The organism is Polaromonas sp. YR568 (genome assembly GCF_943369675.1).
Taxonomy (GTDB): Bacteria; Pseudomonadota; Gammaproteobacteria; order Burkholderiales; family Burkholderiaceae_C; genus Polaromonas.
Genome location: NZ_CALROB020000003.1, coordinates 66,845 through 124,515 on the forward strand (window position 1 = coordinate 66,845; position 57,671 = coordinate 124,515).

Genomic DNA, 57,671 nt, shown 5'->3' on the forward strand with positions numbered 1-57,671 from the left:
ACCGCCGGTTTTGCCTGGCTGCTCATAGACGGCGAACATTCGCCCAATGATTTGCAAAGCACGCTGGCCGCGCTGCAGGCCATCGCCCCTTACCCCTCGCATCCCATCGTCCGCGTCGTCGAAGGCAGCGAGCACCTCATCAAGCAGGTGCTCGACATTGGCGCACAAACCATCCTGGTCCCCATGGTCGACACCGCCGCCCAGGCCGCCCACATGGTCGCCGCCACGCGCTACCCGCCCCAGGGCGTGCGCGGCGTCGGCAGCGCCATCGCGAGGGCCTCGCGCTGGAACGCCCGCACCGACTACCTGGCCATGGCCAACGATGAAACCTGCCTGCTGGTCCAGGCCGAAAGCACCACCGCCCTCGCCAACCTCGCCGCCATCTGCGCGGTCGACGGGGTGGACGGCGTCTTCATAGGCCCGGCCGACCTGGCCGCCTCCATGGGCCACCGCGGAAACGCCAGCCACCCCGAGGTCCAGGCCGCCATCGAAGGCGCCATCAAGACCATCACCGCCAGCGGCAAGGCCGCCGGCATCCTGACCGGCGACGCGGCCCAGGGCCGCCACTACCTGGCGCTGGGTTGCACGTTTGTGGCTGTGGGCGTGGATGTGCTGGTGTATGCCAACGCGGCCCGCGCGCTGGCCGAAGACATGTCGCCCCAAGGCTGAAGCGGTTTACCCGGGCCGGGGCTGTCCTGAATGGGGCTGCGGTGCTAAGCTGCCAGCCCGACTTTTAGAAAAAAGAGAGACAAACATGCCTGGATTACTCCCCAACGTCGACCCCGACGGCCTGCTCGAATTCTCCGTCGTCTACACAGACCGCGCCCTCAACCACATGTCGCGCAGCTTCCAGAGCGTGATGAGCGACATCTCCGCCATCCTCAAAGAGGTCTACCACGCGCATTCCGTCGCACTGGTGCCCGGCAGCGGCACCTACGGCATGGAGTCCGTCGCGCGCCAGTTCGCCGCCGGCAAACACGTCATGGTCATCCGCAACGGCTGGTTCAGCTACCGCTGGACGCAGATCTTCGAGATGGGCCACATCCCCGCTTCCCACACCGTGCTCAAGGCCCGCCAGACCGGCCCCGGCGCCCAGGCGCCCTGGGTGCCCGCACCGGCGGCAGACGTCGTCGCCGCCATCGCCAAAGAAAAGCCCGCTTTAGTCTTTGCCCCGCACGTTGAAACCGCCTCCGGCATGATCCTGCCCGACAGCTATCTGCAGTCCGTCGCCGCCGCCGTGCATGCCGTCGGCGGCCTGTTTGTGCTCGACTGCATCGCCTCCGGCGCCATGTGGGTCGACATGAAAGCCACCGGCGTCGACGTGCTGATCTCGGCCCCGCAAAAAGGCTGGAGCAGCTCACCCTGCTGCGCCATGGTCATGCTCAGCGAACGCGCCCGCACCGCCATTGAAACCACCCAGAGCTCCAGCTTCGCCTGCGACTTGAAGAAGTGGCTGCAGATCATGGAAACCTACGAAAACGGCGGCCATGCCTACCACGCAACGCTGCCCACAGACGCCCTCACACGCCTGCGCGCCGCGATGAAGGAAACGCAGGACTACGGCTTCGCCAAAGTGAAGGCCGAACAACAGGACCTGGGCAACAAGGTCCGCGCCCTGTTCGAAAGCCGCGGCCTGCCCAGCGTCGCCGCCGAAGGCTTCAAGGCCCCGGGCGTGGTCGTCAGCTACACCACCGACCCCGACATCCAGTCAGGCAAGAAGTTTTTGAACGAGGGTTTGCAAACCGCCGCCGGCGTGCCGCTGCAATGCGACGAAGGCCCTGACTTCAAGACCTTCCGTGTGGGGCTGTTTGGGCTGGAGAAGTGGCATAACGTGGACCGGACTGTGGCGAGCCTGGCGGGGGCTTTGGAGCGGATTGGGGTGGGGACGAAGATCGCAGAGGCCATTGCTTGAGTCAGAAATCCTGTGATCGCAGGATTTCCCCGGAAAGCCTAGCCCAGCCTTGAATAAATCCTGTGATCGTAGGATTTGACGAGAAATCGTAGACGACCTGTAGTTTGCCGGGTGATGCGGCCTAATAGCCAAAAAACCCTCAAACCAAGCCTTTTTATTCGGAGAAGGTTGAATTGCTCAATTTCTATGCCAAAGCAGGAATAAAAAACGGTTCGCCAAGGCGAATAGGTCGGGTACGATCACTGCATATACACGACATTCGAGACTGATGGCATATGGCACGCGGTGAATTAATGAAAAAACTGCTAGGCAGCTATGGTCGGGATGAAGAGTTCCGGGCAGTGGCTCAGCAAATCATTGATGAAGAAGAGAAGAAGAATAATCGTGTTCTGGCTCGGTCTTTGAGGCAGACATTTGAAGCCGCCCGTAGCCGCCCGGTAGCCGCTAAAGCTCTAGCGCCCCTGATACCTTTTCCCGATGCTGCAGGAGACTTCGTGGAGCGTGTAGAAACGCGGCATACGAAAGACGACATCATTCTGACCGCGACGAACGGGCGGATATTGTTGGGGCTGCAGAAAGAATATCGTCAGTCTGAATTGGTTAAGCGTCACGGCTTACCTGTTCGATCAAAGTTAATGTTTTGTGGCCCTCCTGGTTGCGGAAAGACTCTTTGTGCCGAAGTGTTTGCTGCTGAGCTGGGGTTGCCGTTTTTTGTTGTGAAGCTTGATCGGCTCGTCTCCTCTTATCTTGGTGAAACTGCCACCAATATTCGAAAGATTTTTGAGTTCGCGCGAAAACACCCTTGTGTCCTATTCTTTGATGAATTTGATGCTCTTGCGAGATCTCGTGAAGATGGTGGGGAACACAACGAACTGCGCAGAGTTGTGAACAGCTTGCTTTTATTCATTGATCAAATACAGCCAAAGGGATTCATAGTTGCCGCCACCAATCTGGATCGGTCTCTTGACATGGCGATATGGCGGCGTTTCGATGAAGTGATCTGGTTCGAGAAACCTGATCAGAAAATGATTGAACGATTTTTGCGCTTAAAGTTTAAGAATGTTCAGCTTGCCTTTGACCTTGACGGGCGTGCCGCAAGTCTCGAAGGATATTCTTATGCCGAGATAGGTCGTATATGTACGCAGGCAATTAAGGCGATGGTGATGGAATCGCAAAGTGCAGTGCAAGCGCGTGATTTTGATGTGGCAGTGGAAGACGAGGCCCGCCGTAAAACAGTGAGTGCGCGGCTCAAACCAACGACTTAGCGAGACGAGTTGGCGCAATACGAGCATTTACAGCTAATCAGATTAGCCGAACGCTTTGAGCGCCGTAAACATGGTGGGGCTGGTCCTCCCCCTGTACGTGATAGGGCTGTTCATACCGCGAACCTCAACCAGCAGCTGAACACAGCGATCGCTACGCAACAACAACGGCGAAAGCCCGAGTTTGTAGACCCCTCGTTAATTCTCCGAGTGCAAATGACAGGTGATCTACTTGTGGATGACTGGCAGCGCTTGGGGCTAACGGTGCTCTCTAGCGATGCAGACAGGACACTCGTACTCTTTTCCTCCAATGATGAGCTGCGAAGTTTTCATGACCGCCTAAATCAATATCAAGCAGGGCCGCCACCTGGGCAACTGCACCCTCCTTTTAACGCATTTGTTTCCACTATCGAATCTATTGGTGCAGTAGAACCCCAAGACAGAATCGGTGTGAGGTTTCGCGAAGAAGGACTGGCAGTTCTCGGCGACTTTCAGGCTGCTCAACTCTACTTCGTTGACATAGAGCTATGGGATTTGGGTACTAGAGCGTTGCGAGAGCGGAAGTTGGCGGATATCGTCGCCTATATCGTTGCTCGAGAGGGCTTGGCATTTGAGCAATATGTTGGGCCGAGCATCACAATGCTTCGGGCTCAAGTGTCGGGGGCCCTTCTCTCAACACTTCTGACCGTTGAAGATATTGCCTCTATAGACGCTCCCCCACAGCCGGACTTACAAACTGGCCCCGCGCTAGAGATGACCTTGGAGGTGGCTCCCCCGCTAAATGAAGTCCCGGACGATGCCCCTCTAATAGGGATTATTGATAGCGGGATAAATGCGCATCCCTTTTTAGAGGATGTGCTAATCGGTTCAATAGGTGTACCAGCCAGCTTGGGTATCGTTGATGACTGGGGGCATGGAACCAGAATTGGTGGTGTTGCGGCGTTTGGCGATCTTCGAGCGCAAGTTGCAGCGAACACGCTGAACCGGGGTGCTAGGTTGTGCTCGGCTAAGGTTGTCAACGGCCAAGGCAGATTTGATGATCGTCGTCTTGTCCCTTCTCAAATGCGAGAGGCTATCGGCGCGTTGCATCAACAATTCGGCTGCCGAATCTTCGTGATTGCCTTGGCTGATGTTAAGCGCCCCTACAGCGGTGGAAAAGTCGGCCCGTGGGCGGCGACCCTTGATGAGCTTGCTCGCGAACTTGATGTGGTCATAGTCGTCTCCTCGGGTAACCGAAGCCCTCGTGGCGGAAACAGGATAGAGCAAGCGGTTACCGAATATCCTGAGTATCTGCTCGAAGAGGCAAATAGATTCTTCGAGCCGGCAGGCGCTATGAATGTGTTGACGGTGGGGTCAATCTCCCACGGTGAGGGACTCGACCCAGATGCTGCTGCAGATGTGATGGTGCGGGCCATTACGGGTGCGAATGAACCCTCACCCTTTTCTCGCATAGGGCCTGGTATAGGTGGTGCGACAAAACCGGATTTGGTTGATATTGGCGGAACCTTGGTTTTTGATGGCGTTCTGGCTAGCCTCAGAAATGGAGAGTCTTCGCCAAGTGCAGGGGTGCTGACTACCCATCATTTGTACCTTGATCGATTGTTCACAGCTGGGTCGGGGACGTCGTATGCTGCGCCGCGCGTTGCTTTCAGTGCCGCACAAATACTCTCGTTGCTCCCCAATGCCTCTGCAAATCTCATTAGGGCATTACTAGTTGGCTCCGCAGAAATCCCATCCGAAGCGCGGCATGTGCTGCAGCCTCTAGGTGCGGATGCGGAACGCAAGATTTGCGGGCATGGGCAAATAGACCAACGGAGAGCCGCCTACTCGGACGATGCGCGAGTGGTCCTGTATGCTGAAGATGAACTGGAGCTCGATCATTTTGCTGTTTACCAAATACCAATTCCTGACCTGTTTCAGTCTGAACCTGGGGATCGGAGTATTCGCGTAACTTTGGCTTTCGATCCACCCGTTCGCCATACTCGTGCGGACTATGCAGGGGTCGGAATGAGTTATCGCCTTATTAGAGGTACAGATTCCGCTCATATCTTTGAACATTACCGCAAGCGTACCGTTCAAGAGGGGCCGTTCCCTGAGATGGCTGGGAGGTATTCGTGCGATTTGGTGCCCAGACCCACTCAGCGAGAAAAGGGAACTGTTCAATGTTCTAAGGTGACATTTAAGCGGACGGTTGCAGCATATGGTGATTCTTACTTCCTAGTCGTTCGATGTGAAAGTGGCTGGGCGGATTACGTGCAGCGACAGCGCTTTGCTGTTGTCGTTGAAATTGAGCACGAGGCGGAAATCCAACTTTACGCGCGAGTACAGCAACGCGTCAGAGTTGTGGCCTAGCCGATTAGCTTCTGTGCGCGGATATACGAAGCGTCCCAGGCGACACTTTCGCCCACTCCCGAAACGCCCTCGTAAAACTCTTCTCATTCCGAAACCCCGAAGCCTCTGCCACCTGTTTGATCGGCTTTGAGGTCCTCAGCAACAAGTCCTTGGCCTTCTCAAACCGCACCTCGTCCTTGAGCTTTTGCAGTGAAGCCCCTTCTTCCTGAAGCTGGCGGTGCAGGGAGCGCGGGGACATGTTCAGGGCCGCGGCCAGGGTTTCAGCATTGTGTGAGACGACCGCGGGATTTCCCAGCGCCTGCCGCACCTGCTCCACCAGCAGCCTGTCTCGCCGGTACTGCAGCACTGTCAGGGGCAAGGCCCGCTGCAGCATCTGCTGCAAGGCTTTCTCATCTCGCCGCAAAGGCAAAGCCAGGTAACGCGCATCAAAGCGGATCTCGGCCTGCGCGGCATTGAACTGCAGGCCTGGGCTGGGGAACATCAGTGCATACGCGTCGACGTGGGCCGGCGCTTCGAAGGGGAAGCGCGCGCCCTGCAGGGGGATGCGCGAATCCACATACCAGCAGGCCAGGCCGTGGATATTGCGCAGCACGTGGACCAGGCCGAACTCTTCGACCTGGCCGGGGACTTTCTCTTCGACGGTGATCGCGGCCGTGTCGCCGCTGGTCGCCAGGCGCAAGGTGATGTCGTCGGCGATCAGCGCATGGTGCCGGCACCAGCGTTTGAGCGCCACGCCCAGGTTGGGCGAGCTGATCGATGCGCGGGCCAGCATGCCGTAGCTGCCCCAGGGTAGTTTGCGGCTGAAGGCGCCCAAGCCTTCGTCGTCGAGTTCCTGCATGGCGGCGCCTGAGAGCAGTTCCATCTGGTGGGCGGTGATGTTGGCTGTTGGCTGTTTGAGCTGGGTTGGCGTGATCTGTGCCAGTTTGAGGGCTTGGGCAGGGCTTTCGCCGTAGCGCTGGTAGGCAGCGGTAATGCTTCTGGCAAAGGCCATGGGCGTGGCGGCAATCGGGGGATTTGTGGGGCTGCGGGAGGGCATTAGGTGATTCTCAACTCCGTTGGCAGGATTTGCAACCTTGTTGGCGGCCTGCCGGGCGCGGGTTTTCGCTAAGCTGGGCGTTTGGCGCTAAGGTAGGACCTCTGCGCCCGCCCATGCCTTGTCAGCGCCCCCATCAGGAAAAAATCCATGTCCGCTCTTGAGACCCAGCTCAACGCCCGTTCCGCCGACTTCCAGGCCAATGCCGCCGCCATGCAGGCGGTGGTCGATGACCTTGCCGCCAAGGTGGCCAAGGCTGCCCATGGCGGCGGCGACACCGCGCGTGCGCGGCACACGGCGCGGGGCAAACTGTTGCCGCGCGACCGCGTGCAGATGCTGCTGGACCCGGGCACGCCTTTCCTGGAGCTTGCGCCGCTGGCCGCCCATGCGATGTACCCCGACCGCGACGGGACCGACAGCGCGCCCTGCGCAGGCTTGGTCGCCGGCATAGGCCGCATCAGCGGCGTGGACTGCATGGTGGTGTGCAACGACGCGACGGTGAAGGGCGGCACCTACTACCCGATGACGGTCAAAAAGCATTTGCGCGCGCAGGAGATCGCCCAGCAGAACAACCTGCCTTGCGTCTACCTGGTCGATTCGGGCGGCGCCAATTTGCCCAACCAGGACGAGGTGTTCCCCGATCGCGACCATTTCGGCCGCATCTTTTTTAACCAGGCCAATATGAGCGCCGCAGGCATTGCGCAGATCGCGGTGGTCATGGGCAGCTGCACGGCCGGCGGCGCCTATGTGCCGGCCATGAGCGACGAGACCATCATCGTCAAGAACCAGGGCACCATCTTCCTGGGCGGGCCGCCGCTGGTGAAGGCGGCGATTGGCGAGATCGTGACGGCTGAAGAGCTGGGCGGCGGCGACGTGCACGCGCGGCTTTCGGGCGTGGCCGACCACCTGGCGCAGAACGACCCGCATGCGCTGGCGCTGGCGCGCCGCGCCGTGGCCAACCTGAATCGCCAGAAGCGGCCCGAACAGGTGCTGCGCACGCCCGTGCCGCCGCTGTACCCGGCCGAAGAACTCTATGGCGTGATCCCGACCGACACACGCAAGCCTTACGACGTGCGCGAAATCATTGCGCGCATTGTGGACGGCAGCGAGTTTGCCGAGTTCAAGGCGCGTTACGGCACGACGCTGGTCTGCGGTTTTGCGCACGTCGAGGGCATGCCGGTGGGCATCATCGCCAACAACGGGATTTTGTTCAGCGAGTCGGCACAGAAGGGCGCGCACTTCATCGAGCTGTGCTGCCAGCGCAAGATCCCGTTGGTGTTCCTGCAGAACATCACGGGTTTTATGGTCGGCAAAAAATACGAGGCCGAGGGCATTGCGCGCCACGGCGCCAAGATGGTGATGGCGGTGGCCACAGCCCAGGTGCCCAAGTTCACCATCATCATCGGCGGCAGCTACGGCGCGGGCAATTACGGCATGTGCGGCCGGGCTTATTCACCGCGCTTTTTGTGGATGTGGCCGAATGCGCGCATCTGCGTCATGGGCGGCGAGCAGGCCGCCGGCGTGCTCGCCACGGTGAAGCGCGACGCCATCGAGGCCAAGGGCGGCACTTGGAGCGCTGAAGAGGAAGCCGCCTTCAAGCAGCCGGTGCTGGACCAGTTCGGCCACCAGTCGCACCCCTATTACTCGAGCGCGCGGCTGTGGGACGACGGTGTCATCGACCCGGCGGACACGCGGCGCGTGCTGGCGCTGGGGCTGTCGGCCACGCTGAACCAGCCTATCCCTGAGACGAAGTTCGGCGTATTCCGCATGTAAGTGCGCCGCCCCGCAAAAACATAAAAACGAGACAAACAAGAGACAAACCCGCATGGACAACATCTACGTCACCCCTGAACACGAACTGCTGCGCGAGCAGGTCGCGCGCTTCATCGCGCGCGAGGTCGAACCCTATGCATCTTCCTGGGAAGAAGCGGGCTGCGTGCCGCGCGAGGTGCTGCGCAAGATGGGCGATGCCGGCCTGCTGGGCCTGATGTATGAAGAGCAATACGGCGGCGGCGAGGCCGATGCGCTGACCAACCTGGTGTTTGCCGAGGCGCTGTCGCAGTCGACCTTTGGCGGTTTCATCATCACGGTGCTGGTGCATACCGACATGGCCAGCCCGCATTTGTTCCACGCGGGCAATGCGGCGCAGAAGGCGCGCTATATGCCCGACGTGATTGCGGGCAAGACGATCACCGCGGTCGGCATCACCGAGCCCGGCGCGGGCTCCGACGTGGCCGGCATGCGCATGACGGCCAAGCGGGAGGGCGACGAATGGGTGCTCAACGGCACCAAGATGTTCATCACCAACGGCGTGCACGCCAACCTGTATTTCGTTGCGGCCAAGACCGGCACGGCGCGGCATGACGTGTCCATGTTCATCGTCGAAAAAGGCACGCCGGGTTTCACGGTGGGCCGCGCGCTCAAGAAAACCGGCTGGCTCTCGTCCGACACCGCCGAGCTCGTCTTCGACAACGTGCGCATCCCGGCCGGCAACCTGCTGGGCGAGCAGGGCAAGGGGTTTTATTCGGTCATGAAAAACTTCCAGACCGAACGCATCGCGCTGGCGGCCATGGCGGTCGGCCATTGCACCCAGGCCATCCGCATGACGCTGGACTATGTGCGCCAGCGCCAGGCTTTCGGCGCCACGCTGTGGGACAAACAAACCATTCGCCAGCGCATCGCCATGCTGGACGCCAAGACCCGCGCGGCGCGCCAGTTCATGTACCACTGCGCCTGGGCTGTCACCCAGGGGCGCGACATCGTGCAGGAGGTCTCCATGCTGAAGGCGCTGACGGGCGAGCTGGTCAACGAGGTGCTGCAGACCTGCCAGCAGTTCCACGGCGGCATGGGTTTTATCCGCGAGACAGCGATTGAACGCCTGTGGCGCGACGCGCGCGTGCTGGGCATAGGCGGCGGCGCGACGGAAGTCATGCTCGAAGAAGTGGCCAAACGGTATTAAGGAAGCAGGACATGAACCATTTGCTGATAGACGTCGCCGGCCACATTGCCACCGTGACGCTGAACCGCCCCGAGGTGCGCAACGCCTTCAACGACGAGGTCATCCTCGAAGTGATGCAGGCCTTCACCGAACTGGGCGCGCGCCCCGACGTGCGCTGCATCGTGCTGGCCGCCAACGGCACGGCGTTTTGCGCGGGCGCCGATTTGAACTGGATGCGCAGCATGGCCGACTACACACGCGCGCAAAACCTGGAGGACGCGGGCCGGCTCGCCAGCATGATGCGCGTGGTCTACGAATGTCCCAAGCCCACGATCGCCAAGGTGCAGGGCGACGTCTATGCCGGCGGCACCGGCCTGGTCGCGGCCTGCGACATGGCGGTATCGGTGGACACGGCGGGCTACTGCCTCAGCGAGGTCAAGCTGGGCCTGATCCCGGCGACCATCAGCCCTTACGTCATTCGCGCCATGGGCGCGCGCGCGGCGCACCGCTACTTTTTGACGGCCGACCGCTTTGATGCGGCCGAAGCCCTGCGCATCGGCTTTATCCATGAGGTTGTGAAAGCCGAGGCGCTGGACGCCAGGGTGGCAGAACTCGCGCAGGCCCTGGTCAATGCCGGGCCCGAGGCCGTGCGCCTGTGTAAAAAGCTCGTGCAGGACGTGGCCGGCCAGCCCATCACGCCCGAGCTGGTGAAGATGACGGTGGAAGGGATCGCCGACATCCGCGTGAGCCCTGAAGGCCGTGAGGGCGTGCAATCCTTTTTGCAAAAGCGCAAGCCGAACTGGCTGCCGCAGGCCTGAGTCAGGTATGTGTCTTTCCGCTGTATCGTCAGACCCTCAAGGCCTAGTCCAGGCAAGGAGGATTGCATGACTGCCGCGATGAGCAAGGTTTTTTGTTCCGTCCTGGTGCTGGCCGCAAGTCTGTCCGGGCGCGCGATGGCGCAGGCGCCGCTCGCCGACCGCGCGATCAGCGAGGCGCAAGCCAGGGCTTTGCTGCGCACGTCCGCTTTTCGGGTGGGCCATGCCCTGGCGCCGTTCTGCGCGGCGAAAGCGGTGCCGGACGCCGGCGCCGGTGTCCTCGCCATGCCCAAAGACCCGGCGCGCCGGGTCCAGGCTTTCGCTGTGGTCGAAGGCGGGCCGGCTTACCTTGCCGGTTTGCGTGACCGTGATTCGGTGCTGGCAATCAACAGCCGCGCAACCGGCGACCAGACGCAGCTTGATTTGATGCAGCAGGCCTGGCGGCCCGCCGTCGCTGCGGCGCTGAAGGGGGCGCCCCTGGTGCTGCGCATCCGGACCGAAGGCGCCGACGCGCAGGAGCGCGAGATCAGCATCAAGCCCTTGCCGATCTGCCACGGCGGTGCGGCGCAGCTGAAAGCGGGGGAGCTTGAGGACGAACTCCGGATCGCCGGAACCGCCGGGCTTGATCCCGCCACTTTGATGGTGTTCCTGCAGGCGCGCACCGCGGGCTTCGCTGCACTGGAGGGCAACAGCCAGGGCCATTCCCTGCAGACCTTCGGCCAGGTGTTGAACCTGCTGGCCGCCATCAAGGGCAAGCCGATGTCCGACACGCTGCGCGACACGGCGCCGTATACGCAGGCCGACCATCTGCGCGCGGACTTTGTGGCGATGCTTGCGCTGCAGCGGGCCGGCCAGCCGCTGGACAAGTACCCCGACTATCTGGGCCAGAACCCGGCCGTGCACGGGACCGAAATGGGCTTGAAGCGCCAGAACGTCAGCTACAGCGCCGACCAGCTGAAGCTGCTCAAGGAGATCATGCAACTGGTGGTTGCCCGTGATTTTGGGGCGGCGGCCGAAAAGGTGTCGTTCTCCCTGCCGCCGGGCCTGGCGGCGCCCTCGGCCGCGGTGGCCGGAGCTGCTTCCAGCGTTGCGGCGCCGCCATCGGCCGTGGCGGACCCTGTGCCCGCGCCTGTGACCCCCGCGCCTGTTGTGCGCGCGCCGGTTTTGGTCGCCGCCGTGCCGGCCGTCGAAAAGCGTATGCCGGTTCACGCGCAGCCTGTGCCGCCGGCCTCCGGTTTTGCCCCTGACACCAGCCCTCAATACCTGCCGCGAAAACTCACGGATAAAGGGCTCAGCATCTACGAGCGCTGGCTCACGGCCCCGGCGCCCAAGGCCGTCGCGATTTCGGGGCGCGGCGCGATAGGCACGCGTGTGGGGCCCAACGCCATGCAGGAAGCCCTGGCCGCATGCAACCAGCACGGCACCGAGTGCGCGCTTTATGCGGTGGACGACCACGTGGTCTGGGACCCTGCCAGCGAAGCGGCCTTGGCCGCCGCGGCCTACCGGCGCAAGCTGGAGCTTGCCATGCCGGACGCGACTGGCTATGCCGCGCTGGACGATATCGATGCCGTGCCTCGCCTGGGCGCGAAGGGCCGGGAGCTTTATCGTGAATGGCTGGACAAGCCCTTCCCGCGCGCTGTGGCGATCTCGGAGAAGGGCGCGATCGCGCGCGGATACGGGGACGAGGGACTGGCCACCGCGCTGGAAAATTGTGAACGCTTCAAGTCGCCGTGCCGTCTGTATGCCGTCAATGACAAAGTGGTGTTCGTGCCCTTTGCGCCAAAGTAAGGCCGAGCCAGATCATGACCACCCTGGACACCGCACAACTGATCGCCCTGGCCGGCGCGCTGGGCTGGGCCAGCGGCGTGCGCCTTTACCTGGTGGTGCTGCTCACGGGCCTGGCGGGCTTTATGGGCTGGGTGCCTCTGCCGTCCGGCCTGCAGCTGCTGGCGCATCCGGTGGTGCTGGGGGTCAGCGGCTTTATGGTGTTCATTGAATTTTTTGCCGACAAGATCCCGGGGCTTGATTCGCTGTGGGACGTCGTGCATGGCGTGATCCGCATCCCGGCCGGTGCGGCGCTGGCGGCTGCGGTGTTCGGCGCCGACAACGGCCTGGGCGCGCTGGTCGCGGCCCTGCTGGGCGGCACGCTGGCCGCGACCAGCTTTGCCGCCAAGGCCACCAGCCGCGCGGCCATCAACACCTCGCCCGAGCCCTTCAGCAACATTGGCGCCTCGCTGCTCGAAGACGGCATGGTGCCGCTGGGCCTGTGGCTGGCGGTGGTGCACCCGGTGGTGTTTGTGGTGCTGCTGGCCATCGTGCTGGCGCTCAGCGTCTGGCTGATACGCGTGTGCTGGCGGTTTTTGCGCCAGCTGTTTGTGCGCGTGGCCCGGATTTTCAGCGGCAGGCCGGACCCGGGCACTGCCGCCGCTTTTACCTTGAAGTCTCCCTTTTCCAAACAGAACGACCACCATGTTTAAAAAAATACTGATTGCGAACAGAGGCGAGATCGCCTGCCGCGTAGCCGCTACCGCTCGTCGCATGGCCATCCAGTCCGTCGCGGTGTATTCCGACGCTGATGCGGGCGCCAAGCATGTGGGCTTTTGCGACGAGGCCGTGCACATAGGCGGCAGCGCGCCCAAGGACAGCTATTTGCGCTGGGAACGCATCATCGAAGCCGCGAAAGCCACGGGCGCGGAAGCGATTCACCCGGGCTACGGCTTCCTGAGCGAGAACGAGGAGTTCGCCCAGGCCTGCGCCGCCGCCGGCCTGGTCTTCATCGGCCCGCCGGCCTCCGCCATCAAGGCCATGGGCTTGAAGGCCGAGTCCAAGCAGCTGATGGAAAAAGCCGGCGTGCCGCTGGTGCCCGGCTACCACGGCAGCGACCAGGATCCGGCCCTGCTGCAGCGTGAGGCCGACCGCATCGGCTACCCGGTGCTGATCAAGGCCAGCGCGGGGGGCGGCGGCAAGGGCATGCGCGCGGTCGAGAAAAGCGAAGACTTCGAGGCCGCGCTGGCATCCTGCAAACGCGAGGCCATCAACAGCTTTGGCGACGACGCGGTGCTGGTCGAAAAATACGCGCAGCGCCCGCGCCACATCGAGATCCAGGTCTTCGGCGACACGCACGGCAACTACGTTTACCTGTTCGAGCGCGACTGCTCGGTGCAGCGCCGCCACCAGAAGGTGCTGGAAGAAGCGCCGGCCCCGGGCATGACGGAAGCCATGCGCAAGCAGATGGGCGAGGCGGCCGTGGCGGCCGCGCGCGCCGTGAATTACGTCGGTGCGGGCACGGTGGAGTTCATCGTCGAGCAGCGCGCCGACGGTTCCATGAACTTCTTCTTCATGGAAATGAATACGCGCCTGCAGGTCGAGCACCCGGTGACCGAAGCGATTACCGGCCTGGACCTGGTCGAGTGGCAGTTGCGCGTGGCCTCGGGTGAAAAGCTGCCGCTGGCGCAGGAGCAGCTGCGCATCACCGGCCACGCCATCGAGGCGCGCATCTGCGCCGAGACGCCGGACAACAACTTCCTGCCGGCTACCGGCACGCTGCACGTCTACAAAAAGCCGGCGCACACGGCGTTTGAACGCGGCCAGGTGCGTGTGGACGACGGCGTGCGTGAAGGCGATGCGATCTCGCCGTATTACGACTCCATGGTGGCCAAGCTCATCGTGCACGGCGCCACGCGTGAAGAGGCGCTGGCCCGCCTCGACGATGCGCTGGCGCAAACCCGCATCGTGGGCCTGAGCACCAATGTGCAGTTTTTGCGTTATGTGGTGCGCAGCCCGTCGTTTGCCAAGGCCAACCTGGACACCGCGCTGATCCCGCGCGAAGAAGCCGTGCTCTTCAAGCAGGAGCCCGTGGGCCTGGCCATGGCGGCAGCCGCTGCGGTGGCGAAACAGTTGCTCGATGAGCGGGCCGTGGAGGGCGCGGACCCCTTCAGCCGCCGCGACGGCTGGCGCTCGCATGGCGTGGTGCAGCGGCGTTTTGAATTTGAGTTCCATGGCGAGCCGGCCAAGGCCGCCTTGACCTATGGGCATGACGGTTCGCTGCACCTGGCCCTGGCCGATGTGGCCGGGCCTTTGGTGTTTGCCGAAACCGCGCAAGGCATTGACGTGCAGTTCGCGGGCCAGCGCATGACGGCGGCCGTCTATGCGCAGGGTGAACTCGACCATGTGTTCACCGCCAAAGGCGCGACGCAAATTCTTTCCATCGACCTGCTGGCCCACGCCGGCGAGGCCCAGGCCGAGGGTGGGCGCCTGACCGCGCCCATGCCGGGCAAGGTCGTGTCGTTTGCGGTGAAGGCCGGCGACAAGGTCAGCAAAGGCCAGCCGCTGGCCGTGATGGAGGCCATGAAAATGGAGCACACCATTGCCGCGCCGGCCGATGGCACGGTGCAGGAATTGCTCTATGCGCCGGGCGACCAGGTCAACGAGGGCGCGGAATTGTTGAAAATAGCCGTTTGAACACTCGTACTGCAAGCAGTACCAAACGGGACTTTTCCATGCGCATCAGTTTTTGCTGCTCCGACACCAAACCCCAGCCCTGGGTGGACGGCCTCAAGGCCGCCTTTCCCGATGCCGACGTGACGCTGTGGGCGGCGGGCGCGGCGCCGGCCGACTATGCGGTGGTCTGGGCGCCGCCCCAGCAGTTTTTTGACGAGCAGAAGCAGCTCAAGGGCATCTTCAACATAGGCGCGGGTGTCGATGCGCTCATGAAGCTTCGCCTGCCCGTCGGCGTGCCGGTGGTGCGGCTGGACGATGCCGGCATGTCGGCGCAGATGGCCGAGTATGTGTGCCATGCGGTGATTCGCCACTTCCGCGAGCTGGACGTTTATGAGGCCGATGTGGCCAAGGGGGTCTGGTCCTACCGCAAGCCGCGCCTGCGCAGCGAGTTCCCCATCGGCGTGATGGGCCTGGGCGTGCTCGGCGAACGTGTGAGCCTTGCGCTCGCGCAGTTTGATTTCCCGGTCAATGGCTGGAGCCGTTCGGCCAAGAAGATTGAGGGCGTGCAATGTTATTCAGGCGACGTGGGCAGCGCGGGCTTCCAGGGTTTCCTGGCGGCCAGCCGCATCCTGGTCTGCCTGCTGCCGCTGACGCCCGACACCCTGGGCATCATGAACCGCGACACGCTGTCGCGGCTGCAGCCGGGCGGCTATGTCATCAATGTCGCGCGCGGCGCCCATTTGGTGGACGAAGACCTGATCACGCTGATCGACAACGGCCATCTGGCGGGCGCGACGCTGGATGTCTTCCGCGTCGAGCCCTTGCCGGCGGACCATCCTTTCTGGAAACACCCCAAGGTCACCATCACGCCCCACACCTCGGCGCGCACCTTGCGCGAGGAAAGCATTGCCCAGATCGCCGGGAAAATTCGCAGCCTGGCAGGGGGCGCCTCAATAAGTACCCTCGCCGGTGTGGTTGACCCGAAAAAGGGATACTGACCCTGTGCGTGCGCGCGAGCACGCCATCTCCTGAAAGAGCCCCATGAAACTACCCTCCAGAGTCAAGCTTGTCGACGTAGGCCCGCGCGACGGGCTGCAGAATGAAAAAGCCCAGGTGCCGGCCGCCGTGAAGATAGAACTCGTGCACCGCCTGCAGGACGCGGGCCTGACCGAGATCGAGGTCACCAGCTATGTCTCGCCCAAGTGGGTGCCGCAGATGGCCGACAACGCCGAGGTGATGGCCGGCATCAAGCGCAAGCCCGGCGTGCGTTATTCGGTGCTGACGCCCAACATGAAGGGCTTTGAGGCCGCCATCGCGCCGCCGCGCGAACTGTGGCCCGACGAGATCGTGGTCTTCGGCGCGGCCAGCGAGGCCTTCAGCCAGAAAAACATCAACTGCTCGATTGCCGAAAGCATCGAGCGCTTCCGCCCGGTGGTCGAGGCCGCGCGCGAGAAGGGCATTTATGTGCGTGGCGCCATGTCCTGCACCGTGGGTTGTCCTTACGAGGGCGAGATCGCACCCGAGCGCGTGGACATGCTGGCCGGCCTGATGAAGGGCATAGGCGTGCAGCACGTGGGCGTGGCCGACACGATAGGTGTGGGCACACCGCTCAAGGTGCAGCGCGCGCTGGAGGCCACGCTGAAGCACTTCGACATCAACGACGTCTCGGGCCATTTCCACGACACCTACGGCCAGGCCCTGGGCAACACCCTGGCCTCGCTGCAGATGGGCATCTGGCAGTTCGACACCTCCTGCGCCGGCCTGGGCGGCTGCCCCTTTGCCAAGGGCGCGACCGGCAACGTTGCGACCGAGGACGTGGTCTACCTGCTGCACGGCATGGGCATCAGCACCGGCATAGACCTGGACAAGCTCATCGATGCGGGACAATTCATCAGCGACTTCCTGGGCCGCAAGCCGAATTCCCGCGCGGCCACCGCGCTCCTGAATAAAAGAGTGAACTGAATGTGCAATGACGTACAACCCAGCAGGGGCCGCGGAACCGGCTTTGCCGGGCCGCAGGCGCAGCGCCCCCTCGGGGGGCAGCGCATTACGCGAAGCGAAAAGCGTGGGGGCCGATGATGTGTGGTGCTGAACTGAAAGCTTTGCCTGAAGGTGTGCAACGTGTGGCGGCGGTTTTACAGGAAAGCGGCCACCCGCATATGCCGGTCATGCTCGACGACGCGGCGCGCACGGCGCAGCAGGCGGCCGACGCGCTGGGCGTGCGCCTGGGGCAGATCGCCAAGAGCATCATCTTTCGCCGCAAGTCGGACGATGCCGCCATCCTGGTCGTGACCTCGGGCGACAGGCGTGTCGACGAGCGCAAGGTGGAGGCCTTGGTCTGCCCGGACGGCAAGCGCGTGGGCCGGGCCGATGCCGAGTTCGTGAAGGCCAGGACCGGTTTCTCGATAGGCGGCGTGTCGCCGCTGGCGCATGCGACCGAAGTCGTGGTGCTGATGGACCTGAGCCTGATGCGCTTTGAAGAAGTCTGGGCCGCGGCCGGCCACCCGCATGCGGTGTTCAGGCTGATGCCGCAGGAACTGGAGCTGCTGACCGGCGCGCCCGTGGTCGACGTGGCCGTGGACCTGGACGCGGAACACATCGCGCGCGAGCAGGCGATTGAACAGGTGACGGCGCGCGGCCGCACGGTCGAGGCCGCGGGCGACGTGGTGCCTTCGCCCTGCATCTCGGTGTGCCGCATCAATGCCGAAAGCGGCCTGTGCGAAGGCTGCTTCCGCACGCTGGGTGAGATTTCCGGCTGGGCCCGTTCCGGCCCCGAGGTGCAGCGCGAACTCTGGCGCACCATAGGCCAGCGCATGGCGGCCGTGCGGACTTAAAAAACAAAACAAAAAACGGAACGGGAGAGGGACCATGAAGCACATCACTTTTTACCTCGACTTCATCTCGCCCTACGCCTACCTCGCGTTCGAGCATTTGCCCGAAGCGCTCCAGGGCCTGAGCTACAGCGTGAGCTACCGGCCCGTGCTGTTTGCCGCCATGCTCAAGCACCACGGGCAACTCGGCCCGGCGGAAGTCGCACCCAAGCGCGACTGGACTTACCGGCAGGCGCTGTGGCATGCGCACAGCAAGGGCATCGCCATGCAGATGCCGGCCAGCCACCCCTTCAATCCCTTGCCGCTGTTGCGCCTGGCGGCCGCCTGTGGTTTGCCCACGGACCCGGCAAGCACGAACCGCTATGTGTGCGAAACCCTGTTCCGCCACGTCTGGCAGGGCGGCGCCGAGGCTGGCGATGCACAGCGGCTGGCCGCGCTCGCGGCGCTGCTGGCGCCGCAGCAGCACCTGAACGCCGACGAAGCGAAAGCGCAGCTGAAAAAAAACACCGACGAAGCCATTGCGCTCAACATCTTCGGTGTGCCCGCGATGGAAGTCGACGGCAAAATTTTCTGGGGCTTCGACGCGCTGCCCATGCTGCGCGAATACCTGCTGGGCAACGCCTGGTTTGAGGGCGAAGGCTGGAATGGCGTGAGCCAGGTGGCAGTGGGCATTTCGCGCAAGGCCTGAGCGCGTAAGCGCGCGTATGGCCGCGTAAGCAAATTTTTTCGGTGGCGTAAGAAGGTTCTACGCGTTTTCCCGGAGAGGCTTCGCATGCTGAAAAGTTTCTCAAGGGTTTCCCCTTGAGTTGTCAGCCACGCATAAGTTTCACGCAAGCTCCTGTTATTTTCACGTCAGAGCTAGGTCAGGGACTCCAAAAATAATGGGGGTAGCTTCCATACCGGAAGCCTCACTATTTGGAGACAAAACATCATGTCAACAGCCGTCGACAACAGACCCATGAGCGCTGAGCAGAAGAAGGTGATCTTCGCCTCCTCGCTCGGCACGGTATTCGAGTGGTACGACTTCTACCTCTACGGTTCACTGGCCGCCATCATCGCCAAGCAGTTCTTCAGCGGACTGGACGCCGGCTCGGCCTTCATCTTCGCGCTGCTCGCGTTCGCCGCCGGTTTCATCGTGCGGCCCTTCGGCGCGCTGGTGTTCGGCCGCCTGGGCGACATGATCGGCCGCAAGTACACCTTCCTGGTCACCATCGTGATCATGGGCCTGTCGACCTTCATCGTGGGCCTGCTGCCCAACTACGCATCCATCGGCGTTGCCGCTCCGGTGATCCTGATCGCGCTGCGCATGCTGCAAGGCCTGGCGCTGGGCGGTGAGTACGGCGGCGCTGCCGTCTACGTGGCAGAGCACGCGCCGCATCACAAGCGCGGCGCCTACACCTCCTGGATCCAGACCACGGCCACGCTGGGCCTGTTCCTGAGCCTGCTGGTGATCCTCGGCGTGCGCACCGCCATGGGCGAGGCCGCCTTCGCCGACTGGGGCTGGCGCATTCCGTTCATCGTCTCCATCCTGCTGCTGGCCGTGTCGGTCTACATCCGTCTGTCGATGAATGAATCCCCCGCCTTCCAGAAGATGAAGGCCGAAGGCAAGACCTCCAAGGCGCCGCTGTCCGAGTCCTTCGGCCAGTGGAAGAACCTGAAGATCGTGATCCTGGCGCTCGTCGGCCTGACCGCCGGCCAGGCCGTGGTCTGGTACTCGGGCCAGTTCTACGCGCTGTTCTTCCTGACGCAGGCGCTCAAGGTCGATGGCCCCACGGCCAACATCCTGGTGGCTTACTCGCTGATCCTGGGCACGCCTTTCTTCGTGATCTTCGGCACGCTGTCCGACAAGATCGGCCGCAAGCCCATCATCATGGCAGGCTGCCTGCTGGCCGTGGTCACCTACTTCCCGGTGTTCACCGCACTGACCAAGGCCGCCAACCCCGACCTCGCCGCCGCGCAAGCCAAGAACAAGGTGATCGTGACCGCCGACCCGAACGAATGCTCGTTCCAGTTCAACCCGACCGGCACCTCCAAGTTCACCAGCTCCTGCGACATCGCCAAGCAGGTGCTGGCAGGCGCTTCGGTGAGCTATGACAACGTCGCCGCACCGGCGGGCACCGTCGCCACCATCAAGATCGGTGAGACCGCGATCCCGAGCTACACGGCCAAAGGCCTGAGCGCCGACGACGCCAAGAAGAAGGACGCCGAGTTCAAGAAACTCGTGGCGGACGACCTGAAGACCGCCGGCTACCCGAGCAAGGCCGACCCGGCCAAGATCGACAAGGTCATGGTCACGGCCATCCTGTTCTACCTGGTGCTGCTGGTGACCATGGTCTACGGCCCGATCGCCGCCATGCTGGTGGAACTGTTCCCGACCCGCATCCGCTACACCTCGATGAGCCTGCCGTACCACATCGGCAACGGCTGGTTCGGCGGCCTGCTGCCGACGACGGCCTTCGCCATCGTCGCGCAGACCGGCAATATGTACAACGGCCTCTGGTACCCGATCATCATCGCCGGTGTGACCTTCATCGTCGGCACGCTGTTCATCCGCGAAACCAAGGACGTGGACATCTACGCCAAGGACTGATCGCGCTGATCGCCGGCACGGGCCGCTGCCCGCACCGGCATCACCGGGCCCAAGGGCCTGGTGATAAATTTTTCGATACTTGTGATATTTGCGGGCCCTCGTCATTCATGTGCCGGGGGCTTTTTTTTGGACTTTTTCAGGAGAAAAGAAAGATGTGGAAACTCGTGCTCGGATTTATCGTGATCGCAGGCCTGGCCCTGTACCTGCTGAACAAGGGCGGGGACATCGACATGGGCGGTGAAAAACACGGCGCGCTGCAGGCGCCTCTCACGGCCGCGGCCTTGCCGGCGCCCCGCGGCTGAACCCGGCCTGGCGCCCGTGCCTGGCATTCCAGTTGCAGACGCCGCCTCTGCCTGCCCCGAAACAGGTGCATTGGCGGCGGAAATGGGTTAAATTGAATCGGGGGCAACAAAAAAGTATTAACAAATGTCTCGCGCTAAGCACAGCTGGGGGTTTTACCCGGCGTATTTACTGGAGACCAGCCGATGATTTACACCAAGACGGAATTAGGGCAATCCGCATTTCAGGACCGTTCCATTCCGCTGACGCCGAAGCAACGCTCTGCGTTCATCATGTTTGACGGCAAACGCAGCCTGGAAGAGGTGGTCAAGGCCACCGCTGGCCTGGGCGTCACACCCGAAGATTTCGGCCACCTGATCAGCCTGGGCATGCTGGCGCCGGCCGCGGCGCAAGGGCCTGCACCCGCCGCCTCAGCACCCGTGTCCGCGCAGAATGCCGACGGTTCGCCCACGCTGACCGCGCAGGAACATTATTCAAGGGCCTACCCCATCGCCACCCGGCTCACGGCCGGCCTGGGACTGCGGGGCTTCCGGCTCAACCTCGCGGTGGAAGCCGCCGGCGACATCGACAAGCTCAAGGAACTGGCGCCCAAGATCAAGGAAGCCGTGGGCCCCGAGAAGTTCAGGGAACTCGAAAACGCGCTCTACTTCTGAGCCAACCGCACGGCCCGACGGCCTGACGCCGCGAGGTCTGCGAATCCACAAGCAGGGGCCGCGAACCGGCTCTGCCGGGCGCAAGGCACCTGTCCCCCTGGGGGAGGTGACGCTACACGAAGTGAGCGTCGGCAGGGGGGGGCGAATCCACAAGGCGCCTGTCCCCCCTTGGGGGAGGTGACGCTACACGCAGTGAGCGTCGGCAGGGGGGCTACCTTTTAAACTTACCGTCGGTGCCGATGATGGAAAGGTCGGCGAAGTCCAGGCCGGTGTGGTCTTCGGGGCTGTAGCTGACTTCCAGCCCGCCGATGTCGAGCTTGCGCAGGCCTTCGAGCGCCGCCTGGAGTTTTTCACGCGTGGGCTTGGCGCCGGCGCGGCGCAAGCCCTCCACCAGCACCTTGGCGGCGGCAAAGCCCTCCAGCATGGCCGGGCTGACTTCGTTCAGGCCCTTGGCCTTGGCCAGTTCCTGCGCTTCCTTCACCATCGGGAAAGCGATGGAGCGCTCATAGGGGAAGACCTGGGTCACGATGACGCCGCGCGCGTTCTCGCCCAGGCTTTTCACAAAGCCGCCCGAGGCATTGTTGGACAGCGTGACGATCTGCGCCGTGGAGCCGACCGCGCGGAAGGCCTTGATGGCATCGACCACGGCCTGGCCCGAGGCCACCATGATGAGGGCCTGCGCGTTGGACTGGGCGACCTTGGGGGCGATGGGCCCGAAGTCGGGTTTGGCGCGGTCGAATTTTTCCAGGACGGCGGGTTGCAGCTTGGCCGTGGCCAGGCCTTTTTGCGCGCCCATGACGCCGTCGGCACCGAAGCTGTCGTCGGCATACACGATGCCGATGCGGGTGATGCCCATGGAGTTGAGATGGGTCACCGCTTTTTCGGCTTCACGCTGGTAGGTGGCACGCACGTTGAACACGTACTTCTTGACCGGCTGGTGCAGCACCATGGCGCCGGTGGACGGGCCTATCAGCGGCACGCCGTTTTTGTCGAGTATGGGGATGATGGCCTCGGTGTGCGGCGTGCCGCGGTTGAGGAACAGCGCCAGCACGTTTTGCTCTTCCACCAGCTTGCGGGCGTTTTCCGCCGCGAGCTTGGGGTCGAACTTGTCGTCGAGCGAAATCAGTTCTATCTTCTGGCCGCCCACGCCGCCCTTGGCATTGACGGCGTCGATGTAGAGCTTGGCGCCGTCGGTGGTTTCCTTGACGCCGGCGCCCACGGGGCCGGTGAAGCCCGCGGTCTGCCCGATCAGGATTTGCGCGTGGCTCAGCTGGCTCATGGCCGCGATCGCGATGGCCGCGAACAAGCAGTTCATTTTTCTCATGCACTCTCTCCTTGATGAATCAACCCAGACCTCCCGAGTTAAACATAAACGTGTGAAAACTGCGAGATGGAAAACCAGAATTCGCCCTGATTGGCGCAGCCAAACCCGGTAAAAAGGCCATTAATCCCTACGCCATGCTGTGCCGGGTGCTTTGCCTAGAATGTTTGACCTCTTCAGGAAAGACCGCACTCATGTCCCAGGGAACCATCCGCATCCGCGGCGCGCGCCAGCACAACCTTAAAAACATCGACCTCGACATCCGCACCGGTGAAATGACGGTGGTCACCGGCCCCAGCGGCTCGGGCAAGTCCTCCCTGGTGTTTGACACCCTGTTCGCCGAAGGCCAGCGCCGTTACGTGGAAACCTTCTCGGCCTATGCGCGGCAGTTCCTGGACCGCATGGACAAGCCGGCCGTCGACAAGGTGGAGGGCGTGCCGCCCGCCATCGCCATCGACCAGACCAACCCGGTGCGCAGCTCGCGCTCCACCGTGGGCACCATGACGGAGCTCAACGACCACCTGAAGCTGCTCTACGCCCGCGCGGCGCAGCTGTTCGACAGGCAGACCGCGCAGAACGTGCGCCACGACACGCCCGAATCGATCTACGCTGAGATCATGGCGCGCACCAAAGTGGGTGATCCGCGCGTGGTGCTGACCTTCCCGGTCGAGCTGCCGGGCAACACCAGCGCCGAGCAGGTCGAGCAGTGGCTGTCGGTCAGCGGCTTCACGCGCGTGCATGCCCAGCGCGACGTCGCCACGCCGGCCGGCCCGCACAAGCTGCTGGACGTGGTGGCCGACCGCTTTCGCGCCCACGCGGTGGAAAAATCCCGCGTGATGGATGCGATTGAGACGGCACTCAAGCGCGGCGGACGGCTCAATGTTTATGTGCAGCACGCCGAGGATGGACAACCGGATGTGATGTGGCGCTTCTCGACGGGCCTGCATTGCCCCGACAGCGACCTGCGTTACACCAACCCCACGCCCTCGCTGTTTTCCTTCAACTCGGCCATGGGCGCCTGCGAAACCTGCCGCGGCTTCGGCCGCGTGATCGGCGTCGACTACGGCCTGGTGATCCCCAACGACAAGCTGACTCTGCGCGCCGGCGCCATCAAGACCATACAGACCCCCGCCTGGAAGGAAGCGCAGGACGACTTGATGCGCCACGCCGAGGCCGCGGGCATCCCGCGCGACACGCCCTGGTACAAGCTCACGCCGGCGCAGCAGGGCTGGGTGATCAACGGCATGCCGGGCTACAAGGATGGCAACTGGAACAAGCAGTGGTACGGCATCAAGCGCTTCTTCGAGTACCTCGAAAGCAAGGCCTACAAGATGCACATCCGCGTGCTGCTGTCCAAGTACCGCAGCTACACGCCTTGCGAAACCTGCGGCGGCGCGCGCCTCAAGCTCGAGTCGCTGCTCTGGCGCCTGGGCTCCAAAGAGGCCGCCGATGCGGTGCTGCCGCCAAGCCTGCGCTTCATACCGGTGGGCGTGCAGTGGAGCCGCGAGCAGCTCGAAGCCCTGCCGGGCCTGGCGCTGCACGACCTGATGCGCCTGCCCATAGACCGGCTGCGGCAGTTCTTCAGCGGCCTCTCGCTCGATGTGATGGGCGACGACGCCGAACTGCAGGCGCTCAAGTCGCTGTTCGAGGAAATCCAGACGCGCGTGAAATACCTGTGCGACGTCGGCATCGGCTACCTCACGCTGGACCGGCAAAGCCGCACGCTGTCGGGCGGCGAGGTGCAGCGCATCAACCTCACGACGGCGCTGGGCACCTCGCTGGTCAACACGCTGTTTGTGCTGGACGAGCCTTCCATTGGCCTGCACCCGCGCGACATGAACCGCATCACCCAGGCCATGCACCGCCTGCGCGACGCGGGCAACACGCTGGTGGTGGTTGAGCACGACCCGGCCGTCATGCTGGCGGCCGACCGCCTGATCGACATGGGCCCGGGCCCCGGCGAGAAGGGCGGCCAGATCGTGTTCGACGGCACGCCCGACGACATCAAACATGCCGACACGCTGACCGGCGCCTACCTCGGCTCGCGCAAGCAGGTGGGCATGGGCTTCAAGCGCGCGGTGACCGACAACACGCCGCGCCTCATCCTCGAAGGCGCGCGCGACCACAACCTGAAAAACCTCACGGTGGACTTCCCGCTGCAGCGCCTGGTCTGCGTGACCGGCGTCAGCGGCTCCGGCAAGTCCACGCTGATGCAGGACATCCTGGCACCGGCGCTGCTGCGCCAGTTCGGCAAGGCGACCGAAACGCCGGGCCTGCACGATCGCCTGATGGGCGCCGACCACCTGACCGACGTGGTGTTCGTCGACCAGTCGCCCATCGGCAAGACGGCGCGCTCCAACCCGGCCAGCTACGTGGGCGCCTGGGACGCGGTGCGCGATTTGTTCGCGCTGGCGCCGCTGGCGAAACAGCGCAGCTACACCGCCACCAAGTTCAGCTTCAACAACGGCGACGGGCGCTGCCCGACCTGCGGCGGCTCGGGCTTCGAGCACGTCGAGATGCAGTTCCTGAGCGACGTCTACCTGCGCTGCCCCGACTGCGACGGCAAGCGTTACCGCGCCGAAATCCTGGAAGTGACGATTGAACGCAAGGCGATAGGCGACCTCAAGCCGCGCCTGCTCAATGTGTCCGACGTGCTGAACCTGACGGTCAGCGAGGCGATTGCCCTCTTCGCGCAAGACCGCGAGGTGGTGCGCGCGCTGCAGCCCATCGTCGACGTGGGCCTGGAATACGTGAAGCTGGGCCAGCCCGTGCCGACGCTGTCGGGCGGCGAGGCGCAGCGCCTGAAGCTTGCGGGTTTCCTGGCCAACGCCAGCAAGACCACCAGCGCCAGCAAGCAGGCGCTGGCGCTCAGGCAGCCCGGCCGCGGCACGCTGTTCCTGTTCGACGAGCCGACCACCGGCCTGCACTTCGACGACATCGCCAAGCTGATGCGCGCGTTGCGCAAGCTGCTGGAAGCCGGCCACTCGCTGATCGTGATCGAGCACAACCTCGACGTGATCCGCTCGGCCGACTGGCTGATCGACCTGGGGCCTGAAGGCGGCGAGGCCGGCGGCCTGCTGGTGGCCCAGGGCACGCCCGAAGAGGTGCGCCAGCACCCGACTTCGCACACGGCGCTTGCGCTGCGCGAGTACGAACAGGCCATGGGCAAGGTGCACGGCGTCGAAGAGTCGCGGCCCAAGGTGTGGGCCACGCGCCCGGCCTTCTCCAACCTGATCCAGATCGTCAATGCGAAAGAGAACAACCTCAAGAGTTTGTCGGTCGATATCCCGCGCGGCAAGTTCAATGTGGTGACCGGCGTGTCGGGATCCGGCAAGTCCACGCTGGCCTTCGACATCCTGTTCAACGAAGGGCAGCGCCGGTACCTCGAATCACTGAACGCCTACGCGCGCAGCATCGTGCAGCCGGCGGGCCGGCCCGAGGTCGATGCTGTTTACGGCATCCCGCCCACCGTCGCCATCGAGCAGCGCCTGTCGCGCGGCGGGCGCAAGTCCACCGTGGGCACGACGACCGAGGTCTGGCATTTCCTGCGCCTGCTGTACGTGAAGCTGGGCATACAGCACTGCACCAAGGACGGCGCGGCCGTGATGCCGCAAAGCCCCGAGAGCATCGCCGCGCAGCTGATCAAGACCTACCGCGGCCAGCACATCGGCCTGCTGGCGCCGCTGGTGATCGCGCGCAAGGGTGTCTATACCGAGCTGGCCGACTGGGCGCGCCCGCGCGGCTACACCCACCTGCGCATCGACGGCGAGTTTTTACCGACCACCGGCTTTCCGCGCATTGACCGCTTCAAGGAACACACGGTCGAGCTGCCGATTGCCGACATCCATGTCTCGCCCGACAACGAGGCCGCGCTGCGTTCCGCGCTGGCGACAGCGCTGGAGCATGGCAAGGGCGTGGTCCACGTGCTGGCGCCGCTGGATGGTTTGCGCGGCGCGATGATGGCCGGCGCGAGCGCCAAAAACATCGGCAAGCTGATCGCGTTTTCGACCAAGCGCGCCTGCCCGGTCTGCGCCACCTCGTATGCCGAGCTCGACCCGCGCCTCTTCAGCTACAACAGCAAACACGGCTGGTGCCCCGACTGCGTGGGCACCGGCGTCAAGCTCACCAAGGAACAGCGCAAGGTCTTTGACGACTCGGTCATGGACGACGACAACAAGGGCCGCGAGCAGAGTTTTGCCGAGCCCGAGGTCGAAGACGTGGCCGGCACCGCCTGCCCGACCTGCGAAGGCACACGCCTCAACGCCACGGCCCGCGCGGTGAAGTTTGCCGGCGTCGGCATTGCCGACATCGCGGCGCTGTCGGTGACCGACGTGCGGCGCTGGGTCGAAAAACTCGCGCTGCTGGGCCGCGAGGCCGGCATCGCGCGCGACCTGATCCCCGAAATCAAGAGCCGCCTCGAATTCCTCGAAGACGTGGGCCTGGGCTACCTCACACTGGACCGCGGTGCGCCCACGCTTTCGGGCGGCGAGGCGCAGCGCATCCGGCTGGCGGCGCAGCTGGGCTCCAACCTGCAGGGCGTTTGTTATGTGCTGGACGAGCCGACCATAGGCCTGCACCCGCGCGACAACCAGATTTTGCTGAGCGCGCTGGGCAAGCTCAGCGACCGCGGCAATACGCTGGTGGTGGTCGAGCATGACGAGGACACGATTCGCCGCGCCGACAACATCATCGACATCGGCCCCGGCGCGGGCAAGCGCGGCGGCACGCTGGTGGCGCAGGGCACGGCGGCGCAGCTGTCGGCCGTGCCGGAATCGCTGACGGGCCGCTACCTGGCGAACCCGCTGATCCACCCGCTGCAGCTGCGGCGCGAAACCAGCAAGGGCGCGGCGCCGGCGGCCGTGGTGGCGGAGGCCGTCACCGACGCCGATGCCAAGCCTGTGAGCAAACAGAAGGCGGCCCTGCTCAAGGCCGCGGCGCTGAAAGCCGCCGCGGCCAGCGCCAGCAAGTTGCACAACGCCGCACCCGCGGCCGCCAGCAAATTCACCTCCTGGCTCACGGTGGTCAATGCCGACCTGCACAACCTCAAGGACGTCTCGGTCACCGTGCCGCTGTACCGCCTGGTGGCGGTGACGGGCGTGTCGGGCTCCGGCAAGTCGACGCTGGCGCGCGACGTGCTGCTGACCAATGTGCATGCCGGCGTGATGCAGCGATCCACCAAGGCCGGGCGCGACGCCGACGACAAGGGCAAGACGCCGGATTGGACAGGCTGCGAACGCATCGAAGGCTATGCGGCGGTGGACCGCGTGCTCGAAGTCGACCAGACGCCCATCGGCAAAACGCCGCGCTCCTGCCCGGCCACCTACATCGGCTTCTGGGACACCATACGCAAGCTCTTCGCCGACACGCTGGAAGCACGCGCGCGCGGCTACAGCGCCGGGCGTTTTTCCTTCAATACCGGCGAAGGCCGCTGCCCGACCTGCGAAGGCGCGGGCGTGCGCACCATAGGCATGAGCTTTTTGCCCGACGTGAAGGTGCTCTGCGAAACCTGCCACGGCGCGCGCTTCAACCCCGAAACCCAGGCCGTGACCTGGCGCGGCAAGAACATCGGCGACGTGCTGAAGATGGAAGTGGATGAGGCGGTGGACTTCTTCGCCTCCATGCCCAACATCAGCCACCCGCTGCAGCTGCTCAAAGACGTGGGCCTGGGCTACCTCACGCTGGGCCAGCCCTCACCGACGCTGTCGGGCGGCGAGGCGCAGCGCATCAAGCTGGTGACGGAACTCAGCAAGGTGCGCGACGACATCACACGCCGCGGCCAGAAGGCGCCGCACACGCTGTACGTGCTGGACGAGCCCACGGTGGGCCTGCACATGGCCGACGTCGAAAAGCTGATCCACGTGCTGCACCGCCTGGTCAACGGCGGCCACAGCGTGGTCGTGATCGAACACGACCTGGACGTGATCGCCGAAGCCGACTGGGTGATAGACCTGGGCCCGGACGGCGGCAATGCCGGCGGGCGCGTGGTGGCGTCTGCGCCGCCTGAGGCGGTGGTCAAGCTGGGGACGCACACGGGTAATGCCTTGAGGAGCGTGCTGGCCAGAGTGTGAAGTTGAGCGGGAGTTGTTCCAAATATTCGTCGAATGTGTGCATTCGACGAAGAAATGGAACATACAAACCCTGACACAAACGCGACAGCCCTTCAGGTGTTGCCCTGATGCGGCACCGCCGGGCGGCACGCATGATGTGGGCTGCCGCCCGCCACCTGTTCAGGAGACATGCCATGCAACGCCGCCCCTTTTTGCACACCGCCGCCGCCTTCGCCCTGATCGCCGCCGCGGCCATGCCGGCCCAGGCGCAGACCTTTCCCGTCAAACCCATCAAGCTGGTGATCGCCTTCCCGGCGGGCGGGCCGACCGACATCACCATGCGCTCGCTGGCCGACAACGCATCCAAAATCCTGGGCCAGACCGTGGTGGTGGAGAACAAGCCCGGCGCGGGCGGCACCCTGCCGGCGCAGCAGCTGCAAAGCGCGGCCGCCGACGGCTACACGCTGGCGCAGATTCCGCTGGGCGTGTTTCGCCTGGGCTACACCACCAGGATCAACTGGGACCCGGTCAAGGACATCAGCTATGTGATCAACGTGACGGGCTACGCCTTCGGCATCGTGGTGCCGGCCGACAGCCCGCTCAAGACCTGGGCCGACTTTGTGGCTTATGCCAAGGCGAATCCCGGCAAGCTCACGTACGGCTCCACCGGCACGCTGACCAGCCCGCACCTGACGACCGAACTGATCGCGCAAAAGGCCGGCATCGAGTTGCAGCACGTACCTTACAAGGGCAGCGCGGATTTGATGCTGGCGCTGGTCAGCGGCCAGCTGATGGCGGGCGCCGACAGCACGGGTTTTGCGCCGCAGGTCGAGGCCGGCAAGCTGCGCGTGCTCAACACCTGGGGTGAGAAGCGGCTGGACAAATTCCCGAATGCGCCCACGCTGAAAGAGCTGGGATACGACATGGTGCAGAACTCGCCCTTCGGCATAGGCGCGCCCAAGGGCACACCGCCCGAGGTGGTGAAGCGTTTGCACGATGCCTTCAAGAAGGCGATGGAAGAACCCAGTTATGTGGCCGCCCTGGCCCGCTACGACATGCTGCCCAATTACCTGAGTTCGGCCGACTACACGAAGTTCGCGCAGGACACGGTTGGCCGGGAGAAGGTGCTCATCGACAAGCTCGGGTTGAATAAATAAGCACACCCCTATCGGGGCTCACTGCGTGTAGCCCCTTTTCCCCTTGCAGGGGACGGCGCTAGCGGCCCGGCGAAGCCGGTTCCGCGGCCCCTGCTGGATTAGACCGGACCGGCCAACATGAACAGTTCGTCGGCGAGTTGCTCCGCCATGGCCGGCTCCACGCCGGCGCCAAAAATCAGCCGGTAAATGATGGGCGCCATCATGTGGTCCAGCACCTGCTGCACGCTGGGGCTGGCGTCACCCCGCGCTTTAGCGCGGTTCACCAGCACGGTCGCTTCGTTGCGGCGGTTTTTCAGGCAGTTGGTTTCTTCCGAGCCGGCCAGCGCAGCCGCCGCCTTCAGCAGCGAGGCGTTGCCGGGCTTGTTGAGGTGGGTGATCAGCTCTTGCGCCCAGGCCGTGAGTTCGGCTTTCAAATCGCCGGTTTCGGGCAGGGGCCGGTCCGGGTCCAGGCGCCGGGTCGCGGTTTCGTCGAGCAGGCCGTTCACGTCGCCCCAGCGCCGGTAAATGCTGGAGGCGCTGACGCCGGCGCGCTCGGCCACGGCCGGCACGGTGACTTTGTCACGGCCCTCCTGGGCAATCAGTTCTTCCAGCGCCTTGCGGACCACGGCCTGGACCTGGGCGCTGCGGCCGCCGGGACGTTTGGCTTGGGGTGTCACAGAAGTGTTCATGGGCCGATCTTAGCTTAAAGCAACGATGTTTGCGTTAATTAAAAAACCGGCGTAGAATTCACAAACGCAAATAAATTCGCTTTAAGAAAGTCGAGCGTTTCCCATGACCGCCTCCACCGCCGCCCCTTCACAATCCCCTGCCGCCGCCGCCCGCTGGCGCCTGCCTGCCACGGCTGCCTTCCCGCTGCTGGCCATCCTGCTGTTCGCCTTCTTCGTGGCGGGCAGCGCGCCTTCGCCGCTGTTTGTCGTGTTCCAGCAGCAGTGGGGCTTTTCGCCGGCGCTGCTGACGGTGGCGTTTGCGATTTATGCGATTGCGCTGCTGGTCTCGCTGCTGGTGGCCGGTTCGCTCTCCGACCATATCGGCCGCCGGCCCGTGGTGTTTACCGCCTTGCTGTTGCAGGCCGGCGCGATGCTGACCTTTTTGCTGGCAGAGAGCATCAACGGCATCATCGCCGCGCGCATTGTGCAGGGCATTGCGACCGGCATGGTCAGCGGCGCGCTGACGGCGGCGGTGGTGGAAGCCGCGCCGACCGCGCAAAAACGGCTGGGCGCGATGATAGGCAGCGTTTCGCCGCTGGCGGGGCTGGCCGTGGGCGCGCTGCTGACCGGTGTTGCCGTGCAGTACGCGCTGCACCCGGTGCCGCTGGTGTTCGGCGTGCTGGCGGCCATCTGTGTCATCGGCGCGGTGGCCACGTTGTTTCTGCCTGAAAGCGTCACGCCACGCCCCGGCGCGCTGGCCTCGCTGGTGCCGCGCATTTCGGTGCCGGTGCAGGCGCGTGCCGAATTCGTGCGCGGCGTGCCCACCATGGTGGCCGTCTGGTCCTTCGCGGGGCTTTACCTCTCGCTGGTGCCCTCGGTGCTGCAGCAGATCTTCGGCATCCACAACGGCATCGTCAACGGCCTGGCGATTGCGGCCTTCTTCGGCCTCGGCTCTGTTGCGCCCACCTTGCTGAAAAGCCTGCCGCCCGTGCGCATGAGCGCCCTGGGTATGGGCTTGCTGGCCGTGGGCGCCGGCCTGGTGGCCGTGTCGCTGGCCACGCATTCGGTGGCCTTGTTCTTCGTGGGCACGGCGCTGTCCGGTTTCGGCGGCGGCTCGGCCTTCTCGGCGCAGGTGCAGACGCTCGCGCCCCTCGCCCAGCCGCAGCAACGCGCCGAGCTGTTCGCCGCGCTGTATGCCACCAGCTACCTCGCCTTCAGCGTGCCCGCCATGCTGGCCGGCCGGCTGATCGCGCCGCTGGGTTTGCCGGCGACGGTGGAGGGCTATGCCGCCCTGGTGCTGGTGGTGGCCGCGCTGGGCGCATGGTTGCGCTGGACTTCGCTGCGCCGCGCGGGCACGCCGGCTGTTAACTAATTAATCCAGCAAGGCGCGGACCACTTCGGTGAAACCCGCGCCGCGCTCGCCGCGCGTCACATAACGCGGCAGGTGTGCCAGCCGCGGCACAAAACGCGCGATGTTGGCCACGCCCACGCTGTTGGCAAAGGTCTTGAACATCAGCTGGTCGTTGGTCGAATCGCCAACATAAACCCATTGGTCCATTTCGGCATCCAGGTCGCGCTGCCAGAGCTGGCGAACAATCCAGCGCGCGCCTTCGAGCTTGTTGTGGTCGCCGTACCAGCCGTTGATGTGGATGCTGCTCACGGTGGCATGCATGCCTTCGCTTTTCATGAGGGCCACCACGGCGGCGACCTGCGCGTCGCTGAGCTGCGTGAACTCGCTGTGGTCGATGGCGATGTCGGTCTCGCGGCCCGGTGAATCGGTGGCGCGGTGCGCGCCCGGCAATTCGCGTTCAATGCGCGCCAGCACGGCCTGCATGCGGGCGAAGTTGGCGCCGCGGGTGGCAGCATCCTGCTGGTAGATTTTGGACAGCGGCCGCGGCGCGGCGCTTGCGGCATCCGGCAGCAGCGCCACGGCGCCGTTTTCCGCCACGATGGCATCGACCGGCCAGCGCGCCGCGAAAGGCTCGCTCCAGCCGACCGGGCGGCCGGTGATGGCCACAATCTTCATCCCGGCGGCTTTTAATGCACCCAAAGCCTCCAGCGCATCGGCGGTGATTTCACCTTCCGTAGTCAGTGTGTCGTCGATGTCGGTGAAGATGCCGGTGACGGCTTGGCGTTGCGCGGCGGGCCAGTGCTCTAGTTCTTGCATGGTGAAATTCTCGCATGGCCCCGGACGGGGCTTTTCACGAACTGGGCAAGCCCGGGCGGCTTGGGTACAATGGCTGCTTCCTGAGGAGCGTTGCAAGCCACACCACGTGGACCAGGCTCAGGACTTCATTGCAACCACGCTCACCCGCATGTGCTGTCTCAAGCCGGGTGAATGACTGAATTCCCCCTCACCTTGAATGCCGCATGCCCGTGGCGATTTTGCCCAGTTACGTTTGATTTTTGGAGAACCGTATGAGCGCCGTCTTGAAGCCTTCCACCGACCACATCATTGCCGACATCTCGCTTGCCGCCTGGGGCCGCAAGGAACTGAACATCGCCCAGACCGAAATGCCGGGCCTGATGGCCATCCGCGAAGAGTTCGCGAAGGCGCAGCCGCTCAAGGGCGCGCGCATCACGGGTTCGCTGCACATGACCATCCAGACCGGCGTGCTGATCGAAACCCTGCAGGCCCTGGGCGCCGACGTGCGCTGGGCTTCGTGCAACATTTTCTCGACGCAGGACCACGCCGCCGCCGCGATCGCCGCCGCCGGCACGCCGGTGTTCGCCATCAAGGGCGAAACCCTGGCCGATTACTGGGACTACACCCACCGCATCTTCGAATTCAGCGGCGCCAAGGGCACGCCTGAAGAAGGCCCCAACATGATCCTGGACGACGGCGGCGACGCAACGCTGCTGATGCACCTGGGCACCAAAGCCGAAAAAGACGCCAGCCTGATCTCCAAGCCGACCAGCGAAGAAGAAATCTGCCTGTTCAACTCGATCAAGGCCAAGCTCGCGCAAGACCCGACCTGGTACAGCCGCCGCCTGAAGAACATCATCGGCGTGACCGAAGAAACCACCACCGGCGTGCTGCGCCTCAATGAAATGTCGGCCAAGGGCACGCTGGCCCTGCGCGCCATCAACGTGAACGACTCGGTGACCAAGTCCAAGTTCGACAACCTCTACGGCTGCCGCGAATCGCTGGTCGACGCCATCAAGCGCGCCACCGACGTGATGGTGGCCGGCAAGGTCGCGCTCGTGGCCGGCTACGGCGACGTGGGCAAGGGTTCGGCGCAGGCGCTGCGCGCGCTGTCCGCACAAGTGTGGGTGACCGAGATCGACCCGATCAACGCCCTGCAGGCCGCGATGGAAGGTTACAAGGTCGTGACCATGGAATACGCCGCCGACAAGGCCGACATTTTTGTGTCCGCCACCGGCAACAAGAACGTCATCACCTACGACCACATGGCGAAGATGAAAGACCAGGCCATCGTCTGCAACATCGGCCACTTCGACAATGAGATCGACGTCGCCGCGCTGGAAAAATGCACCTGGGAAGAGATCAAGCCGCAAGTCGACCACGTGATCTTCCCGGACGGCAAGCGCATCATCCTGCTGGCCAAGGGCCGCCTCGTGAACCTCGGCTGCGGCACCGGCCACCCGAGCTTCGTGATGTCGTCCAGCTTCGCCAACCAGACCATCGCGCAGATCGAGCTGTTCACCAAGCAGGCCGCTTACGAAGTGGGCAAGGTTTACGTGCTGCCCAAGCACCTCGACGAAAAGGTCGCGCGCTTGCACCTGAAGAAGGTCGGCGCGATGCTGACCGAGCTGAGCGACGAGCAGGCTGCGTATATCGGCGTGTCGAAAGCCGGCCCTTACAAGGCAAATACCTACCGCTACTAATTAGCGGCGGCTGGTATTCCTCCCTCTCCCCAAAGGGAGAGGGAGCAAGACAAGCCCCCCTGGGCAAGATACAAGGACTCCGCCTGAATGATTTCAGGTGAGAGGCCCATTCCATGGAGCTACATGCGCGCTGACCTCTTCCTCGTCGACCACGGCCATGCCGCCACCCGTTCGCAGGCCCAGCGCCTGATTGCCTCGGGCGTGCAGTGGCGCGCGGAAGACGGGGCGCCCTGGAAGAAGGTCGCGAAGAACGGCGACGAGATTCCGGTGGGCGCCGAGCTGCAACTGCTGGACACCACCGAAGCCAAGTACATCTCGCGCGGCGGGCTCAAGCTTGAAGGCGCGCTCAAGGCCACCGGGCTCAGCGTGGCCGGCCTGCGTTGCCTGGACGTCGGCCAGTCTACCGGCGGCTTCACCGACTGCCTGCTGCAGCACGGCGCCGTGCAGGTGGTGGGCGTCGACGTGGGCCACGGCCAGTTGCATCCCAGCCTGCGCGAGGACCCGCGCGTGGTCTGCATCGAAGGCGTGAATGCGCGGTCAATGACGGCGGCGGATCTGGTGGCCGGCCATGCGGGTGACACCGGCGACGCGGACTTCGGCGATGACTTCGATGACGAAGAGTCGGACGAAGACGGCCCGGCCGTTGAAGCAAACTTCGACTTCCTGACCGGCGACCTGTCTTTCATCTCGCTCACGCTGGTGTTGCCCGCGGTAGTGCGCCTGCTCAAGCCCGGCGGCGATTTGCTGATGCTGGTCAAGCCGCAGTTTGAACTGCAGCCCGGCCAGATCGGCAAGGGCGGCATCGTGCGCGATGCCGCGCATTTCGAATTTGTGGAAAAGCGTTTGCGGGACGCCTGCGCGGCGCTGGGGCTGGAAGTCAAAGCGTGGCTGGCCTCGCCGATCGAAGGCGGCGACGGTAACCGCGAGTTCTTCATCCAGGCGGTCAAGGGCCAGGACGTGGCAGGCGAAGACCAGCCGCTGCCGGCCGCGCCGCAGCGCAAGGTCGCCAAGCGCGTGCCGCGCGCCGAAATGCGCGCCGCCCGCGCGCCGCACGAAGACTCCGAACTCGCGCATGCCGGCCAACCCGGGCCGGCGCGCGGCAAGCGGCGCGACAAGAAAACCAGTACTGACGATTCAGCGACGAATAACGACGATAACGACGAATAACGACGAGTGAGATCCGAGATGAACCTGCCCCTCAGCTTTGAATTTTTCCCGCCCAAGACGCCTGAAGGCGCGGCCAAACTGCGTGTGGCGCGCCAGGCGCTGTATGCGCACAAGCCCGAGTTCTGCTCGGTCACCTTCGGCGCCGGCGGCTCGACGCAAGACGGCACTTTCGGCACGGTGAAGGAAATCCTCGATGAAGGCGTGGCTGCGGCCAGCCATTTCTCCTGCGTGGGCGCGACCAAGGCCACGGTGCGCGAGCAGCTGGCCACGCTGCGCGCCATGGGCGTCAAGCGCCTGGTGGCGCTGCGCGGCGACCTGCCCAGCGGCTACGGCGCGGGCGGTGAGTTCCATTACGCGAGCGACCTGGTGGCCTTCATCCGCGAGGAAACCGGCGACGCCTTCCATATTGAAGTGGCGGCCTACCCCGAGATCCACCCCCAGGCCAAATCGGCTGACGCCGACCTGCAGGCCTTCGTCAAAAAGGTCAAGGCCGGCGCCGACTCGGCCATCACGCAGTACTTCTTCAATCCCGACGCCTACTTCCGCTTCGTCGACGACGCGCAGGCCCTGGGTGTGGACCTGCCCATCGTGCCCGGCATCATGCCGATCACGAGCTCCACGCAGCTGATGCGTTTTTCCGATGCCTGCGGCGCCGAGATTCCGCGCTGGATACGCCTGCGCCTGCAGGGCTTCGGCGACGACACGGCCTCCATCAAGAGCTTCGGCCTGGACGTGATCACCGGCCTGTGCGAGCAGCTGTATGCGGCGGGTGTGCCGGGCATCCATTTCTACACGATGAACCAGGCCGCCACGACGACCGAAATCATCCGGCGGCTGCAGCAGCGCGCCTGAACCCGGCCAGCCATGCGGCAGGGTGTGATCCAGTTTGCGCGAGTCGCCGGCGCGGCGGCTTTGATCGCCTTGCTGGCGGCGTGCACGACGGCGCCTCCCGCCGCATCTCCCAGCCCCCGCGCCGCCGCGCCCCGGCCCACCATGGCGCCGCCACATGACGCGCCCGGCCAGGCTGTCGATGAAGTGCCGGCACCCGTATCCCTGGCCGAACGTCCGCGCCCCGAGTTGCTGGGCGGCGAAGTGCCGCGCGAGTTCCAGCGCGGCACGGCCTCCTGGTACGGCCCGCGCTTTAACGGCAGGCGCACGGCCAGCGGCGAGCGTTTTGACATGCGCGAGTTCACCGCCGCCCACCGCACCTTGCCCTTCGGCACCCTGGTGCGCGTGCACAGCCTGGTCAACGGCCGCGACGTGGACGTGCGCATCACCGACCGCGGCCCCTACGCCGGCAACCGCATCATCGACCTGAGCCGCGCCGCGGCCGAAGAGCTGGGCATGCTGGGCCTTGGCTTCAAGGAAGTGGTGCTGATGGTGCCGGAGTCCACACCCGAGGTGGACGTGGCGCCGCCGCTGCCGGCCAGGAAGCGCCCGCCGCCCGTGAGGCGCGCGGCCTCGCCCCGCCTGCGCTAGACCAGCAAGCCGAAGCGCCGCAGGCGCTCCAGCAAATAGCCGTCTTGCTCGACATCCGCAGCAGCGCCTTTTTGCAGGCGCAGCAGCAGTTCATGCTCGGCGGCGTCCAGCTTCACCGGCTGATGCCAGACATTGCAGGCGAAGTCCGGTAGCAGCGCCGCGGCAGGGTAAGGGCGCACCCGGCCGTCCGCCACGCTGGCCGCCGATGCACAGGCCACCGGCCTGCGCACGTAGCGCACACGGCCGGTGATGATCAGCTCTTCCACGCAGGCCGCCACAGCCGGCGGCGCAGCGGCGGCGCACAGTTCGGCGAAGGAGAGGGTCGCCGGAAAGGCGGCGTCAAGCGCGGCGTGCACGGCCGCGGCCGCCGGAGATGCCGCCTCACCGCGCTTGCCCGCCTGCGTTTGCGGGTCTTCGCCCCACGCGTAGTGCAGCTTTTCCATGTGCCGTGCGTCGAGCCGGTACTGCACGGCCGGTTTCTCGCCGGCATGGATCAGCAGGCTCTGGCGAAACCCGCGGTTGGTGAGGAAGTCGAGGTACTGCTCCATCAGCACCTGGTCGCTGCCGGCCTCTTTCAGCAAGGGCTCGGCCACCTGCGCACCGTGGTTGCCCACAAACATGGTCTGGGGCTCGGCGTCACCCAGGTAATCCAGCCCCTGCGCGCGGGCCGAGGCGACGAAGTCGCGGAAATACAGGGGCTGGTTGCAGTGCTCCAGGAACTCATGCATCAGGTAGGTCGGCCCGGCGGACTGAATGGTGGGCATCACTTCATCGAGCGCCTTGCGCAGCAGGCCGCCCTCGGGCGAGGTCTGCACCAGGAAGTCCAGCATGCCGCGCGCGTAAGCCAGCCTGTCAGCGGGCGCGGTGTGCGCTTCGGCGCGAAACAGCATGGCGTCGCGCACGATCTCGCGCGCCTTCCATCCGGGGTAGGTGTTGTAGCTGATGTAAGCGATGCCGCCGGGCGACAGGTGTGTGCTGCAAATGCGCAGGATGGCCTGCCGCACCGGGTCCGGCACCCAGCTGAACACGCCGTGGCAAATGATGTAGTCGAAACTGCCCAGCGACGCGTCTACGTCTTCCAGGTTCATCCGGCGCAGTTCGAGGTTGGTGATGCCCAGCTGCCGCACGCGCGCCAGCCCTTGTTCAATCTGCACTGCCGACAAGTCGAGGCCAAGTACCTGGGCGTGCGGATGGCGCAACCCAAACGGGATGATGTTGCCGCCGGCGGCGCAACCCAGTTCCAGTACGCGCGCGTTGGCGGGCGGTGTGGGCGCCAGGCCAAACAAGGTGGCCACCGCTTCCAGGTGCTCGGGCGCCGATTGCGGAAACGGGTGCGACGCGTAAGGCACTTCGTCGTAGCTTTGCTGGAGCAGGGCGGTCAGGTGCTGGGACATGGGCCGCATTGTGCCCGCGGCACCCGGGCAGCCGATAGGGTCAATGAAAGACAGGTAGCGGAAATTGCCTCAATTTATTAGAATTTCAGTAATTCCTGAAAATTCAATAAACCAAAAAGGCCCAGCGCCATGAATCTCGCCCCCCTGACCCAGCGTTTTGTCCTGCATTTCGGTGAAATGGGCAGCCGTTGGGGCATCAACCGCACTGTCGGGCAGATTTATGCCCTGCTGTATGTCTCGCCGCGTGCCCTGAATGCAGACGACATCGGCGAGGCGCTGGCGTTTTCGCGCTCCAACGTCAGCATGGGCCTGAAGGAACTGCAGTCGTGGAACCTGGTGCGCCTGCAGCACCTGCCCAATGACAGGCGCGAATACTTCCAGGCGCCTGAAGACGTCTGGGCCATCTTTCGCACGCTGGCCGAGGAGCGCCGCAAGCGCGAGATCGACCCGACGCTGTCGATGTTGCGCGATGCGCTGATGGAGCAGCCCGCGCATGCGGACGACATCCACGCCCAGCAGCGCATGAAGCAGATGCACGACCTGATCGAGCTGATGACGGGCTGGCTGGCCGACGTGCAGAAGATGGATTCGGCCACGCTGGTCAGCCTCATGAAGATGGGCGCCAAGGTGCAGAAGCTGCTGGAGATGAAGGACAAGGTCGCGAGCACCATGAAGGCCGGTTTGACAGGCCGCGCCGCATCCCCCACAGTGGCAGCGAAAGCTTCCCGCGCCGAACCTGCGGCACTGCCTGCCGATCTTCCCGATGACACCAGGAGTTGACGATGGACGGACTTGACGCATTCCTGTTGGCCCGCATCCAGTTCGCGGCCAACATCACCTTTCACATCCTGTTCCCGACCATCAGCATCTCGCTGGGCTGGGTACTGCTGTACTTCAAGCTGCGCTTCGTCAAAAGCCAGGACCAGTACTGGATGGACGCCTACCAGTTCTGGGTGAAGATTTTTGCGCTGACCTTCGCGCTGGGCGTGGTCAGCGGCATCACCATGAGCTTCCAGTTCGGCACCAACTGGCCCGGCTATATGCAGAAGGTCGGCAACATCGCCGGGCCGCTGCTGGCCTACGAGGTGCTGACGGCCTTCTTCCTGGAGGCCACCATGCTGGGCGTGATGCTGTTCGCGCGCGAACGCGTCAGCGAAACCATGCACACCGTGGCCACCCTGCTGGTGGCGGGCGGCACCACGCTGTCGGCCTTCTGGATCCTGGCGCTCAATTCGTGGATGCAGACGCCGGCGGGTTTTGAAATGATCAACGGCCAGGCGCATGTGACGAGCTGGTTCGAGGTGATCTTCAATCCTTCCTTCCCATACCGGCTGGTGCACATGCTGCTGGCCTCGGGACTCACGGTGGCTTTTCTGGTGGCGGGGATCTCGGCCTACCGCTGGCTGCGCAATGACCGCGGCGCCGAAGTGATGGCCGGTCTGAAGACCGGTATCTATATGGCCGCGATGCTGATCCCGCTGCAGATCGTCGCGGGCGACCTGCACGGCCTCAACACGCTGGAGCACCAACCGGCCAAGCTGGCCGCGATGGAAGGCATCTGGAAAACCGAAAAAGGCGTGCCCGCCGTGCTGTTCGCGCTGCCGGATGAAAAGGCCAAGACCAACCGTTATGAGATCGCGATCCCCAAGCTGGCATCGCTTTACCTCACGCATTCGATGGACGGCGAGGTCAAGGGCCTGGACCAGTTCGAAGGCAAGCACCCGCCGGTGGCGCCGGTGTTCTGGGCCTTCCGCATCATGGTGGGCGTGGGCATGCTGATGCTGCTGGTCAGCTGGGCCAGCGTGCTGCAGCTCGCGCCGTGGAAGAAAGACCCTGCGCGCACCCTCACGGTGTGGCATGCGCGCCTGCTGGTGGCCATGACTTTTGCGGGCTGGATCGCGCTGGTCGCGGGCTGGTACGTGACCGAAATCGGCCGGCAACCCTGGCTGGTGACGGGCGTGCTGACGGCGGCCGATGCGGCCTCGAAGGTGCCGGCACCGCGCATCGCGCTGACGCTGACGCTGTACCTGGTGCTCTATGCGGTGCTGCTTGCGTCGTATATCTCTGTGGTGTTTTACCTGGCGCGGCACAAGAAGCATGCCGACAAGCCCTTCGGCGACGACGGCACCGCGGGCGAGACCGAGAAGGAACTCAACGTCGTGAACTACCCCGAGAAGGAAGGAGCTCCCAATGCTTGATCTTGCCCCCGACCTGACGCAAGCCGCCGGCTGGATGCCCATCGTTTTCCTGGTGGTGATGGGCCTGGCGATGCTGGCCTACGTGATCCTGGACGGCTACGACCTCGGCGTGGGCGTGCTGATGCGCCGCGCCAGCGACGACGACAAGGACACCATGATCGCCAGCATCGGCCCCTTCTGGGACGCCAATGAAACCTGGTTGGTGCTAGGTGTGGGCATCCTCCTCACGGTGTTCCCGATGGCGCACGGCGTCATCCTGGGCGCGCTGTATTTGCCGGTGGCTTTCATGCTGATAGGCCTCACGCTGCGCGGCGTGGCCTTTGACTTCCGGGTGAAGGCGCGCGCCAGCCACAAGCCGCTGTGGAACCGCATGTTCTACACCGGCTCGCTGCTGGCGAGCTGGTCGCAGGGCTATATGCTGGGTTCGCTGATCACGGGTTTTGCCAGCACCTGGTGGACCATCGTGTTCAACGCGGTGATCGGCCTGGCACTGGTGGCGGCTTATTGCCTGCTGGGCGCGGGCTGGCTCATCATCAAGTCCGAAGGCGAGCTGCAGCTGCGCGCGGTGCGCTGGGCGCGCGCCAGCCTGTGGTTCACCATGGCCGGCGTGGCGGCGATCTCGATCGCCACGCCGCTGGTCAGCCCGACGATTTTTGCCAAATGGTTTTCTTTCCCCAACATCGTGCTGCTGATCCCGATTCCCGCGGCCACGGCGGTGCTCTTTGCCGTGATCTTCCGCAGCCTGCAGCGCCTGCCGGTGCGGCTGGCGCAAGGCAATGAGTACGGCGCCTGGGTGCCCTTCGGCGCCACGGTGGGTGTTTTCCTGCTGGCCTTCTACGGCCTGGCTTACAGCCTGTTCCCGTGGCTGGTGATCGACAGCCTGGACATCTGGAAAGCGGCCGCCTCGCCCGAGGCCATGGGCGTGATCCTGGCGGGGGCCGCGGTGGTGTTGCCGATGATCGTTGGCTACACCATCTTTGCCTATCGCGTGTTCTGGGGCAAGAGTACTGCGCTCAAATATTAGCCCCCACGCTCCCCACTGCGTGTGGTTCTCGAGGCCTTGCAGGCCGCGGCTCGCGAGACGCTTCGCCTCTGTCGCCTGTCCAAAGCTGCGCGGGCAGCTTTGGAGCCGCAGGCTCCAGCCCCTCCGGGGTGCTGCGCCTGCGGCCCGGCAAAGCCGGTTCCGCGGCTCATGCTGGTTGAAGAGTTCGGGGTGCACTACCAGTGGGGGGCCGCAGGACTGGCTTTGCCAGACCGCAGGCGCCGCCCCCTTGAAGGTGGAACAGGCTACACGCAGTGAGCCTGGACGGGGGTTACAAACTGATATCCGGCGCCACGCCTTCCAGCTCGAGCAAAAAGGCCTCGGCCGATTCATAACGGTGCTCGGGATTTTTGGCCATCAACTTGTTGACGACGCCTTGCAGGTCGCCGTGCGCGGCCGGCAGCGCGGGTGTTTCGGCATTCAGGTGCTTGGCCAGCAGCAATTCGAGCGACTCGGCGATGTAAGGCCTGCGATGGGCCAGCATCTCGTACAGCATCACGCCCAGGCTGTAGAGGTCGGACTGGGCCGTGACCTTGCGGCCCGTGGCCTGTTCGGGGCTCATGTAATACGGCGTGCCGACCACGTAGCCGTGGTGCGTTTGCGTCAGGCCCATGCTGTGCGCCTGCAGCATCGATTTGGCGATGCCGAAGTCGGCCAGGGCCACGCTGCCGTCGGCGCGCAGCATGACGTTTTCGGGCTTGATGTCGCGGTGCACGATGCCGTGCGCGTGGATGGCCGAGAGGGCCTGCGCGATCTCGCGCGCCACGGTCAGCGCCTGCGGCCGCGCCAGGCTGGGGCCGAACAGGCTGCGCAGGTCGCCGCGCTCGAAGTATTCCATCGCGATGTAGGCGTGCTCGTCGGTGAAGCCCTGGTCATAGATCTTGATGACGTGCGGATGGTCTATCTTGCAGAGCAGGGCGTATTCCTGGATGAAGCGCACCAGGTGGTCGGAGGCCTCCTTGCCGCGCGAGTCCAGCACCTTGAGCACGATGGGCAGGCCGTCGGATTCGCGTTCGCTGAGGTAGACCTCGGTCATGCCGCCCGCGCCTATCTTGCGCGTGATGCGGTAGCCCTTGAGCCGCACCGGCTCGGTGCTGGCGTCAAAGCGCAAGTCCTTGAGGGCCGAGAGCTTGGAGTCCAGCGCGCCCTTGACGGCGCGCGCGGTGATGTCGGAATTGGTGCGCACCGCGTCGCTGATCTCGCCGGCACGCTCGGTCAGGCTGGCCATGCCGTGGATCTTGTCTTCCATGGTGGTGACCAGGCCGGTGACTTCCACAACATCGATGGCGAGGTTCTTGCCCGGCACCACCAGCGAGGTGTGGGTGCCCGTCTGTATGCCGGTGCCGGCCTGGCCGAGCGAATGCTCGCTGGCCATCACCGTCCAGCCCATTTCTTCGGAGGCGCTTTCCAGCCGCGCGGCCAGCGTCACGGTTTCGCCGACGGGCGTGATTTCCTTGTTCTGCTGCGTGCCGAGCTGGCACAGCGTGACGGCGCCGCTGTGGATGCCCACGCCCATGGCAAAGGGCGGCAGGGCGCGCTCGCCGAAGCGTTCATCGAGCCAGTCGCGAAACTCATGCGTGGCCAGTGCCATGGCCAGGGCCGCGGAAATCGCCCGGCGTGAGGCGGGCAGCGGCGAGCCGGTGGTCGTGTCGGAAAACACCGCCATCAGGCCGTCGCCGATGAACTTGATGTGGCGGCCGCTGTTCTTCAGCACGGGCTCGGAGGCTCGCTCGAAATATTCCGTGAGCAGTTGCGAGACCTCGGCTGCGCTGAGCTTTTCGGCGATGGAGGTGAAGTTGCGGATGCTGGCGACCAGCACGGTGGCGCTGGAAAGTTCCTCGGTTTGCGCGGTGGCGGGGATGTCCACCGGCACCGTGTCGGGCCGGCCGCCGCTGATGCGGCTGGAAAAGGCCGCGCGCAGGCGCTCTTCGCCGGCGGCGACTCCGGAATCGATGGCTTCGCGCACCCGCGCTGTTTTCCTGAGCTGGGCGTTGACGGCGTCCAGCAGTTCGGCGCGGCTGAAGGGCTTGGACAAATAGTCGTCGGCACCGGCCGTCATGCCGCGGCGCATGCTCTCGCGGTCGTCCAGCGCGGTGAGCAGCATGAAGGGCGTGTTGGCCAGCGCGCGGTCGGCGCGCAGGGCCGCCAGCAGCTCGAAGCCGTTCATGCCGGGCATGCCGACGTCGGAGATGACCAGGTCGGGCCGGCTGGCGCGGGCCTGCGCCAGGCCTTGCAGGCCGTCGGGCGCGGCGGCGGTCTCAAAGCCTTCGAGCTTGAGCAGGCGCACGATGTTGCTGCGGATGGCGTCGTCGTCTTCAACGATCAGAATCAGGCTCATGTCTATCCTTGGGAAATGGGCAGGCTGACCGTGAACCGGGTGCCTGCGCCTGGCGTGCTCGCCACCTCGATTTTGCCGTGGTGCAGGTCGACGGCGTGTTTCACGATGGCCAGGCCCAGGCCGGAGCCCTGCCGGTTGCCCACGTTGGAGCCGCGGTGAAAGCTCTCGAAGAGGCGCGGCAGGTCGGCGGGCGGTATGCCTATGCCTTCGTCGCTGACCTTCAGCACCAGTTCGTCCTTGCCGCCGTCCAGCGTCAGCACCACCACGCTGCCCGCGGCCGAATATTTGCAGGCGTTGGCCAGCAGGTTGCTGGCGATGTGGCGGATCAGCCGCTCATCGAGCATGACCAGCTGCGAAAACGCATCGTGGCCGACCGGCGCCTCGAACTCGATGACGTGCTGGCCCGCGTCGCTGGTATGCATTTCGGTCACGAGCTTGCGGCACAGCGCGGCGATGTCCAGCGGGCGCAGGTTGAGCCTGAGCTTGCCGGCATCGGCCTGGCCCACCGTCAGCATGTCTTCGAGCATGCCTTGCATGCGCTTCACCGCGACCACCAGGTCGGCCATGATGTCCTGGCGCTCGCGGTGCGTGATTTTTTCGCCGTAGTGCTCGATCAGCTCGGCCGAGGAAAGAATCGTCGCCAGCGGCGTGCGGAATTCGTGCGAGGCCATGGAGACGAAACGCGTCTTGAGTTCACCCAGCTCGCGTTCGCGCACCAGCGCGCGCCGGGTTTCCTCGTCGGCCTCCTTGCGGCGCGTGATGTCCACGTAGGTCCAGACCGAGCCGTCTTCGGGCCGGTTGCGATCCAGCGCCGAGCCGTCCAGCTGCACCCAGATCAGCTCGCCGTTCTTGCGGCGCATGCGCGCCTCGGCCGAAAACAGGCCGGTCTGCATGATCTGCGCGTAGGCCAACGCGCCCACGCGCTCGAACTCCTCGTCGTCGGGGTAGTGCACCCGTGTCTCCTGGCCCAGCAATTCGGCGGGGCTGTAGCCCAGCATGGCGGCCAGCGTGCGGTTGAGCCACTGGTGGCGCCGCGCCTTCAGGAAAGTCACGCCGACGGCGGTGGTCTCCAGGATGGCCTCACGCTGCGCCAGCGCGCTCTTGAGTTCTTCATCGAGGCGGCGGCGCTCGCTGATGTCGGACATCAGTACCAGCAGGGCCGGCTCGCCGTCCCATTCGATGCGCGTGCCGTAGATGCTGGCCCAGCCGGTGCGCAGCCCGGGCTCCATCGCCTCGCGCGGCGGCGTGATGAAGCGCGCCTCGTAGGCGCTGACCATGGTGCCGGCCTGCATCAGCTCGCGCCGCTGCTGCACCAGGGGCCTGTCCTCGGGGTGGATCAGGTGCAGCGAAGGCTGGCCGGTGAGCGCGCGGCCGAACAGCGCCTGCGCGCTGGTGTTGGCAAAACGGACTATGCCCTTTTGCACGACAAGAATGGCGTCGTTGACGTTTTCCACGACCGCGCGGTAACGCTCGGCGGCTGACTGGGTCAGGGCTTCGAGCCGTTTGCGTTCGGTGACGTCCTTCAGGAAAAAAAGGTCCGCGGGCGCGCCTTCCCAGTCCACCAGCACGCCGTTGATTTCCACCCAGGACACCGTGCCGTCGTCGCGCTGGAAGCGAGCCTCAAAGGCCGGGACGATGTTGCCGGCGGCGCGCAGCTTGTGCTTGCCGGACACAAAGTCGCGGTCGTCCGGATGGATGAACTCGATCATCAGCCGGTCGGCCATGGTGGCGGCCTGGGTGCCCAGCAAGGCCAGACAGGGTGGATTGGCGAAGCGCAACAGGCCACCCTGGCCGACACAGATGTTCTCGGTCGCCAGGTCGACCATGGTCTGGTAGCGCGCCAGCGAGGCGCCCAGCTCGCGTGTGCGCAATGCGACCTGCCGGGCGATTTCAGCCTCCATGGACTCCTCTCCCGCGCCCGGCCCACGGCCGGTCGTGCCCGGCGAGGCTGGGGAGGGCGGGTGTGCCTGAGCGGGCATGGGAAGTCGTGAGGCGCGGGTGGAAATCAGGAAGATGGGAGGAGACAGAGCTACAGGCAACCTTGCCACAACTCACCGCGGCGGTAAAGACAGGAAAACATGCGCGTATCCTGGCGCAAACAGGCTAGGCCCGTGTGTGCGGGCGGCGCCAGATCGCTGCTCTCAGCCGCCGTGCTCGAGCGTGAAGCTCGCGTTGCGGTCCTGTCCCAGCAAGGCAACCATTTGCGGCAGCGCGGCCTGCAGTTCGGCTTTCAGCGTATGCGGTGGGTTGATGACGAACATGCCGCTGGCGGGCAGCCCGGGGCGAATCACCTCGCCGCTCGTATCTGTCGTTAATTTGCTTGATTTCACCGTTAACGCGGCATTCAGCCAGCTGCGGCTGGCCTTGACGGCCAGAGTTTTGAGTTTTCGCGGCAAATCGTGCGCTTCAGGCCGCGGAATGATGGGGTACCAGACCACATAGGTGCCCGTCGCAAAGCGTTTGACGGCATCGGCCATGCAGGTCGCCACGCGCCCGTAGTCGCTCTTCATCTCGTAGCTGGGATCGCAGAACACCATGGCCCGGCGCGCCGGTGGCGGCAGAAAGGTTTTGAGGGCCTCAAAGCCGTCTTCACGGGAAACCGCCACCTGGCGGCCCACGCCGAGTTGCTCGATGTTGCCGGAAAGCGACTTGAAATCGGTCGGGTGCAGCTCAAACAGCTTGAGCTTGTCGCGTCCGCTCAGGAACTGCTGCTCGATGAAGGGCGAGCCGGGGTAAATCTTGAGGTGGGCGATGTTGCCGGTCTCGGCGAACTGCGGGTTCAGGCCGCGCAACAGGTCGATATAGTCTTGCAGCGCCGGCGCCCAGCCCGGGGCGGCGGCGGGTTTGGCGGTGCCGGTTGCTGCGGTTTTGGTACCGGCCGGCGCTTTTTTGGCGGGGGCCGCGGGCGTTTTTGGCTCGGACAACAGCCTGAAAATGCCTTCCTGCGCCTCGCCGCTGGTTTCGGTGTAATCGCCGTCCAGGCGATAGAGGCCGGCGCCCGCGTGCGTGTCGATCACGGTCAGGGCCGTGTCTTTCTGGGTCAGGTACTTCATCAACGCGATCAGCGTGGTGTGCTTGAGCACGTCGGCGTGGTTGCCTGCGTGGAAGGCGTGGCGGTAGGAAAACATGGGCCTATCCTACCTTCTTGCCGGGGCGAAATGCCTTAAAACCGGCCGAATATTGACGCAAGTCCTTGATTTTTCATATAATCATTGGCTCTGCAGCGCCTAGTGGTTCCGCGGCGGAGCTCGGCAAATGGAGAAATCCGATGCCGGATTGACTGCCTAAGAGGTTCTCATCAGAAGAACACCGACCGCAGAAAAGAACCCGACAAACCATTTTTTTCGAAAGAAAACTCATGAAAACGTTCAGCGCAAAACCCGCTGACGTGACGCACGAGTGGTTTGTGATTGACGCGACCGACAAGGTCCTCGGACGAGTAGCCAGCGAAGTTGCTCTCCGTTTGCGCGGCAAACACAAGGCCATTTATACGCCTCACGTCGATACCGGTGACTTCATCGTCATCATCAACGCAGCCCAGCTGCGCGTCACCGGCGCCAAGTCGACCGACAAGATCTACTATCGCCATTCCGGATATCCAGGCGGCATCACTGCCACCAACTTCCGCGACATGCAAGCCAAGCACCCCGGCCGCGCTTTGGAAAAAGCCGTCAAGGGCATGCTGCCCAAGGGCCCGCTCGGCTACGCCATGATCAAGAAACTCAAGGTGTACGGTGGTGCAGAGCACCCGCATACCGCCCAACAGCCTAAAGTGCTGGACATCTAAGGAGCCATTGATGATTGGTGAATGGAACAATGGCACCGGCCGTCGCAAATCCAGCGTCGCCCGTGTGTTTATCAAAAAAGGCACCGGCAAGATCACGGTCAATGACCGTGACATCCAGGTGTTCTTCGGTCGTGAAACTTCGATCATGATCTGCCGCCAACCCCTGTTTCTGACGAACCACGTCGAGACGTTTGACATCATGGTCAACGTCCACGGCGGCGGCGAGTCCGGCCAGGCCGGCGCAGTGCGCCACGGTATCACCCGTGCGCTGATCGATTACGACGCAACGCTCAAGCCGGCCCTGAGCCAGGCCGGCTTTGTGACCCGCGATGCACGTGAAGTCGAACGTAAAAAAGTCGGTTTCCGTTCTGCTCGCCGCCGCAAGCAGTTCAGCAAGCGCTAATCCGCTTCGCTGCCGAAAAAGCCGCCTGGTTCACGCCAGGCGGCTTTTTTCTTGGACGAATGCTTTTTTGCTCTTTTCGGTGCAGATCGGGACTGTTGATGTTTTTTCGATTCCAGATAGGAGTTTTAGCTGGCTTGAACACATAGGAAAAAGCCCGGATGCAAACCCTTACTGTTGCTTTACCGGCTATGTCGGCTTATTGGGCATTGCGCGCCCCCGTCTGCGTGCACAATGCACTCCCGAACCGAAAACCGCAGGACCCGTCCTTGAAATTCCGCCTGTTTCGCCGCCGACTGACCATCAGTTCCCCGCGCATGTCGGTGCGCAGCTCGCTGCCTTGGCCCCTGCGCTGGATTGCCGGTGCCCTGATGCTGGGGTTTTCCGGCGCCATCGCCTTGTGGGCGTTTGAGTTCGGCAAGGGCATCACCGGTACGGACACCGGCAGCAAAGAAGAGCTGGTCCAGCTGCGGCAGGAACTGGCCAGCCTGCGCGCCGACCGCGACAAGGCCCAGTCCATCGCCAACACCTCGGGCAGCCTGCTGACGGCCGAAAAGGCCGCCCAGGAAAAAATGATCAGCCAGATCAAGCAGCTGGAGACGGACAACCGCAGCCTGCGCGACGACCTCGGCTTTTTCGAAAAGCTGTTACCCGCCGGCACCACTGAAGTCGCCACCATCCGCAGCCTGCAGGCCGAAAAGCTGTCGGATACCCAGCTCAAATGGCAGGTTCTGGTCATCCAGGCCGAGAAAGCCGCCCCGAATTTCAACGGCAAACTGGACGTGACCGTGAACGGAACCCAGGACGGAAAGCCCTGGTCGTTAACTTTGCCCGGAGGTCCGCAAACTTTACAGTTCAAACAGTACCGGCGCGTGGAAGGTGTCCTCGACTTGCCCCCCCAGGCCGTGGTACAAACTGTTACAGCTAAGGTCATTGAGGGAACAACGGTCAGATCTGCCCAGACCTTCAAGCTTTGAACTTTGAATTTACCCAGCCATCCCGCCCACCGTCACACTGACCCAGCACAGGAAACTTTGTATGTTTGGAAAAAAGAAACAGCCGTCCATCAAAAGCCTGATTGCCCAGGGCAGCTGTATTGAAGGCAACCTGAAGTTCACCGACGGCCTGCGCATAGACGGTGAGGTGATAGGCGACATTCGCGCCGCGGAAGGCACTTCCAGCATTCTCGTGATCAGCGAATCCGCCACCGTGACCGGTTATATCCATGCCGACCACGTCATCATCAATGGCCGCGTCATGGGTCCCGTCCATGCGTCCGAGCTGCTCGAACTGCAGCCCAAGGCCAGGATCGAAGGCGACGTGTCCTATAAGGCGCTTGAAATGCACCAGGGCGCCGTCATCTTTGGACAGTTGCGCCCCACCACGCACCCCGAGCTGGAAGAAAAGCCCACGCTCAAGCTGGCAGCCAACAATATCTGAGAGGGTATGGAAATTTAAGCGAGTAAGCGCTTACAAGTAGGTGGCAAGGCCTAACACGCATGGGCGTTATGGTTGATTGAATTGCTGTACTATTTGCCCACAAGTGCCGTCAGAGCCTGAACGCTTCGAACCGCGAACCGCTTCGCCCCCAAGTATTGGAGTCCCCCATGAGTGCCGTTGCCGAAAATATCCAGACCGAAATGCCCGCGCCTTTTGTCTTTACCGACAGCGCCGCCTCCAAGGTGGCCGAACTGATCGCCGAAGAAGGCAATCCCGACCTGAAGCTGCGCGTGTTCGTGCAGGGCGGCGGCTGCTCCGGTTTCCAGTATGGTTTCACCTTCGATGAAATCACCAACGAAGACGACACCACCATGACCAAGAACGGTGTGTCCCTGCTGATCGACGCCATGAGCTACCAGTACCTGGTCGGCGCCGAGATCGACTACAAGGACGACCTCGAAGGCGCCCAGTTCGTGATCAAGAACCCCAACGCCACCAGCACCTGCGGCTGCGGATCCAGCTTCTCGGCCTGAGGCTAGCCCAACGCCCACTGCTTGAAAGCCGCCCCTCGAGGCGGCTTTTTGCTGTCCGGGCCGATCCGGCCCCTTCGGTTATTTCCGCAATGCGGTGAACCAACGCCGCCCCTTTTTCATCTCTCATCCATGCAGGCAGAAGAAAAATCATTGCGCATGTTGCTGTGGCTGGTGGCCATCGGCTTTTTCATGCAGACGCTGGACGCCACCATCGTCAACACCACCTTGCCGGCCATGGCGCGCAGCTTCGGCGAAAGCCCGCTGCGCATGCAGTCGGTGGTGGTGGCCTATTCCCTCACCATGGCCATGCTGATCCCCGCGTCCGGCTGGATCGCCGACCGCTTCGGCACGCGGCGCGTGTATGTGGCGGCGATCTCGCTGTTCGTCATCGGCTCCATCGCCTGCGCGCTCTCCGGCAACCTGATGCAACTGGTGGCCGCGCGCGTGGTGCAGGGCATGGGCGGGGCGCTGCTGCTGCCGGTGGGCCGGCTGGCCGTGCTGCGCGCCTTTCCGCGCGAACGTTTTCTGCAGGCCATGAGCTTCATCGCCATCCCGGGCCTGGTCGGGCCGCTGATAGGCCCCACCCTGGGCGGCTGGCTGGTCGAGGTGGCCACCTGGCATTGGGTCTTCCTCATCAACATCCCGGTGGGGCTGCTCGGCTGCGTGGCCACGGTGTTCTATATGCAGGACAACCCGCGTTTGCAGGTGCCGCGCTTTGACCTGCCGGGTTATCTTTTCCTGGCCTTCGGCATGGTGGCCGTGTCGCTCGCGGTGGACGGCCTCTCGGGCCTGGGCCTGAAACAGGCCAGCGTGCTGGTGCTGCTGGTCTTCGGCATGGCCAGCCTCACCGCGTACTGGCTGCACGCGGCCAAGCGGCCCGACCCGCTGTTTTCACCCAAGCTGTTCTCTATTCCAACTCTCAGCATAGGCCTGCTCGGCAACCTGTTCTCGCGCCTGGGCAGCTCGTGCATGCCTTTCCTGGTGCCGCTGCTGCTGCAGGTCAGCCTGGACTATTCGCCGCTGCAGGCCGGGATGATGATGGTGCCGGTCGCCGTGGCCAGCATGCTGGTCAAGCGCGTCACCACGCCGCTGATCACGCGCTACGGTTATCGCCGGGTGCTGGTGACCAACACGGCGCTGGTGGGGCTGAGCATGGCCAGCTTCGCGTTCGTGGCGCCGTCCCAGCCGCTGTGGCTGCACATCCTGCAATTGGCGCTGTTTGGCGCGGTCAATTCCATGCAATTTACCGCGATGAACACGGTGACCCTGCGCGACCTCGACGGCAGCATGGCCAGCAGCGGCAACAGCCTGCTGTCCATGGTGCAGATGCTGGCCATGAGCATGGGCGTGGCCGCCGCGGGCGCGGTGCTGGCCGGCTTCACCGAGTTCTTCGGGGCCGGCGAAGCCGTGCACACATTGCATGCCTTCCAGGCGACGTTCGCCGCGATGGGGCTGATCACGCTCGCGTCCGCGGGGATCTTCTGGCAGCTTTCGCCGCAGGTGAGGGTGGTGAAGAAGGCTGAAGCGACCGAGGCTTCGGGGCAGGGGTAGTTTCCAGGCGGTCTTGGAAAATCCGGCGAAATCTACTTGACCCGATTCACCAGAAATACGCCGAATATCGCCAGGGCTCCGCCGGCCAGCAGGCTGGCGCTCAAGGGCTCCCCCAGAATCAACCACCCCAACAGCACGCCAAACACCGGCACCAGGTTGTTGAACACCACAGTCCGCGCGGCGCCCAGTTGCCGCAGGCCTTCGTAGTACCAGACAAAAGCCACGGCCGTGCCGAACACGCCGAGGAAGATCAAACCGGCCCACACTTCGGGCATGAAGGCTTCGGCGTGCACATGGGGAATGTCGCGCAGCGCCAGCAGGCCTAAAAACAAGGTGCCCCAGATCGCCGCCCACAGCGTGGCCAGCACCGGCGACAGGCCTTGCAGCAGCTTGCGGCCCAGCAGGGTGTAAACGGCCCAGGCGCAGACGGCGCCGAACATCGACAGCTCGCCCTTGCCCAGCGATTGTGTGATCTGCGCCAGGTCGCCGCGCGTCACCACCACCCACACGCCCAGCAGCGCCAGCGTCACGCCCAGCCAGCGTGTGGCCGAGAGGCGGTCGCCCAGCAGCGCGGCGGCGATCAGCAGCGTGACCACCGGGTTGAGGGCAATGATCAGCGAGGTTCGGCCGGCCGGCAGCACCGACAGCGCCGTGAAGAACAGCAGGTTGTAGGCAAAGATGCCGGTCGCGCCCAGCGCCATGGTGCCCAGCAACTGGCGCCGCGTGATGCGGCGGATGGCGCGCAGTCCTTCGGTGAAATGCAGCGCCGCCAGCAGGGCCAGCGTGGCGAACACAAAACGCACAAAACCCGCGGTCGCCGGCGGCAGGTGGGCCGAGATCACGCGGCCCGCGATGAAGGTGCCGCCCCATAAAACCGGCACACAGGTCAGGCGCAGGTAAAGGCTCCAGAGGGCGGGCGTGTGCGCCACAGGCGCGGGGGCGGAGGCCAGGTCGGCGGGTGGCGAGGCAGTCGTCATGGTTTGTGCAGGTGGAGAACCGGCAAATAAGGTAAATTGAATGCATGAGATTAGTTGTTAAATGACTCACCATCAAATGAGGATTCACTCATCATGACCCTGGCCCAACTCGAAGTGCTGATCACGCTGGACGAATGCCGCAGCTTTTCGCGTGCGGCCATGCGTCTGGGCACCACCCAATCGGCCGTCAGCCATGCGCTGCGCGCGCTGGAGACGCAGTTCGGCGTCAAGCTCGCGCTGCGCGATGCCTCGGGCGTCTCCATGACCGACGCCGGCGAACGCCTGCTGCTGCGCGCGCGTGAAATGACGGCGCTGGCCGCCACCATGACGCAGGAGCTCGGCGATGCCAAAGAGCTGAAAACCGGCACGCTGCGCATAGGCTCTTTCGGCCCCACCTCCACCGTCAACCTGCTGCCCCCGCTGCTGGCCGCGTTCAAGCAGCGCCACCCCGGCGCGCAGGTGCGCATCGAGGAAGAAAGCGACGAGGTCATCGACGACTGGCTGCTGCAAAAGCGCGTGGAGCTCGGCTTCGTCGTGGTGCCCGACGAGCGCTTTGAAGTGCTGCCGCTGGTGCAGGACGAATTCGTCGCCATCCTGCCCGCCGGCCACGCGCTGGCCGCGCACAAGGCCGTGCCCATCACTGCGCTGACGGGCCTGGACTTCGTGCTGACCGAGGCCGGCTGCGGCCCGGTCATCGTCCCCATCCTGCAGAAAAACATCGCGCTGCCTAAGGTGCTGTACCACTTCACGCAGATCATCTCCATCCTGCAGTTCGTGCAGCGCGGCCTGGCCGTCTCCGTCGCGGCGCGCCTGGCGCTGCCCGATGCGCCCGAAGGCGTGGTCTACCGGCCGCTGCTGCCCGCGCAGCCGCGCACCGTGGGCCTGGCCTGCCTGGACGTGGTCAAACTTTCACCGTTGGCGCGGGCCTTCTGGGAAACGGCACGGGAACAGGCCAAGGCTCCGGCGGCCGGCAAGGCCGCGCGCGGCAAACTGCTCGCCGCCTGAAGCACGCGTATTGGCGTATTGCTATCCATACTTATTAACCGTGTCTTCGGGGCAAACCCCGGCTTCGTTCCGTGCGGCTGCCTCCACAATGGGCGACAACATCAAGAGGAGTGAACATGAGGGAAACGACGAGGGATTTCCGGGCCGCACGACGCGCCCTGCTGGGCCGGCTGGCTGGTGTGGGCGCGGCCGCGGCCTTCATGCCGCTGCTGTCGCGCGCGCAGGCGCCCGCACCGGGGCGCATCATCCCGATCGCCGACATGCATTCGCACCTGGGCATCGTGGGCCGCACGCGTTCGCCGGCAGACCTCGCCACCGAAATGAAAACCCACGGCGCGACGCTGGTGTCCTGGTCCATCGTGGGCGACGCGCCCTGGCTGGGCAACGGCCCCAAGGGCGTCATCCAGCAGGGTGAGCCCACGCCCGCCGAGCTCTCGGCATTCTTTGACAAAACTCTGGCCGGCATGCTGGCCTATGCGCAGCAAAACCAGCTGGCCATCGTGCGCACCGGCGCCGACGTCGACGCGGCCATGGGCGGCAAGCACTCGGTGCTGCTGGCCAGCGAGTCGGCCGAATTCATCAGCACCGACCTCGCGCCGCTGAAAAAAGCCTTCGACCTCGGGCTGCGCCAGTTGCAGCTGGTGCACTACATCCGCAACCCCATAGGCGACTACTCCACCGCATCGCCCGTGCACAACGGCCTGAGCCCGCTGGGCCGCGAGCTCGTCAAGGCCTGCGAGTCGCACGGCATCCTCCTGGACCTGGCGCACTGCAGCACGCCGGCCATAGACCACGCGCTGGAAGTCGCCACCAAACCCATGATCTGGTCGCACGGCTGGGTCGACAGCGACGCCGGCGGCTATCGCGACCCCTACGGTTACCTGATGCGGCGCCTGTCCATTGACCAGGCCAAAAAGATCGCCGCGCGCGGCGGCGTGGTCGGCCTCTGGGGCCTGGGCCTGCGCCAGCCGGGCCAGGCCTATGGCTGGAAGGTCGGCCTGCAGGACCGCGCTGGTTATGCGCGCGAAGTGGCCAAGCTCGCCAACATGATAGGCGCCGACCACGTCGCCTTCGGCACCGACATCGCCGGCGTGGGCAACGAATGGGCCATCAACGACTACAGCCACGTGCGCGAAATCGTGCAACTGCTCGAAGGCCAGAAGCTGGACGCCGCGACGATAGACAAAGTCGCCTTCGGCAATTTCGCCCGCGTGCTGAAGGCCACACTTCCCGCCTGATCCCCTTCAAGTACCATCAGCCTGATACAACAGGGAGGCTGGGGTCATGATCATCTGGAGCATTGTGTGGGGCGCGGTTCTGGGCTGGCTGTGGCCGGGCCATGGGGATGAGGGCGCTTTTGTGGGCGCTTTCCTCGGCTTCTTCGCGGGGCTGTCGCTGCGCTGGGCGGTACGGGCCGAAATCGAAACCGCGCGGAAAAAAGCGCTGCCGCCAGCAGTACCGGCAAGCCGCCAGGCGCCCGACGTTGCGGCCGCTCCCAAGGCCGCCGCGCAAGCACCCGACGATGGCGAAGGCTTCAAGGATTTCGTAGACACCAAGCCGTTGACGGAAACGCCGCCCAAGGTTTCCACCGTGCCGGAGCAGCCCGTCAGCGCCGCGGACAACGAAGCCGCATCGCCGGCCCCGGCCCCCAACGGCCTGCCGCGCGCGCAAGCCGCAAGCGCGGCCGCAACTCCCGCAGCCGCTGTCCGTCCCGCCTACAAACCCGCCGAACCCAACCCGGTGGAGCTGGCCCTGCTCGCCGCCAAAAACTGGTTCCTGGGCGGCAACACCATCGTGCGGGTCGGCCTGGTCATCCTCTTCATCGGCCTGTCTTTCCTCGCGCGGTATGCCGCGTCGGCCGGCCTGTTTCCCGTCGAGCTCCGTCTCGCGGCCATAGGCGCGGCGGCCGTCGCGCTGCTCGCGGTGGGCTTTCGCAAGCGCCACGACAAACCCGGCTTCGCGCTGGCGCTGCAGGGCGCCGGCGTGGCGGTGATGTACCTCACGGTGTTCGCGGCCTTCCGTCTCTACGGCCTGCTGCCGCCGTTGCTGGCTTTCGGCCTGATGATCGTGGTCTGCGCCCTGAGCTGCGCGCTGGCGCTGCTGCAGAACTCGCGCGCGCTGGCCGTGGCGGCCTTCGCCGGCGGCTTTGCCGTGCCGCTGCTGCTGTCGACAGGGCAGGGCAGCCACGTCGGGCTCTTCAGCTATTACACGCTGCTCAACCTGGCGATTTTGTTCATCGCGTACAAGCGCTCCTGGCGCATCCTCAACGTGGTCGGTTTCATCGCCACCTTCGGCGTGGCCACCGCCTGGGGCATTCTCAAGTACGTCCCCGAGAACTATGCCAGCGCCCAGCCCTTCCTCATCGTGTTTGTGCTGATCTACCTGTTCACCGCCATCCTCTATGCGCGCAACACGCCGACACGGCTCGGCAATGCGGTCGACACCATGCTGGTCTTCGGCACGCCGCTGGCCGGCTTCGGCCTGCAGGCCGGGCTGGTGCGCGGCATGGAGCTGGGCACGGCTTTCTCGGCGCTGGGTTTTGCCGCGCTCTACCTGCTGACGGCCATGGTGCTGGTGCGGCGCGCGCTGTCCAGCTACCGCCTGCTGATCGAATGTTTCATCGCCGTCGGCGTGGGTTTTGCCACCCTGGCCGTGCCGCTGGCGCTTGATGCGCAATGGACTTCCGCTGTCTGGGCGCTCGAAGGCGCGGGCGCTTTCTGGGTCGGCATGCGCCAGGCGCGCTGGATGCCGCGCGCCTTCGGCCTGCTGCTGCAGGGCGTGGCGGCCATGGCTTTCCTCGGCGGGCTGGAAGACGGTACCGGCGGCATGGGCCACCATGTCTATGCCATGCCCTTCATCAACCCCGTCTTCATCGGTGCGATGCTGATCGCCTTGCCCGCGCTGCTGCTGGCCTGGTGGCTGCGCGGCCCGCTGCCGCACAGCGAATCGTCTTGGGCCAAGGCCTATGCCGGCGTGGAGGCGCAGCTCTCCGTTCCCGTCTACCTCTACGGCTTTTTCTTCTGGTGCCTGGCCTGGCTGCTCGAAATCGCCCGCCGCGTGCCGGCGCTGGAAGCCGACGCCATTCCCCAGGCTGTCTTCAGCGAACGCAGCACTAGCCTGCTGATGATGCTGGCCGTCGTCGCCAGCGCCGCGCTGTCGATGTTGCTGGGCCTGAAGAAACAATGGGCCGTGGCCACCTGGCCCGCGCGCGCCACCATCGCCGTGCTGGCGCTGGGCTACGTGGCGCAATGCGGTGAAGGCTACCGCGTGCTGGCCACACCGGCCTGGGCCGTCTGGCCCGTGGTGCTGGTGCTGCACTACTGGATGCTGCGGCAGACCGACCGCCTGGCGGCGGCCCCGGCCCTGGCGGGCGGTGCAGGCCGCGCATCGCCTTTCGGCTTTCTGCATGCCGCCAGCGCCTGGCTGGTCACCGTGCTGCTGGCCGACTGCCTCTGGTCCGGCATCGCCAGGGCCGAGCTCTGGCGCACCTCCTGGGCCGGTGTGGTGCTGCTGGTCAGCGCCATCGCGGTGCTGATGCTGCTGGCGCTCTGGGCCGGCCGCGCCAATCGCCTGGACGCGCGCGCCAACTTTGCCTGGCCGCTGCAGCCGCACGCCCAGGCCTATTACTGGTATGCCGCGCTGCCGCTGGCCGTGCTGGTGTTCTGGGGCGCGCTGGGCGGCGCCGTGCTGTCGTCCGGCCGCACCGCGCCGTTGCCCTACATCCCGCTGCTCAACCCCACCGACCTCACGCTGGCCCTGGCGCTGGGCGCGCTGGTGTTCTGGCGCCGCGTGCTGGTGACGGCCGCGCCTGCGCCCGGCAACGCGGGCTGGGTCACCGGCCGCAACGCGCTGGTGGCGCTGGCCCTGCTGGTGTTCGTCGCGGTCAACACCGTGTGGCTGCGCATCGCCCACCATTTCTTCGGTGTGCGCTGGGATGCCGAGGAGCTCTTCGGCAGTTTTGTGGTGCAGACCGGCTACGCGATTCTGTGGACGCTGCTGGCACTGACTCTCATGGTGCTCGCACACCGCCGCGTGCAGCGGCCGCTGTGGCTGGTGGGCGCGGGCCTGCTGGGCCTGGTGGTCGTCAAGCTGCTGCTCATCGACCTGTCGAACGCCGGCGGCGCCGAGCGCATTATTGCCTTCATCGTGGTTGGCATACTGATGCTGGTGGTCGGCTACTTCGCGCCGCTGCCGCCCAAGGCCGCTGCCACAC

At 64.5% G+C, this 57,671-nt stretch carries 45 protein-coding genes and 1 riboswitch (2 of these 46 running past the window's edge); of the genes, 36 read left to right on the forward strand and 9 right to left on the reverse strand.

Annotation, left to right across the window (positions count from 1 at the left end; genetic code table 11):
- From hpaI to ACLV8F_RS02335, 4 genes are all read left to right on the forward strand, one after another.
- Window positions 1-669, forward strand: partial view of a 4-hydroxy-2-oxoheptanedioate aldolase gene (gene hpaI, locus ACLV8F_RS02320; RefSeq protein ID WP_411882629.1) — the 3' portion only. Its footprint begins 105 nt before the window's first position; only the last 669 of its 774 coding nucleotides appear in the window; its start codon lies off the left edge, out of view; its stop codon occupies window positions 667-669.
- Between the two features lie 85 nt (window positions 670-754).
- Complete coding sequence (locus ACLV8F_RS02325) at window positions 755-1,912, forward strand: aminotransferase class V-fold PLP-dependent enzyme (RefSeq protein ID WP_411882630.1); 1,158 nt, start codon at window positions 755-757, stop codon at window positions 1,910-1,912.
- Window positions 1,913-2,205: 293 nt separating this feature from the next.
- A complete protein-coding gene (locus tag ACLV8F_RS02330) occupies window positions 2,206-3,177 on the forward strand; it encodes an AAA family ATPase (RefSeq protein ID WP_411882631.1) in 972 nt (323 codons plus the stop codon).
- Between the two features lie 9 nt (window positions 3,178-3,186).
- Window positions 3,187-5,526, forward strand: a complete 2,340-nt coding sequence (locus tag ACLV8F_RS02335; RefSeq protein WP_411882632.1) for a S8 family peptidase — start codon at window positions 3,187-3,189, stop codon at window positions 5,524-5,526.
- Window positions 5,527-5,530: 4 nt separating this feature from the next.
- Here the strand turns inward: ACLV8F_RS02335 and ACLV8F_RS02340 are convergent, their stop codons facing one another.
- Entirely contained in the window at window positions 5,531-6,562 is a 1,032-nt protein-coding gene (locus ACLV8F_RS02340) for an AraC family transcriptional regulator (RefSeq protein WP_411882633.1), read from the reverse strand.
- Window positions 6,563-6,709: 147 nt separating this feature from the next.
- Between ACLV8F_RS02340 and ACLV8F_RS02345 the strand changes: the two genes are divergently transcribed.
- From ACLV8F_RS02345 to ACLV8F_RS02405, 13 genes are all read left to right on the forward strand, one after another.
- A complete protein-coding gene (locus tag ACLV8F_RS02345) occupies window positions 6,710-8,332 on the forward strand; it encodes a carboxyl transferase domain-containing protein (protein ID WP_411882634.1) in 1,623 nt (540 codons plus the stop codon).
- Window positions 8,333-8,384: 52 nt separating this feature from the next.
- Window positions 8,385-9,518: an acyl-CoA dehydrogenase family protein gene (locus tag ACLV8F_RS02350; protein ID WP_411882635.1), complete on the forward strand. Its 1,134-nt coding sequence runs from the start codon at window positions 8,385-8,387 to the stop codon at window positions 9,516-9,518.
- Window positions 9,519-9,529: 11 nt separating this feature from the next.
- The gene (locus ACLV8F_RS02355; protein ID WP_411882636.1) at window positions 9,530-10,315 is read left to right on the forward strand and encodes an enoyl-CoA hydratase/isomerase family protein; all 786 of its coding nucleotides are present in this window, start codon (window positions 9,530-9,532) and stop codon (window positions 10,313-10,315) included.
- Window positions 10,316-10,381: 66 nt separating this feature from the next.
- A complete protein-coding gene (locus ACLV8F_RS02360) occupies window positions 10,382-12,100 on the forward strand; it encodes a hypothetical protein (protein ID WP_411882637.1) in 1,719 nt (572 codons plus the stop codon).
- A gap of 14 nt (window positions 12,101-12,114) precedes the next feature.
- Complete coding sequence (locus ACLV8F_RS02365) at window positions 12,115-12,789, forward strand: DUF4126 domain-containing protein (RefSeq protein ID WP_411882638.1); 675 nt, start codon at window positions 12,115-12,117, stop codon at window positions 12,787-12,789.
- Window positions 12,782-14,773 (forward strand): biotin carboxylase N-terminal domain-containing protein, encoded by a 1,992-nt coding sequence (locus ACLV8F_RS02370; protein WP_411882639.1) that lies wholly within the window; start codon window positions 12,782-12,784, stop codon window positions 14,771-14,773. Before ACLV8F_RS02365 ends, ACLV8F_RS02370 begins: the two co-directional genes overlap by 8 nt.
- Before the next feature lie 38 nt (window positions 14,774-14,811).
- Complete coding sequence (locus tag ACLV8F_RS02375) at window positions 14,812-15,750, forward strand: 2-hydroxyacid dehydrogenase (protein ID WP_411882640.1); 939 nt, start codon at window positions 14,812-14,814, stop codon at window positions 15,748-15,750.
- Window positions 15,751-15,793: 43 nt separating this feature from the next.
- The gene (locus ACLV8F_RS02380; protein WP_411882641.1) at window positions 15,794-16,714 is read left to right on the forward strand and encodes a hydroxymethylglutaryl-CoA lyase; all 921 of its coding nucleotides are present in this window, start codon (window positions 15,794-15,796) and stop codon (window positions 16,712-16,714) included.
- Window positions 16,715-16,911: 197 nt separating this feature from the next.
- Window positions 16,912-17,586, forward strand: a complete 675-nt coding sequence (locus tag ACLV8F_RS02385) for a YbaK/EbsC family protein (protein WP_411882642.1) — start codon at window positions 16,912-16,914, stop codon at window positions 17,584-17,586.
- Window positions 17,587-17,620: 34 nt separating this feature from the next.
- Window positions 17,621-18,271, forward strand: coding sequence for a 2-hydroxychromene-2-carboxylate isomerase (locus ACLV8F_RS02390; protein WP_411882643.1), 651 nt, complete (start codon window positions 17,621-17,623; stop codon window positions 18,269-18,271).
- Window positions 18,272-18,514: 243 nt separating this feature from the next.
- Window positions 18,515-20,173, forward strand: coding sequence for an MFS transporter (locus ACLV8F_RS02395; RefSeq protein ID WP_411882644.1), 1,659 nt, complete (start codon window positions 18,515-18,517; stop codon window positions 20,171-20,173).
- 152 nt (window positions 20,174-20,325) lie between these two features.
- Window positions 20,326-20,475 (forward strand): hypothetical protein, encoded by a 150-nt coding sequence (locus tag ACLV8F_RS02400; RefSeq protein WP_411882645.1) that lies wholly within the window; start codon window positions 20,326-20,328, stop codon window positions 20,473-20,475.
- Window positions 20,476-20,658: 183 nt separating this feature from the next.
- Window positions 20,659-21,126 (forward strand): hypothetical protein, encoded by a 468-nt coding sequence (locus ACLV8F_RS02405; RefSeq protein ID WP_411882646.1) that lies wholly within the window; start codon window positions 20,659-20,661, stop codon window positions 21,124-21,126.
- Between the two features lie 211 nt (window positions 21,127-21,337).
- Here ACLV8F_RS02405 and ACLV8F_RS02410 read toward each other — a convergent pair whose 3' ends face one another.
- On the reverse strand, window positions 21,338-22,441 hold the full coding sequence (locus tag ACLV8F_RS02410) for an ABC transporter substrate-binding protein (RefSeq protein ID WP_411882647.1): 1,104 nt from the start codon (window positions 22,439-22,441) through the stop codon (window positions 21,338-21,340).
- Window positions 22,442-22,641: 200 nt separating this feature from the next.
- Here ACLV8F_RS02410 and uvrA point away from each other — a divergent pair, with 200 nt between their 5' ends.
- Entirely contained in the window at window positions 22,642-28,515 is a 5,874-nt protein-coding gene (uvrA, locus tag ACLV8F_RS02415; RefSeq protein WP_411882648.1) for an excinuclease ABC subunit UvrA, read from the forward strand.
- 173 nt (window positions 28,516-28,688) lie between these two features.
- Window positions 28,689-29,651, forward strand: a complete 963-nt coding sequence (locus tag ACLV8F_RS02420; protein WP_411882649.1) for a tripartite tricarboxylate transporter substrate binding protein — start codon at window positions 28,689-28,691, stop codon at window positions 29,649-29,651.
- A 98-nt stretch (window positions 29,652-29,749) separates the two neighbouring features.
- Here ACLV8F_RS02420 and ACLV8F_RS02425 read toward each other — a convergent pair whose 3' ends face one another.
- Window positions 29,750-30,319 (reverse strand): TetR/AcrR family transcriptional regulator, encoded by a 570-nt coding sequence (locus ACLV8F_RS02425; protein ID WP_411882650.1) that lies wholly within the window; start codon window positions 30,317-30,319, stop codon window positions 29,750-29,752.
- Window positions 30,320-30,422: 103 nt separating this feature from the next.
- Between ACLV8F_RS02425 and ACLV8F_RS02430 the strand changes: the two genes are divergently transcribed.
- On the forward strand, window positions 30,423-31,670 hold the full coding sequence (locus ACLV8F_RS02430; RefSeq protein WP_411882651.1) for an MFS transporter: 1,248 nt from the start codon (window positions 30,423-30,425) through the stop codon (window positions 31,668-31,670).
- On the opposite strand, the gene ACLV8F_RS02435 is transcribed toward ACLV8F_RS02430, so the two are convergent.
- A complete protein-coding gene (locus ACLV8F_RS02435) occupies window positions 31,671-32,465 on the reverse strand; it encodes an HAD family hydrolase (protein WP_411882652.1) in 795 nt (264 codons plus the stop codon).
- A gap of 76 nt (window positions 32,466-32,541) precedes the next feature.
- A riboswitch (S-adenosyl-L-homocysteine riboswitch) is annotated at window positions 32,542-32,614 on the forward strand.
- 102 nt (window positions 32,615-32,716) lie between these two features.
- Here ACLV8F_RS02435 and ahcY point away from each other — a divergent pair.
- The 4 genes from ahcY (at window position 32,717) to ACLV8F_RS02455 (ending at window position 36,793) form a co-directional block, all read left to right on the forward strand.
- Window positions 32,717-34,147, forward strand: a complete 1,431-nt coding sequence (gene ahcY / locus ACLV8F_RS02440; RefSeq protein ID WP_411882653.1) for an adenosylhomocysteinase — start codon at window positions 32,717-32,719, stop codon at window positions 34,145-34,147.
- A gap of 123 nt (window positions 34,148-34,270) precedes the next feature.
- The gene (locus ACLV8F_RS02445) at window positions 34,271-35,314 is read left to right on the forward strand and encodes a TlyA family RNA methyltransferase (RefSeq protein WP_411882654.1); all 1,044 of its coding nucleotides are present in this window, start codon (window positions 34,271-34,273) and stop codon (window positions 35,312-35,314) included.
- Window positions 35,315-35,332: 18 nt separating this feature from the next.
- Entirely contained in the window at window positions 35,333-36,166 is an 834-nt protein-coding gene (gene metF, locus ACLV8F_RS02450; RefSeq protein ID WP_411882655.1) for a methylenetetrahydrofolate reductase [NAD(P)H], read from the forward strand.
- Between the two features lie 24 nt (window positions 36,167-36,190).
- Window positions 36,191-36,793 (forward strand): septal ring lytic transglycosylase RlpA family protein, encoded by a 603-nt coding sequence (locus ACLV8F_RS02455; protein ID WP_411882656.1) that lies wholly within the window; start codon window positions 36,191-36,193, stop codon window positions 36,791-36,793.
- Here ACLV8F_RS02455 and ACLV8F_RS02460 read toward each other — a convergent pair.
- Window positions 36,790-38,187, reverse strand: a complete 1,398-nt coding sequence (locus tag ACLV8F_RS02460) for a methyltransferase regulatory domain-containing protein (RefSeq protein ID WP_411882657.1) — start codon at window positions 38,185-38,187, stop codon at window positions 36,790-36,792. The genes ACLV8F_RS02455 and ACLV8F_RS02460 overlap by 4 nt on opposite strands.
- 129 nt (window positions 38,188-38,316) lie before the next feature.
- Here ACLV8F_RS02460 and ACLV8F_RS02465 point away from each other — a divergent pair, with 129 nt between their 5' ends.
- From ACLV8F_RS02465 to ACLV8F_RS02475, 3 genes are read left to right on the forward strand one after another with little or no spacing between them, the layout of a single operon-like run.
- Window positions 38,317-38,967, forward strand: coding sequence for a GbsR/MarR family transcriptional regulator (locus tag ACLV8F_RS02465; RefSeq protein ID WP_411882658.1), 651 nt, complete (start codon window positions 38,317-38,319; stop codon window positions 38,965-38,967).
- 2 nt (window positions 38,968-38,969) lie between these two features.
- Window positions 38,970-40,385, forward strand: a complete 1,416-nt coding sequence (locus ACLV8F_RS02470; RefSeq protein ID WP_411882659.1) for a cytochrome ubiquinol oxidase subunit I — start codon at window positions 38,970-38,972, stop codon at window positions 40,383-40,385.
- The gene (locus ACLV8F_RS02475; protein WP_411882660.1) at window positions 40,378-41,409 is read left to right on the forward strand and encodes a cytochrome d ubiquinol oxidase subunit II; all 1,032 of its coding nucleotides are present in this window, start codon (window positions 40,378-40,380) and stop codon (window positions 41,407-41,409) included. Before ACLV8F_RS02470 ends, ACLV8F_RS02475 begins: the two co-directional genes overlap by 8 nt.
- 289 nt (window positions 41,410-41,698) lie before the next feature.
- Here ACLV8F_RS02475 and ACLV8F_RS02480 read toward each other — a convergent pair whose 3' ends face one another.
- The 3 genes from ACLV8F_RS02480 to ACLV8F_RS02490 all read right to left on the reverse strand — a co-directional run bounded on the left by ACLV8F_RS02480 (window position 41,699) and on the right by ACLV8F_RS02490 (window position 46,893).
- Window positions 41,699-43,765 carry a protein kinase domain-containing protein gene (locus ACLV8F_RS02480; RefSeq protein WP_411882661.1) on the reverse strand — a complete coding sequence of 689 codons (2,067 nt, stop codon included), beginning with the start codon at window positions 43,763-43,765 and terminating at the stop codon, window positions 41,699-41,701.
- A gap of 2 nt (window positions 43,766-43,767) precedes the next feature.
- Window positions 43,768-45,744 carry a PAS domain S-box protein gene (locus ACLV8F_RS02485; RefSeq protein WP_411882662.1) on the reverse strand — a complete coding sequence of 659 codons (1,977 nt, stop codon included), beginning with the start codon at window positions 45,742-45,744 and terminating at the stop codon, window positions 43,768-43,770.
- A 162-nt stretch (window positions 45,745-45,906) separates the two neighbouring features.
- Window positions 45,907-46,893 carry a 23S rRNA (adenine(2030)-N(6))-methyltransferase RlmJ gene (locus tag ACLV8F_RS02490; protein ID WP_411882663.1) on the reverse strand — a complete coding sequence of 329 codons (987 nt, stop codon included), beginning with the start codon at window positions 46,891-46,893 and terminating at the stop codon, window positions 45,907-45,909.
- A gap of 230 nt (window positions 46,894-47,123) precedes the next feature.
- Between ACLV8F_RS02490 and rplM the strand changes: the two genes are divergently transcribed.
- The 6 genes from rplM (at window position 47,124) to mdtD (ending at window position 51,476) form a co-directional block, all read left to right on the forward strand.
- Window positions 47,124-47,552: a 50S ribosomal protein L13 gene (gene rplM, locus ACLV8F_RS02495; protein ID WP_007867557.1), complete on the forward strand. Its 429-nt coding sequence runs from the start codon at window positions 47,124-47,126 to the stop codon at window positions 47,550-47,552.
- Window positions 47,553-47,562: 10 nt separating this feature from the next.
- Window positions 47,563-47,955: a 30S ribosomal protein S9 gene (rpsI, locus tag ACLV8F_RS02500; RefSeq protein WP_411882664.1), complete on the forward strand. Its 393-nt coding sequence runs from the start codon at window positions 47,563-47,565 to the stop codon at window positions 47,953-47,955.
- A gap of 266 nt (window positions 47,956-48,221) precedes the next feature.
- On the forward strand, window positions 48,222-48,929 hold the full coding sequence (locus ACLV8F_RS02505) for a DUF6776 family protein (RefSeq protein WP_411882665.1): 708 nt from the start codon (window positions 48,222-48,224) through the stop codon (window positions 48,927-48,929).
- A gap of 61 nt (window positions 48,930-48,990) precedes the next feature.
- Window positions 48,991-49,392 (forward strand): bactofilin family protein, encoded by a 402-nt coding sequence (locus tag ACLV8F_RS02510; RefSeq protein WP_411882666.1) that lies wholly within the window; start codon window positions 48,991-48,993, stop codon window positions 49,390-49,392.
- A 167-nt stretch (window positions 49,393-49,559) separates the two neighbouring features.
- Complete coding sequence (erpA, locus tag ACLV8F_RS02515; RefSeq protein WP_122955163.1) at window positions 49,560-49,925, forward strand: iron-sulfur cluster insertion protein ErpA; 366 nt, start codon at window positions 49,560-49,562, stop codon at window positions 49,923-49,925.
- Window positions 49,926-50,054: 129 nt separating this feature from the next.
- Entirely contained in the window at window positions 50,055-51,476 is a 1,422-nt protein-coding gene (gene mdtD, locus ACLV8F_RS02520; protein WP_411882667.1) for a multidrug transporter subunit MdtD, read from the forward strand.
- A gap of 32 nt (window positions 51,477-51,508) precedes the next feature.
- On the opposite strand, the gene ACLV8F_RS02525 is transcribed toward mdtD, so the two are convergent.
- On the reverse strand, window positions 51,509-52,453 hold the full coding sequence (locus ACLV8F_RS02525; RefSeq protein ID WP_411882668.1) for a DMT family transporter: 945 nt from the start codon (window positions 52,451-52,453) through the stop codon (window positions 51,509-51,511).
- A gap of 93 nt (window positions 52,454-52,546) precedes the next feature.
- On the opposite strand from ACLV8F_RS02525, the gene ACLV8F_RS02530 reads away from it, so the two are divergent.
- From ACLV8F_RS02530 to ACLV8F_RS02540, 3 genes are all read left to right on the forward strand, one after another.
- Window positions 52,547-53,458, forward strand: coding sequence for a LysR family transcriptional regulator (locus ACLV8F_RS02530; RefSeq protein WP_411882669.1), 912 nt, complete (start codon window positions 52,547-52,549; stop codon window positions 53,456-53,458).
- A gap of 116 nt (window positions 53,459-53,574) precedes the next feature.
- Window positions 53,575-54,696: a dipeptidase gene (locus ACLV8F_RS02535; RefSeq protein ID WP_411882670.1), complete on the forward strand. Its 1,122-nt coding sequence runs from the start codon at window positions 53,575-53,577 to the stop codon at window positions 54,694-54,696.
- A gap of 46 nt (window positions 54,697-54,742) precedes the next feature.
- On the forward strand, window positions 54,743-57,671 hold the 5' portion of the coding sequence (locus ACLV8F_RS02540) for a DUF2339 domain-containing protein (protein ID WP_411882671.1). It continues 38 nt past the right edge of the window; 2,929 of the gene's 2,967 nt are visible here — the first part of the coding sequence; the start codon lies at window positions 54,743-54,745; its stop codon lies beyond the right edge, outside the window.

What these genes read in the sequence shown, in the direction of transcription:
- ACLV8F_RS02325 (WP_411882630.1), top strand. Translation starts at nt 755, where the DNA reads ATGCCTGGATTACTCCCCAACGTCGACCCCGACGGCCTGCTCGAATTC.
- ACLV8F_RS02330 (WP_411882631.1), top strand. Translation starts at nt 2,206, where the DNA reads ATGAAAAAACTGCTAGGCAGCTATGGTCGGGATGAAGAGTTCCGGGCA.
- ACLV8F_RS02340 (WP_411882633.1), bottom strand. Translation starts at nt 6,562, where the DNA reads ATGCCCTCCCGCAGCCCCACAAATCCCCCGATTGCCGCCACGCCCATG.
- ACLV8F_RS02345 (WP_411882634.1), top strand. Translation starts at nt 6,710, where the DNA reads ATGTCCGCTCTTGAGACCCAGCTCAACGCCCGTTCCGCCGACTTCCAG.
- ACLV8F_RS02350 (WP_411882635.1), top strand. Translation starts at nt 8,385, where the DNA reads ATGGACAACATCTACGTCACCCCTGAACACGAACTGCTGCGCGAGCAG.
- ACLV8F_RS02355 (WP_411882636.1), top strand. Translation starts at nt 9,530, where the DNA reads ATGAACCATTTGCTGATAGACGTCGCCGGCCACATTGCCACCGTGACG.
- ACLV8F_RS02360 (WP_411882637.1), top strand. Translation starts at nt 10,382, where the DNA reads ATGACTGCCGCGATGAGCAAGGTTTTTTGTTCCGTCCTGGTGCTGGCC.
- ACLV8F_RS02365 (WP_411882638.1), top strand. Translation starts at nt 12,115, where the DNA reads ATGACCACCCTGGACACCGCACAACTGATCGCCCTGGCCGGCGCGCTG.
- ACLV8F_RS02370 (WP_411882639.1), top strand. Translation starts at nt 12,782, where the DNA reads ATGTTTAAAAAAATACTGATTGCGAACAGAGGCGAGATCGCCTGCCGC.
- ACLV8F_RS02375 (WP_411882640.1), top strand. Translation starts at nt 14,812, where the DNA reads ATGCGCATCAGTTTTTGCTGCTCCGACACCAAACCCCAGCCCTGGGTG.
- ACLV8F_RS02380 (WP_411882641.1), top strand. Translation starts at nt 15,794, where the DNA reads ATGAAACTACCCTCCAGAGTCAAGCTTGTCGACGTAGGCCCGCGCGAC.
- ACLV8F_RS02385 (WP_411882642.1), top strand. Translation starts at nt 16,912, where the DNA reads ATGCCGGTCATGCTCGACGACGCGGCGCGCACGGCGCAGCAGGCGGCC.
- ACLV8F_RS02390 (WP_411882643.1), top strand. Translation starts at nt 17,621, where the DNA reads ATGAAGCACATCACTTTTTACCTCGACTTCATCTCGCCCTACGCCTAC.
- ACLV8F_RS02395 (WP_411882644.1), top strand. Translation starts at nt 18,515, where the DNA reads ATGTCAACAGCCGTCGACAACAGACCCATGAGCGCTGAGCAGAAGAAG.
- ACLV8F_RS02400 (WP_411882645.1), top strand. Translation starts at nt 20,326, where the DNA reads ATGTGGAAACTCGTGCTCGGATTTATCGTGATCGCAGGCCTGGCCCTG.
- ACLV8F_RS02405 (WP_411882646.1), top strand. Translation starts at nt 20,659, where the DNA reads ATGATTTACACCAAGACGGAATTAGGGCAATCCGCATTTCAGGACCGT.
- ACLV8F_RS02410 (WP_411882647.1), bottom strand. Translation starts at nt 22,441, where the DNA reads ATGAACTGCTTGTTCGCGGCCATCGCGATCGCGGCCATGAGCCAGCTG.
- uvrA (WP_411882648.1), top strand. Translation starts at nt 22,642, where the DNA reads ATGTCCCAGGGAACCATCCGCATCCGCGGCGCGCGCCAGCACAACCTT.
- ACLV8F_RS02420 (WP_411882649.1), top strand. Translation starts at nt 28,689, where the DNA reads ATGCAACGCCGCCCCTTTTTGCACACCGCCGCCGCCTTCGCCCTGATC.
- ACLV8F_RS02425 (WP_411882650.1), bottom strand. Translation starts at nt 30,319, where the DNA reads ATGAACACTTCTGTGACACCCCAAGCCAAACGTCCCGGCGGCCGCAGC.
- ACLV8F_RS02430 (WP_411882651.1), top strand. Translation starts at nt 30,423, where the DNA reads ATGACCGCCTCCACCGCCGCCCCTTCACAATCCCCTGCCGCCGCCGCC.
- ACLV8F_RS02435 (WP_411882652.1), bottom strand. Translation starts at nt 32,465, where the DNA reads ATGCAAGAACTAGAGCACTGGCCCGCCGCGCAACGCCAAGCCGTCACC.
- ahcY (WP_411882653.1), top strand. Translation starts at nt 32,717, where the DNA reads ATGAGCGCCGTCTTGAAGCCTTCCACCGACCACATCATTGCCGACATC.
- ACLV8F_RS02445 (WP_411882654.1), top strand. Translation starts at nt 34,271, where the DNA reads ATGCGCGCTGACCTCTTCCTCGTCGACCACGGCCATGCCGCCACCCGT.
- metF (WP_411882655.1), top strand. Translation starts at nt 35,333, where the DNA reads ATGAACCTGCCCCTCAGCTTTGAATTTTTCCCGCCCAAGACGCCTGAA.
- ACLV8F_RS02460 (WP_411882657.1), bottom strand. Translation starts at nt 38,187, where the DNA reads ATGTCCCAGCACCTGACCGCCCTGCTCCAGCAAAGCTACGACGAAGTG.
- ACLV8F_RS02465 (WP_411882658.1), top strand. Translation starts at nt 38,317, where the DNA reads ATGAATCTCGCCCCCCTGACCCAGCGTTTTGTCCTGCATTTCGGTGAA.
- ACLV8F_RS02470 (WP_411882659.1), top strand. Translation starts at nt 38,970, where the DNA reads ATGGACGGACTTGACGCATTCCTGTTGGCCCGCATCCAGTTCGCGGCC.
- ACLV8F_RS02475 (WP_411882660.1), top strand. Translation starts at nt 40,378, where the DNA reads ATGCTTGATCTTGCCCCCGACCTGACGCAAGCCGCCGGCTGGATGCCC.
- ACLV8F_RS02480 (WP_411882661.1), bottom strand. Translation starts at nt 43,765, where the DNA reads ATGAGCCTGATTCTGATCGTTGAAGACGACGACGCCATCCGCAGCAAC.
- ACLV8F_RS02485 (WP_411882662.1), bottom strand. Translation starts at nt 45,744, where the DNA reads ATGCCCGCTCAGGCACACCCGCCCTCCCCAGCCTCGCCGGGCACGACC.
- ACLV8F_RS02490 (WP_411882663.1), bottom strand. Translation starts at nt 46,893, where the DNA reads ATGTTTTCCTACCGCCACGCCTTCCACGCAGGCAACCACGCCGACGTG.
- rplM (WP_007867557.1), top strand. Translation starts at nt 47,124, where the DNA reads ATGAAAACGTTCAGCGCAAAACCCGCTGACGTGACGCACGAGTGGTTT.
- rpsI (WP_411882664.1), top strand. Translation starts at nt 47,563, where the DNA reads ATGATTGGTGAATGGAACAATGGCACCGGCCGTCGCAAATCCAGCGTC.
- ACLV8F_RS02510 (WP_411882666.1), top strand. Translation starts at nt 48,991, where the DNA reads ATGTTTGGAAAAAAGAAACAGCCGTCCATCAAAAGCCTGATTGCCCAG.
- erpA (WP_122955163.1), top strand. Translation starts at nt 49,560, where the DNA reads ATGAGTGCCGTTGCCGAAAATATCCAGACCGAAATGCCCGCGCCTTTT.
- mdtD (WP_411882667.1), top strand. Translation starts at nt 50,055, where the DNA reads ATGCAGGCAGAAGAAAAATCATTGCGCATGTTGCTGTGGCTGGTGGCC.
- ACLV8F_RS02525 (WP_411882668.1), bottom strand. Translation starts at nt 52,453, where the DNA reads ATGACGACTGCCTCGCCACCCGCCGACCTGGCCTCCGCCCCCGCGCCT.
- ACLV8F_RS02530 (WP_411882669.1), top strand. Translation starts at nt 52,547, where the DNA reads ATGACCCTGGCCCAACTCGAAGTGCTGATCACGCTGGACGAATGCCGC.
- ACLV8F_RS02535 (WP_411882670.1), top strand. Translation starts at nt 53,575, where the DNA reads ATGAGGGAAACGACGAGGGATTTCCGGGCCGCACGACGCGCCCTGCTG.